The sequence below is a fragment of the Mycobacterium sp. IDUB_3 genome, from assembly GCF_055419585.1.
Map to the genome: position 1 here is coordinate 3,430,041 of NZ_JBVAXZ010000001.1, position 53,794 is coordinate 3,483,834.

Sequence of the window (53,794 nt, forward strand, 5' to 3'; positions counted from 1 at the left end):
GTCCTCGCCGCGGCCGGTTACCGCGTCGCGCAGATGGTCGACCACCGCCGCACCCATCCCCACCGTCTTCAGCACCGCGGGGTTCGGCGGGGTGTCAGGGTGCGGCCGGGTCGGGGCCATCTTCTTCCCGGCCTCCAACTTCTGGCCGATTTTCTCCAAATCCTCACGGCTGACCACCGTTTCGACCTGTGGCCAGACCTCGTTCTGTTCGTAGGCGATGTGTTCGCGGGCCGCCTTGACGAATTCCTGCAACGCTTCGTGGTAATCGGGATCACCCGGCTTACCGTCCTCGAGGCGTTGCAGCAGCTTCTTTCCCGCCTGTTCCTGCTCGAGCGCCGTGTCGACGAGTCCGTCACCGATCGCGTCGCGCACCGCGGGCCAGAAGTACTGCTCCTCGATCGCTTCGTGCTGCGACTCGGCGATGATGAGGTTGTTCACCATGGTTTCCAGGCCACTCGCCTGCGCACCGGGGCCCGAGGGTGCGCCGTCGAGCGTCTCCAGCAAGCCGAGCACACTTTTATGGTCCTGACGAAGAAAAGTGATCGCGTCCATGCCGTGCCTTCCAGTCGGGGCTGTTTAGAAGTTGCGTGCGGATACCCGGGGTGACGGCGGCGAAACGGTAGGCGGCCGAGGTCGGTTCAGTGCAATTTCGGTAAGACGTTGGCGCGGTAGAACTCGATGGCGACGACGGGATCGTCTTGGGGGAAGTGCAGGAACGGGACGGCGCCGGCGTCCAGGACCCGTTGCACGGCGTCGATATGCGGAGCCGGGTCGGTACCGACGGTCCAGCCGGCCAGCACCCTGTCGATAGGGTTGGAGTCGGCCGCGCGCTGGATCTCGACAGGATTGGGCTGATCGACGGCCCCGGCCGTGAAACGCCACAGGGTGGCGGCCCGAGTGGCCTCGGCGTTGTCGCCGACGACCGCGAACAGTTCGGCGCGCTTGCCCAGTGTGGCCGCGTCACGGCCCGCGGCTTGTGCGCCGGCAGCGAAGGCCGCCAATAACTTTGCGTCCGTCACATCGCGGGCCTGGGTGATCCAGCCGTCGCCCCGCTGTCCGGCGAGCTTCGCGCTCTTCGGTCCCCCGGCGGCCACGAAGATCTGTGGGGGCGGTGCCGGGACGTCGTAGAGCTTCAACGAATTCGTTTGGAAATACCGTCCGGAGAACGAGATTCGCGTGCCGCTCCAGAGTTGGCGGATCAGGTCGATCGCCTCGGCCAGCCGGTCGTGGCGCTCGGCGTAGGTGCCGTAGACGTTGGTGGTGGCCTGTTCGTTGAGGCGCTCGCCGGTACCGACCCCCAGAAACACCCTGCCCGGGTTGAGGATCGCCAGGGAGGCGAACGCCTGGGCGACGGTAGCTGGGTGGTATCTGTAGGTCGGACACGTCACCCCGGTGCCGAACGAAACATGGCTGGTGCCGCTGCCCACCAACGCCAGCGTCAGCCAGGGAAACATCGCATGGCCTTCGTTGTCCTGCCATGGCTGGATGTGATCGCTGGCCCACACGTATTGAAAGCCCGCTTGTTCGGCCGCCTGAGCCTGTGCGACCAGCCGATCGGTGCGGAATTGTTCATGGGAGAGCACGAATCCCACGCCCTTGCCCGCCGGTGGCGGACCGCTGGACTTGCCCTGGTCGCCTGCCGGTTTCGCGCATCCGTCGGCGACCCCGACGGACCCGAGCATGCCCGCGCCGGCGGCCACCCGCCCGAACGCTCGCCGCGAGATGCCGGTCACCGGATCGGCATACCCGTCCGACCGGGCCTCACACGCACTAGCGTGTTGCGGATGAGGCCGCAGGTCCGACCGGCAGTCAAAGCCGATGTCCGCGCGCTGTCACGCACGCTGGCGCGCGCGTTCTACGACGATCCGGTAATGATCTGGTTGATTCCCGATCCGGACAAGCGGACGGCGCACCTGTCCCGCCTGTTCGCGACGATGACGCGACACCACCACCTGGCCCGCGGGGGCGTGGAGGTGGCGGGCGCGGACGCGGGTATCGGCGCTGCGGCGCTGTGGGATCCGCCCGACCAGTGGCAGGAGACATCCCGTGCGCAGCTGGCGATGACGCCGACGTTCCTCCGGGTGTTCGGCCTGCGCTCGATGCGCGGACGCGCGATCCAGGAGTTGATGAAGAGCGTGCACCCCGCCGAACCGCACTGGTATCTGGCCGTGATCGGCAGCGATCCGGACGTCCGCGGCAAGGGATTCGGTCAGGCGTTGATGCGGTCGCGGCTGGACCGCTGCGACGCCGAGTACAGCCCGGCCTATCTCGAGTCGAGCAAGCCCGAAAACGTGCCCTACTACCAGCGATTCGGCTTCACGGTGACCCGGGAGATCGCCCTGCCGGACGATGGTCCGACTCTGTGGGCCATGTGGCGTCCGCCGCGCTAGTGCGCAGACGCAACGGCGCTCTGCTCCGCGTTTAACCCCTCGATGAGGCGGGCAACCGTTTCGGCATGAGCGATAACCCCCAGGCGGACGAGCTGGTGGATCCCGCGGACTTCCCCGAAGAGGGCGGCCCGGGCGACACCCTGAACCCGAGCGAAGGCACCGACTCGGACGAACTGCGCAACGACGACGGGGACATCGTCGTCGACCCGCCCGAGGGCTGGAGCGAGGCTGACCGGTTCGGCATGACGGCCAGGGAGGAACGTGAGGGCGAATCCCTCGATGCGCGGTTGGCGGCCGAGGAGCCCGACGTTCCAGATGCCATCGAGCCGGTCGACGACAAACCGCGGCGCGCCCATCGGGGCCAGATCGACGGCACCCCCGAGGACGGCGACTCCCTGTACGAGGTCGTCGACGAGTAAGTCAGTGCTCGGCTGTTTACTGCAGCCGACGCACTCAGGGTGTGCTGCGCCAGCCGGCGATGCCGGTCGCGATCATCCTCAGTTGCTTGACCGCGAGCCGGCGGATGTCTTCGGTCGCCTCGATGCTCTGCGAATCCTCGATGGCCTCCGCGATCACGATCATCGCGTTGACGAACAGGGTCGCCAGCACGTTGAGATCCTCGGTGGTCCACTTGTTCAGCCCCGGGAATCGCGCCAGGTCGGTGGCCAGTTCGGAGGTGATCAGCCGGATCTCGGTGCGAATGGCGTAGCGCAGCACCGACAACCCGCTGTTGCGCTCGCGGCCGATGAGCCGCCAGTGTTCGCGCCTGTCGGCGACGCTGGCGACCAGGATCTCGACGGAGGACTCGATCACCCGGTTCGGGTCGAGCTTGCCGGCACGCGCATCACGCAGGGTGTCGCGCAGGCTCCGGAAGGACTCGTCGATCAAGACCAGGCCGAGGGCCTCCATCGATTCAAAGTGCCGGTAGAACGCCGCCGGCACGATCCCGACCTCGCGGGTCACCTCGCGCAGGCTCAGGCTGGAAAAGCTGCGGTCCTGCAAGAGCTTGAGTGCCGCGGCGATGATGGCCCGGCGCGTCGCCTCCTTGCGCTCCTCGCGCGACTGGTTTTCGCGCGCACGCTCGCGCCCAGAGCCCCGACCCCGTGAGCTAGGAGTACGGCTGTTCACTATGTGAACCCTACCACAGCCAGGCACTAAACCCTTGACTGCACGGCGGTAGCGGCCGCACGGTGTACATATGTTCACTCAAACCGCTCAAACTTCTGGCCGAGTCCTCGCGCGGACCCTTCGGCAGCGCGTGTTGGGTTCAGAGCTCCTTGATCTGCTGACCGGCCCGCACGGCGTCGACCGTTACACCGAATTGGTGGCGCCGACCTGGACGCTGGGCGAAGCCCGCGCCAAAGTGACGGACGTGCGCCGGCACACCCCGCGCAGCGTCACCCTGACCCTGACCCCCAACGACACCTTCCTGTCCACTCACACCCTCAAAGCCGGGCAGTACGTCAACCTCGCCGTGGAGATCGACGGCCGCCGGCACACCCGCTGCTATTCGCCCGCCAATGCCGAAGGGACGGCCGGCCTCGAGTTGACCATCGGCCGGCACGAGGGCGGCCTGGTCTCGAACTACCTGTACGAACACGTCCATCGCGGCATGGTGGTCGGTCTGGCGGGCACCGGCGGCGACTTCACGTTGCCGGCGCGCGGACCGCAAAGCCCGCAGCGCATCCTCTTCATTTCCGGGGGTAGCGGGATCACCCCCGTGCTGTCGATGGCGCGCACTCTGATCGCCCAGGGCCATCCGGGGGAGATCGCATTCATCCACTACGCCCGCACGCCCGCCGAGGCGTGCTACCGCAACGAGCTGGCCGCGATGGCCTCGGTGCGGGTGTTGCACGGCTATACCAGATCCGAGGACGGCGACCTCGTCGGGCGGTTCGGCCCGGAACACCTGGCCGCCGCGATGTCGTCACCCGATGCGGTATTCGTCTGCGGGCCAACACCTCTGGTCGAGGCCGTCCGCTCGCACTGCGACAACGTCTACACCGAGAGCTTCGTGCCGCCGGTCTTCGATGCGCCGGCGAATCCGTCGGGCGGACGAGTCACGTTCGCCGACAGCGGAGTTGACATCGTCGACGACGGGCGGTCGCTGCTGGAGCAGGCCGAATCCGCGGGATTGACGCCCGAAAACGGATGCCGGATGGGCATCTGCCACACCTGCACGCGGCGCAAAACCGCCGGCACCGTGCGCAACCTGGTCACCGGTGCGGTCTCCACCGCTCCCGATGAGGACGTGCAGATCTGCGTGTCCGTTCCGGTCGGTGACGTGGACCTGTCGCTGTAATAGATCATCACAGATCATCGAAACGCTTGGAGGACAAGCAATGTCGAACGACAAAATCTCTCTGACACGCGAACAGGCCGACGCATTCGGCCGCGAACTCGACGCCATCAAGGAACGCGTGATGGCAGAACTCGGCGAACAGGACGCCGACTACATCCGACGCGTCATCAAGGCGCAGCGTGCGCTGGAAGTCGGTGGCCGGGCGCTGCTGTTCGCCGGGTTCCTGCCGCCGGCATGGCTGGCCGGCACGACCATGCTGGGCCTGTCGAAAATCCTGGACAACATGGAGATCGGCCACAACATCATGCACGGCCAGTACGATTGGATGCGCGACCCGGCGATCTCCGGTCGCACCTTCGAGTGGGACACGGCGTGCCCGGCCGATCAATGGCGGCACTCGCACAACTACATGCACCACACCCACACCAACATCGTGGGGATGGACCGCGACATCGGTTACGGAATTCTGCGGATGAGCGAGGACCAGCGGTGGCAGCCATACTTCCTCGGCAACCCGATCTACGCGTTCCTCCTGATGGTGTTGTTCCAGTACGGCGTCGCGCTGCACGAGCTGGAAACCGAGCGCATCCGCTCCGGTGAAATCCGGCTCGAGGACAAGCGCGAAGTCCTTCGGGCGATCTGGAAGAAGACCCGCCGGCAGACCCTCAAGGACTACGTCGCCTTCCCGCTGCTGGCCGGGCCCGTCGCGCCGTTCGTCTTCGCCGGTAACCTCACCGCCAACCTGATGCGCAACGTCTGGTCGTACATGATCATCTTCTGCGGCCACTTCCCGGACGGCACACAGGAATTCACCGTCGAGGAGACCAAGGACGAGTCGCGCGGGATGTGGTACTTCCGCCAGGTGCTCGGCTCGGCAAACCTTACCGGCGGCAAGCTCTTTCACCTGCTCTCCGGCAACCTGTCGCACCAGATCGAGCACCACCTGTTCCCCGACATGCCGGCCCGCCGCTACTCCGATATCGCGGCCGAGGTGCAGGAGATCTGCGAACGCTACGGCATCCCGTATAACCGCGGCCCGCTGCTGCGTCAGTTCGGCACCGTCGTCCGCAAGATCGTCCGGCTGACCTTCCCGGACTCCTTGGTGCAGAAGGCCGGCACCGAGAAGTCCCCCGAGCCCGAGCCGGTCGCCGCGTAATCCACGCGGTGCGGCCCTTGCCTCGAGCCGGGGCAGGGGGACAATGAGGGCCGTGGAATGGACAGGCGCGCGCTATGCGGATACCCCGACAGTGGAAGCTTCGACGTGGATCGACGCCGACCCGGCCCGGGTCTGGAGCCTGGTCTCCGATATCGCGTTGATGCCCGCGTTCAGCAGCGAGCTGAAGGCGGTGGAATGGGCGGAGGGGTCGAACGGCCCGCGGGTCGGCGCTCGTTTCATCGGACACAACGAGCACGAGGCGTTCGGGCAGTGGAGCACCACCTCGCAGATCGTCGCCTGCGATCAGCCGCACGAATTCACCTGGGCCGTCGGCGAACCCGACAACCCGGCGGCGATGTGGCGATTCCAGCTGGTGCCCCGCGACGGCGGCACCGTCCTGAGTTACTGGATGCAGATGGGGCCGGGCCGCTCGGGCCTGTCGGAGGCCATCGAGTCGATGCCCGACAAGGAGCAGAAGATCGTGTTCGTGCGGCTGCGTGAGTTCGAGGGCGCGATCGGAAAGACCCTGGCGGCGATCAAACGGCTGGCCGAACACGGAGTGCATTGATGCGGACCGCCACGACGGTCGAGCTGTCCGGTGCCGGGAGCGAGGCCGCTGAGGTCGTGGCACTGGCCGTCGAGGCGGAGAAGCTGGGCCTCGATGTGTGCTGGGTGGCCGAGGCTTGGGGCGCGGATGCGCCATCGGCGCTGGGCTACCTGGCGGCCCGCACCGAGCGGATGCTGCTGGGCTCCGGCGTGCTGCAGGTCGGGACCCGGTCGCCGGTGATGGTCGCCCAGACCGCGATCACCCTGTCCAACTTGTCGAACGGGCGTTTCCTGCTCGGGTTGGGCGCCTCGGGCCCGCAGGTGATCGAGGGCCTGCACGGCGCCTCGTTCAGCCGCCCGCTGGCACGCATCGCCGAGACGGTCGACGTCGTGCGGCAGGCATTTGCGGGCGGGAAAATATCTTATACCGGACAGGAATTCGAGATCCCCCGGCCAGGAGGCGAGGGGGTGCCGATGCGGTTGTCGACCCGCCCCGAGCACCCCATTCCGGTGTACCTGGCCGCCCTGTCGCCGGCGATGCTGCGCTTGACCGGACGAGTCGCCGACGGCTGGCTGGGCACCAGCTTTGTCCCCGAGGGCGCCGGCGATGCCTACTTCTCGCACCTCGACGACGGGCTGGCAGCCGCGAACCGTACCCGCGCCGACATCGACATCTGTCAGGGCGCCGAAGTCGCCTTCGCCGCAGACGAAGACGAGCTGCGGGGCATGGTCGCGAGCCGCAAGAAGGAACTGGCATTCAGCCTCGGCGGCATGGGATCGTCGAGCACGAATTTCTACAACCGGGCCTACAGCCGGCAGGGCTGGGCAGACGTCACCGCCGAGGTGCGCGAGCGCTGGCAAAGCGGCGACCGGGACGGGGCGGCCGGCCTGGTGACCGACGAGATGGTGCTGGCCACCACGCTCATCGGGACCGAGGAGATGGTCTCCGCGCGCCTGGCGGTGTGGCGCGACGCCGGCGTGAACACCGTGCGGCTGTACCCCGCGGGCGACACGCTGGAGGCCAAGCTGGAGACGCTGGGCCGGGCGATCGAGCTGGTCCGCGAGATCGGGTAACTACCGCCGAACATGCATTGATGGCGAGGTTTTCGCGCTTTTTCGCCCTCGTTACGCGCTCGGCGCGAATGTGGAGTCGAGATTTAGTGCGTGTCGGTCGGAGCGTCGGCCGCCTTGACGAGTTGCACCTCGGGCAGCTGCGGCACGCCGTCGGCAAGGAACCAACGAAATGCCAGGTTGCCGCGCGGATAGCCCAGTGTGGTAAGCGAATTCGGGTGTGCCGTCTCGGCGGCGGACAAGATGACCGTCACCGAACCGTCGCTGTTGAGGACGGCGCTGTGGCCATTGAGGGAGCACCGGGCATCCTCCGGCCCGACCGTCGCCATGAACTGGTTCCACACCACCAGGTTCCAGAACCTGCATGACGGCGGCCGGTGCGTGATCACCAGCGCCTCGTCCTCGTCGAGCACGAAACTGCCGTAGGAGTAGCAGGCGTCGCGCGCCGACCAGCCGAAGTTGGCATCCGGCACCTGATAGGGATCGGCGAAAGCGTTGGCAGCATGGGCGGTTTCGTGCCCCAGGGCGTGTTGTTCGTCGACCCGGTCTCCGACCGCCAGCGGCACGATGGCGAACATGGTCCGCAACCAGGTGGCGGCGGCGCGCAGGCTCGCCGCGGTCTCGGCGTCACCGTGCCGGATCGGGTCGGGCTCGTCGAGCGCCTCGATGTGCCAGGTCACCGGGCGCCCGGTCAGGGGATCGGCCTGATAGTCGCGGGTCATCAGCACGGCCGCGTCGGGCGTGGCGGGAAATTCGAAGGTGAAGTTGCCGTCGGCGCCGATATCGAGGTCGGTGTCGCGGACGATCGCGACGACCCGATCCGACCAGGCGCCCCGCGTCGGCTCGTTGTAGGCCGTCACCGAAAAGTACACGCTGTCACCCTTGTTCCCGCTGATCCGGTACCGGCGCGCGGGATCGATCGGGCAGAGGAAGTAGTAGGCGTCGGTGTTGTCCCCACCCCAGCGGCGGTCCCGGCGAAAGGGCGTGTTGACCGCTACGAACTGCGGCCGGCCCGGCTCGGGGAACAGGTAGGCGTCCAGGGCCACGCCCAGGGTGGCGGCCAGCATGCGGTAGCCGTCGGCGACGTGGCGGTCGTCGGTGACCGCACGGTCACCCTCGAGGAATGAGTGACCCAGCTCGCCAAGGGTTTTCAGCAGTTCCTGCCACGCCTCGGTCGATTGGTGCGTCATGCGCTGATTCCTTTCAGGAGCAACCTGGTGGTGCGATCGACCCACGCATCATCGAGTTCGGTGGCGCGGGTCAGCAGGGCTACCAGCGTGATGCCGGCGATGGTCTCGGCCAGTTCGGCGGCGGTCACGTCCGGCCGCACCTCACCGCGCGCCGCGGCCGCCGCCAGCCAGTCGGCGAGGCCGCCGCCGATGACGCCGGCGAAGCGCTCCAGCAGCGCCGAATGCAGCGTCGGATCCGCGGCCATCTCGCCGATCAGCCCCGGCAGGGCCGCCCTGGCCGCCGGCGTGGTGAGGAAAGCCATTGTGCGGCGGACCATCTCACGCAGACCGTCGGCCGTCGACCCGGTATCGGGGATGGCGGTTCCGGCGCCGATCGGGAACACCGCCTCATGCACCAGGTGCGCCTTGCTGGGCCAGCGACGATAAATCGCGGGCTTGCTGGTGCCGGCGCGCTCGGCAATGGCGGAGACCAGTAAGCCGGGGTAACCGGTGTCGGCCAGCAGTTCGACCGTCGCGCTCAACACCGCCGCGTCGATTCGAGGGTCACGGGGTCTACCAAAATCCACTACCATTACGAAACTCAGAGTAACATAAGTCGCCGTGACCGTACGCCTTGATGACCTCGCCTCACCCCGGTTCAGCGCCGAGGGTCAGCAGATTCTGGACATGATGGCCTCGATGGTCGCCCAGTGCCCGCTGGATGCCGACGCGCTGCACGCCCATGCCAGCGCCGACACCGACCTACACGACTTCGGGCCCGGCGACTACCGCGAGCGCCTCGATGTCTACCTCGCCGCGCTGCGCGAGATCGACGGGTTGCACGACGCCGGGGTGGTCAACTTCTATGGGCAACTGCTGCAGGTCCTCAAGAACCGGCTGCTGTTGACCGACCTGCTGACTCGCCATCCCGAGATCAGCGGGATCGAACTGCGCTCGCCGGTGGTCATCGCAGGGCTGCCGCGCACCGGCACCACACACTTGCACAACCTGCTGGCCACGCCGCCGACCTTCCGCACCATGCCGTACTGGGAAAGCAACGAGCCATTCCCGATGCCGAATGAAGTTGGCGTGCAACCCGATCCGCGGCGGACCCGGATGGATGTCGCGGTAGGCGTGATCAACACGGTGATGCCGCATTTCCCCCTCATGCACGAGATGACCACCGACCACGTCCACGAAGAGATCCAGCTGCTGGCCAACGATGTGTCCACCATGCTGCTGGAGACGCTCGCCGACGTGCCTCGCTGGCGTGACTACTACCAGGCCCACGATCAGACGCCGCACTACCAATACCTGGCCACCCAACTCCGGGCGATGCAGTACCTGCGCGGCGGACGGCGCTGGCTGCTCAAATCGCCCCAGCATCTCGAGCAGGTTCCCGTCCTGAATCGGGTGTTCCCGGACAGCATCGTCGTGTTCACCCATCGCGACCCGGTGCCGGTAGCGCTGTCGATGATCGCGATGATCACCTACTCCGCCCGCATGCACCGCTCGCCGGTGCCGGTGGAGCAGATCGCCAACTCATGGATCGACCGCCTCGACCAGATGCTCACCGCGCTTATCCGCGACCGCGACACCATCGGTCCGGACCGCTCGATCGACATCCGGTTCGACGACTTCATGGCGGATGAACTCGGCGTTGCCGAGCGGGTATACGCCCTGGCCGGGGAACCGTTCACCGATGAGGCGCTCGCGGCCATCGGCGACTACCTGACGGGCCACCGGCGCGGGCGACTGGGCAATGTCGAGACGTCCTACGAGATGTTCGGGCTGGACGAGGGCGACCTGCGCGAGCGCTTCGCGCCGTATGTCGAGCGGTTTCTGGCCTAAGCCCTTCTGAGCCGCTACGTTCTCAACTCATGGTCACTATGCCCGCGCTGGACGGTGTGGAACACAGGTACGTCGATCTGGGAAGCGGCGTGACGATCCATGTCGCGGACGCGGGGCCGGCGAGCGGGCCGGCGGTGATGTTGGTGCACGGCTTCCCGCAGAACTGGTGGGAATGGCGCGAGTTGATCGGGCCGCTGGCCGCCGACGGCTACCGGGTGTTGTGTCCGGACCTGCGCGGCTCGGGCTGGAGTTCGGCGCCACGCACCAGCTACACCAAGGACGAGATGGCCGACGATCTGGCCGGAGTGCTGGACCGCTTGGGCGTCGCGACGGTCAAGCTGGTGGCCCACGACTGGGGCGGCCCGGTCGCGTTCATCATGATGCTGCGTCATCCGGAGCGGGTGACCGGGTTTTTCGGCGTGAATACCGTTGCGCCGTGGGTGAAGCCGAGCCTGTCGACGCTGCGCAACATCTGGCGGTTCTGGTATCAGATCCCGATCTCGCTGCCGGTCATCGGGCCGCGGGTGATCAGCGACCCCAACTCGCGGTTCGTCCGGATGCTCGGGTCATGGGTCGGTGGCGGTTACACCCTGCCCGACGATGACACCCGCTTGTACCTCGAGTGCATGCAGCAGCCCGGCCACGCGGAGGCCGGTTCGCGGTGGTACCGCAGCTTCCAGACCAAAGAGATGCGCAAATGGATGCGCGGCCAATACAACGATGCCCGCGTCGACGTCCCGGTCCGCTGGCTGACAGGCACCAGAGATCCGGTGATCACCCCGGATCTCACCGACGGATACGCGGACCGCATCGATGATTTCGAGGTCGAGCTGGTCGATGGCGTCGGCCATTGGATCGTCGACCAGCGTCCCGATCTGGTGCTGGACCGGGTCCGCGCCTTTCTCGCCGAAAAGTAAGCCGGGTAAGGGCTTTTCAGTGCCGGCCCTAGTCGACGCCGATGGTGACTTCGGTCGACTTGATGAACACGGTCGCCGGCTGGCCGACCTTGAGGCCGAGGTCGGTCGCGGCATCCTTGGTGACTGACGACGTGACGACCTGATCGCCGCCGTCCAGCGTCACCTTCACCACGGCCATCACGGTGCCGAGTTCGACCTCGGTGATGGTCCCCCTGAGCTGGTTTCGGGTCGATAGCCGCATCGCTGGATCCTCCAAGTCGGAACGGGTGGGTCTGCGGTGAGCCTAGCCCTACTGGGGCCGGGCCCTGAATGGCTTGTGCGACTTTCACTTACAGAGACGAACGGGCCTAATGGCGCGGGCCGAGCAGAGCTACGGATGCATCCACAGCCGGCTCCACGATTTCTCGGACCGGTTTAGCGTCTTCGACCGCAAGTGCGGTCAGCTCCCGCAGGCCGCCCAACAGGATTACCGCCAACGGCGCCGTCAACGGGGGCAGTTCGGCGCGCCGGAATCCGGGACTGGCGCTGAGGTCGATCAGCAGGCTGGTCAGCAACTGCAGTCCGCGACGCTGGACCGGGCGAGCTGCCGCACCCAGCGAGGGCAGTTCGCGGATCCAGCTCAACGTGATGGCCGGCCGGGCCTCGATGTATCCGACATATGCCTCGACGGCCTGGCGGATCTGTACGTGCCAATCGGCCTCGGGATCGACCGAGGCCGTGATCGTGGCGCCCAGGTTCTCGATATCGACGGCCAACAGCTCGAGAAAGCACTCTTCCTTGCCGGCGAAGTGGTCGTAGAAGGTGCGCTTGGACGTGCGGGCATACCGGACGACGTCGGCGACCGTGCTGGCGCGGTAGCCGCGCTCGGTGATGGAGGTGGCGAGCCCGTCGAGCAGCCGTTGCCGAAACGGATCCGGCTCGGCGGGTGCATCGCCCGCGACCGCGCCGGCGGCCGTCGCTGTCACCGCTGGTGTCACGCGGGCGCCCCTTTCGGTGAGTGCGGCACCTTGTCAGGCTTGGTACTTCAGAGTACCGTACTCGGAAGATGCTGCGGTACATCGCCGTACCACCCCGGGTGCCGGGGCAGACGTTGGGAGAAGCCGTCGTCATGAGCCAACAAGTCGCCGCCCCGCCGACGGCCGTCAAACTGCCTCCGGCCGCGCGAATTCCCAAGGCGCTTCAGGGCCTTGGCTTCGCGATGTCACGGCGCTGGATGATCCAGCGGCTCGCGCGCCGCCATGGCGATGTCTTCACGCTCAACCTGCCGATGTACGGGCGCGTCATCGCCGTGGGTGACCCGCAATTGGCCAAGCAGATCTTCACGACCAGCCCCGAGGAGCTCGGCAACATACAACCCAACCTGGGCAGGCTGTTCGGCACCGGGTCGGTGTTCGCGCTCGAGGGCGATGCGCATCGCCAAAGACGCCGGCTGTTGGCGCCGCCATTTCACGGCAAGAGCATGAAGAAGTACGAGAGCATCATCGAAGAAGAGACATTGCGCGAGATCGCCGAGTGGCCCGAAGGCAGCCAATTCGCCACGCTGCCGCCGATGATGCGGATCACGCTGAACGCCATCCTGCGTGCGGTTTTCGGCGCGGAGGGTGCCGCGCTCGACGAGCTGCGCCGGCTCATTCCACCGTGGGTCACCCTGGGCTCGCGGTTGGCGTCGGTACCGATGCCCAAACGCGACTACGGCCGGTACAGCCCGTGGGGCCGGCTGGCCGAATGGCGCCGCCGGTACGACAGGGTCATCGACACGTTGATCGACGACGAGCGGGCCGATTCGAACTTCGACGAGCGCACCGACGTCCTGGCGATGCTGCTGCGCACCACCTACGAAGACGGTTCCGCCATGTCGCGCAAGGACATTGGCGACGAGCTGCTCACCCTGCTGGCGGCCGGACACGAAACCACCGCATCCACGCTGGGCTGGGCGTTCGAGCGGATAAGCCGGCACCCCGACCTGCTCGAGGCGCTCGTCGAGGAGGCCGACAACGGCGGCAGTGAGCTGCGTCAGGCCACCATCTTGGAGGTCCAGCGGGCCAGGACGGTGATCGACCTCGCCGGTCGCCACGTCTACCCCGAGGCCTTCCGCCTCGGTGAGTGGGTGATCCCGCGTGGCGATTCGATCATCGTCGGAATCGGCCAGATCCACAGCAATCCCGACGTGTTCCCCGATCCCGATCGTTTCGACCCCCAACGCTTCATCGGAACCAAGCCGGCTGCGTTGTCATGGATTCCGTTCGGTGGCGGGACCCGGCGCTGTGTCGGGGCGGCGTTCGCGAACATGGAGATGGACGTCGTCCTTCGAACGGTCTTGCGCCACTTCATGATTGAGACTACGGATGCGCCCGGAGAACGGTGGCATGGCCGCGGGGTCGCGTTCACGCCCAAGGACGGCGGCCGGATTGTGGTGCGGCGGCGCTGAACTCGCGCCGCACCGTGCCGGGCAGGAGCCCGGTCGCTACTGATTCAAGGGCGCGCGGCGCGGCAGCTTCCAGCCCGGGCGGATGAAGTGGCAAGTGTATCCGCTGGGATAGTGCTGCAGGTAGTCCTGGTGTTCGGGCTCGGCTTCCCAGAAGTCGCCGGCCGGGCTGACCTCGGTCACTACCTTGCCGGGCCACAGCCCGGACGCCTCGACGTCGGCGATGGTGTCCAGCGCGATCCGCTTCTGGTCGTCGTCGAGATAGAAGATGGCCGACCGGTAACTGGGTCCCCGGTCGTTGCCCTGCCGGTCTTTCGTTGTCGGATCGTGGATCTGGAAGAAGAACTCCAGCATCGCGCGGTAGTCGGTGACCGCCGGGTCATAGACGATCTCGATCGCCTCGGCGTGGGTGCCGTGGTTGCGGTAGGTCGCATTGGGGACGTCGCCGCCGGTGTAACCGACCCGGGTCGAAACCACGCCCGGCTGCTTGCGGATCAGTTCCTGCATCCCCCAAAAGCAGCCGCCGGCGAGAATCGCTTTCTGGTTGGTCATCGTTCGTCCTCCATAACCGGCCAGCAACTCGGGCAAGAACAAGTTCAGGTTACACTCCGCCGATGAGCTGCAACGGTGCCGCGAAATCATGAGCACGCCGAAGTTCTCGCGTAGCGAACTAGCCGCCGCCTTCGAAAAATTCGAAGCGACCGTCGATGCAGCGGCGCAATCGCAGGACTGGGACGCGTGGGTCCAGCACTACACACCCGACGTCTTGTACATCGAACACGCGGCCGGCACCATGCACGGCCGCGACGAGGTCCGCGAGTGGATCGGCAAGACGATGGGCACCTTTCCCGGCAGCCACATGGTCGCGTTCCCGTCGCTGTGGTCGGTGATCGACGAGCCCACGGGGCGCATCATCATGGAACTCGACAACCCGATGCGCGATCCCGGTGATGGCACCGTCATCGGTGCGACGAACATCTCGATCATCACCTACGCCGGCGACGGCCTGTGGCGTCAGCAGGAAGACATCTACAACCCGCTGCGCTTCGTGCAGGCGACGTTGAAATGGTGCCGCAAGGCCCAGGAGCTCGGCACCCTCGATGAGGACGCCGCGCGTTTCATGGAGCAGTTCGGAGGGGGCCGGTGACCACCAAACCGAAACTTGTGATCGGTGCCAACGGTTTTCTGGGTTCGCATGTGACCCGGCAGCTCGTCGCCGACGGCGCGGAAGTCCGGGCGATGGTGCGGCCGACCGCCAATACCCGCGCCATCGATGACCTTGCGCTGACCCGGTTTCACGGCGACGTGTTCGACACCGTGTTGCAGGAGGCGATGGACGGTGTCGACGACGTCTACTACTGCGTCGTGGACACCCGGGCGTGGCTGCGCGATACCGCGCCGCTGTTTCGCACCAACGTCGAAGGGCTGCGCAACGTTCTCGACGTGGCCGTCGCGCAACCCGACCTCCGCCGCTTCATCTTCACCAGCACCTACGCGACCGTGGGCCGGCGCCACGGACACGTCGCGACCGAAGAGGACATCGTCGGCACCCGCGGGTTGTCGGACTACGTCCAGTCCCGGGTCCAGGCCGAGAACCTGGTGATGCGCTACGTGGCGGAGGCCGGGCTGCCCGCGGTGGCGATGTGCGTCTCGACCACGTACGGCAGCGGCGACTGGGGCCGCACCCCGCACGGTGCGTTCATCGCCGGAGCGGTCTTCGGCAAGCTGCCCTTCACGATGGAGGGCATCCAGCTCGAAGTCGTCGGTGTCACCGACGCCGCCCGGGCGATGATCCTGGCCGCCGAACACGGGCGGATCGGCGAGCGGTACCTGATCTCGGAGCGGATGATCGCGTTGAAAGAGGTGGTCCGGATCGCGGCCGACGAAGCCGGTGTGCCGGAGCCGCGGCGCTCTATCTCGGTCCCGGTGCTGTACGCGCTGGGCGCGCTGGGCGACCTGCGGGCGCGCCTGACCGGCAAGGACGCCGAACTCAGCCTGGCGTCGGTGCGCATGATGCGTGCCGAGGCACCCGTCGACCACAGCAAGGCCGTCCGCGAATTGGGCTGGCAGCCGCGCCCGGTCGAGGAATCCATCCGTGAGGCGGCCCGGTTCTGGGCCGCGATGCGAGATGCCAAAGGCAGGAGCACAACTCCAGGCTGAACACCACGCCGACCGCCGTTCAGGACGCGGCGCGGGCGCTTGGTCTGGGACTAGCCTCGGGCGGTGTGACTACCGCGCGAGTGCCCGTCGATCTCACTGGGACGCCCCAGACCATGCTGGCGACGTTCTACGCCAAGGCGCTGGACGCCGATTTCCCGAAACCGATCCTGGGCGATCGGTATGCGAAGGAGATCGTCGAGCGCATCGACTACGACTGGAAGAAAACGACCATCACGCCGCGGCGGGCGCCGTCGGTGACCACCCGGTCGGCGCACTTCGACCGGTGGACCCGCGAATTCCTTGCCGCGCATCCGCGTTCGGTCGTGCTGCACCTGGGTTGCGGCCTGGACAGCCGATTTTTCCGCTTGCAGCCGGGTCCGGACGTGGAGTGGTACGACGTCGACTATCCCGAGGTCGCAGCTCTGCGCACCCAGCTTTACCCGAGCCGCGATCATTATCGCGTCGTCGCCGCCTCGGTCACCGACCCGGCGTGGCTGGCGGAAATCCCGGCCGACCGTCCCACGCTGATGATCGGGGAGGGGCTGACCATGTATCTCACCGAGCAGGACGGCACCGCGCTGCTGCGCCGGGTGGTCGCCCGGTTCGGTTCGGGTGAGCTGCAATTCGACGCGTTCAATTGGCTCGGGATCAAGTCGCAGTGGCTCAACACCGTGGTGCGACGATCGGGGTCCACGCTGCGCTGGGCGATTAACGGGCCCGACGACATCGTCGAAGCCGTGCCAGGGGTGCGGCTGCTGGCCTGGCAACGATGGTTTGAGTCGTACACGTTTGCGCAGTTGCCGCGGTCATCCCGCGCGCTGGGCAGGGTCATGTCGCATGTTCAGGCGGCTGCGAACATGGCGCAGTACCACCGCTACGCATTCGGTCCGCCGGACGGGAAGCACTGACCACGGACGCGCGTTGCAATCCTGATAGGCGTCTGAAGGAGGAACCATCATGGCCCACCCGGAAATCAAAGAACCCAGCGCCGGGCACCCGATCACCATCGAACCGACCAAGGGGCGGGTGCAGGTACGCGTCAACGGCGAGCTCGTCGCCGACACCACGGCGGCTCTGGAACTGCGCGAAGCCACTTTGCCTGCGGTGCAATATATTCCGATCGCCGATGTGGTACGGGACCGGCTCACTAGGACGGACACCAGCACGTATTGCCCCTTCAAGGGCGACGCCAGCTACTACAGCGTCACCACCTCGGCCGGTGACACCGTCGAGGACGTGATCTGGACCTACGAACAGCCGTATCCGGCGGTCGAGAAGATTGCCGGGCACGTCGCGTTCTACCCCAACAAGGCCGACATCAGCGTTTCGGCTCAGTAGGGGATCCACCCGGGAAGCGCGGCCGCTACAGCGCGGGTATCGCTGTACAGGCGCATCGAGACGATCAGCCCGTCGCGGGTGTCGAAGATGCACACGAACGGGCTGTCGTACTCGACGCCACCGGACGTGGTTCCGGTGGCCTGCGCCTCCACCACCACGGTCTCCCCCTCGTTGACGCAGCGCACCAGGTCGATGGTCAGTTCGAGTTCTTGTTTGCGCCGCTCGACCCCACGCCGAAATGCGTCCTTGTCGCAGGCAGTGCGCGTGTAGAGCGTCCAATAGGTGAAGTCGTCACTGAGCAGGGCGAAGCCCTCGTCGAGATCGCCGCCGTCGCTGGTGCTCTGCAGGAACATCCAGGCCAATTCGCCCTGCGGGTCATCGAACGGCGTCATCACAACGCAATATTGACTTGGGACGCAGTTCACGGTCAATCAGAACAGTCGGAGAGTCATCAGGTGCAGACCGCGCGCACGGTCGTGTTTCCCGGAGCGGTCAGCTTCGGGCACACGTTGGCGCCCCTTCGCCGCGGCCTCGGGGATCCGTGCTTCCGGGCGCCCGGCGACGGCTCGATCTGGCGCACCAGCCTGCTGCCCAGCGGGCCCGTGACGGCCCGGATCAGCCGCGTCGGGCCCAATGCCGCGCACGGTGCGGCATGGGGCGGCGGCGCGCAGGAGTTCATCGAAATGCTGCCCGCCATGCTGGGTTTCGAGGACGACGCCTCGGACTTCGTGCCGCGGCATCCGACGGTTGCCGCCGCCCACCACCGGGTTCCGCACCTGCGCCTGGGTCGCACCGGGCTGGTGCTGGAGGCCCTGATCCCGGCGATCATCGAGCAGCGGGTACCCGGCGCCGATGCGTTTCGCTCATGGCGGGTGCTGGTGTCGAAGTACGGGACGCCGGCACCGGGACCGGCGCCGGATGGGATGCGGGTCATGCCACCGGCGCAGGTGTGGCGGAGCATCCCGTCGTGGGAGTTTCATCGCGCCAACGTCGATCCGCGGCGGGCGCAGGCCGTGGTGACCTGTGCGCGGCGGGCACCGTCGCTGGAACGGCTGGTGTCGTGGCCGACGGCGCAGGCGCGTGAGGCGTTGACGTCGCTGCCGGGGGTGGGGGAGTGGACCGCCGCCGAGACCGCACAACGCGCCTTCGGCGACGCCGACGCCGTGTCGGTGGGCGACTACCACATTCCCAAAATGATCGGCTGGACGTTGCTGGGCCGGCCCGTCGACGACGCGGGCATGGTCGAACTGCTCGAGCCGATACGCCCGCACCGCCAGCGCGTGGTCCGGCTGCTCGAAGCCAGCGGGCTGGCATACGAACCCCGCCGTGGACCTCGGCTACCGGTGCAGCAAATCCACTCGCTTTGATCCGTCGCGTTTTTCAACTTGGCCATCGGGTACTCAACGGGGCAGATAACCGTGTGTGAACCTCATGGAAGGAAGCTAGGAAAGAAGCGATGACTCAGTTCACCATTCCGGGATTGACCGACAAGCAGGCAGCGCGGCTCACCGAGCTGCTGCAAAAGCAACTGAGCACCTACAACGATCTTCATCTGACGCTGAAGCACATTCACTGGAACGTGGTTGGCCCCAACTTCATCGGCGTACACGAGATGATCGACCCGCAAGTGGACGCCGTCCGCGCATTCGCCGACGATGTGGCCGAACGCATTGCGGCCCTTGGTGCTTCGCCGCAAGGAACGCCCGGTGCCATCATCAAGGACCGCTCTTGGGACGACTACTCGGTCGGCCGCGACACGGTCCAGGCGCACCTGGCCGCGCTGGACCTCGTCTACACCGGTGTCATCGAGGACATCCGTCAATACATCGAGGAGACAGACGAACTCGACCAGGTGACCCAGGACCTGCTGATCGGCCAGGCGGGACAGTTGGAGAAGTTCCAATGGTTCGTCCGGGCGCACCTGGAAAGCGCCGGCGGCGAGCTGGCGCACAAGGGCAAGAGCACCGAGAAGGATGCCGCTAGCAGCGCTCGTGGCAAATCCTGAGTAGCCCGGCTCCGGGCTGGACGCCGCGCATTCGCCCCGGCACCCGCAGGCCGGGGCGAATGCCTTGGGTCAGCACGACGCTCGCGCTCTGCGGAATAAGTGGACTCTAGTCCGGTTATATAGGGCATCTGCTATATGAGGAGGCCAGATGCCTGCAGTTACGGCTAATACGCTGACGTTGCCACGAGTCAGCGGTCCCGGCCCCGCCGATACCGAGCGGCCGGTCCGATCGATCACCACCGGCCCTCGCGGCTACGAAGGCGAGGGTTTCCCGGTGGTGCGCGCTTTCGCGGGAGTCAGCACGGCCGCGCTGGATCCCTTCGTGCACATGGACCAGATGGGCGAGGTCGAGTACCAGCCGGGGGAGCCCCGGGGCACCGACTGGCATCCGCACCGCGGCTTCGAGACGGTCACCTACATGCTCGATGGGAAGTTCGCGCACCAGGACTCGCACGGTGGTGGCGGCCTGATCGCCGACGGCGCGACACAGTGGATGACGGCAGGCTCGGGCATCCTGCACATCGAGACGCCGCCGGCCGAGCTGGTCGACAGCGGAGGGCTCTTCCATGGCGTCCAGCTCTGGGTGAACCTGCCCAAGAAAGACAAGTTCGCGCCACCGCGGTATCAGTCCATCGAAGGCGGCGACGCCGCGTTGCTCGCCTCCGAGGACGGCGGAGCGCTGATCCGCATCATCGCCGGCGACATCGACGGACACCGGGGCCCCGGCGTCACCCATACCCCGATCACCATGGCGCACGTAACCATCGAGAACGGGGCCCAGCTCAACATCCCCTGGCGTCGCGACTTCAATGCGCTGGTTTATGTGTTGTCCGGCAGCGGTTACGTCGGCCCGGTCGCTCATCCGACCCACCAGGGCCAGCTAGCGGTCCTGGGACCCGGGGATCGGATCACCGTGGGAGCCCGGCAGGTCCAGGATTCCGGCCGGACACCCGTTCACGGTGCCATTGATTTGCTGCTTCTGGGCGGGCGACCGATTCGCGAGCCGGTATTCCACTACGGGCCTTTCGTGATGAACACTCGTGCGGAATTGATCGAGGCGCTCGAGGACTACCAAGCCGGGAAATTTGGCAGCATTCCGCCAAATGCGCTAATGCCGCACCACGGGGGTGGCACACTTTAGCAATGCTTCCACGGGGGAACCGCAGGCCAGGACGGCCGCCTGCCGCGAAGGCCGACGAGACGCGGCAGCGGATCATCCAAGCTGCTCGTTTGGTGTTCAGCGAGCGCGGCTACGACGGCGCGACCTTCCAGGCCATCGCGGCGCGCGCGGACCTGACCCGGCCTGCGATCAACCATTACTTCTCGAGCAAGCGGGCGCTTTATCGGGAGGTCCTGGATGACACAAACAAATTCGTCATCGGGGCGGGTATCAAACAAGCCGAACGCGAGACGACGCTGGTGGCGCAGTTGACAGCATTCATCTACGAAGCGACCAGAGCAAATTCGAAGAACCCTGCCGGATCGGCGTTTCTAATCAGCAGTGTACTCGAATCGCAGCGACATCCGGATTTGACAGCAACCGATAACGATTCCATACGCATGAGCCGGGAATTTCTGCTGAGTGTCATCAGCGCGGCGATCGAGCGCGGCGAAATCGTGGCCGACGTGGACGCGACGGTGCTGGCCGAGGCGCTGCTCGTGCTCGTCTGCGGGGTCGGTCTGTATGCGGGCTACGTCGAGAGCCCGGAGAACCTGCTCGCGCTGACCGGAGTGATGCGCCGGTTGCTGGAACGCGCATTCCACAAGGGCGAGGACTGACGCGCTTTCTCGCCATAGTGAAGTTGCGCACAAAGCGTATAGGCTAACTAACTTATCCCGGTATCATGGGCGGGATATGACTGACCTGGATGCCTCGTTACCGCCTTCCGTACGGTCTGCCGGCGACAGCTGGACAATCACTGAACTCGTCGGCGCCACCGCGCTGGGCGTCGCCGCGTCGCGTGCCGCAGAAACCGCCGGGCCCGATCCGCTGATCCGCGACGACTTCGCGCGCCTGCTGGTCTCGTCGGCCGGCCCGGCATGGGCGCGCCTGGCCGACCCGGAGCTCGGCTGGCTCGACGGTGACGAGCACGGACAGCGCTCCCATCGATGCGGCATCGACTATCAGGCCGTGCGCACCCACTTCTTCGACGAGTACTTCGCGAACGCTGTCGCCGCCGGCATCCGGCAGGTGGTGATCCTGGCCGCCGGGCTCGACTCCAGGGCGTACCGGTTGGACTGGCCGGCCGGCACCACGGTCTACGAGATCGATCAGCCCCAGGTGCTGGAGTACAAGGCCGGCATCCTGCGGCGGCACGGCGCGACGCCGTCCGCCATCCGCCACCCGGTCGCGGTGGACCTGCGTGAGGATTGGCCCGCGGCGCTGGCCGCCGCCGGATTCGACCGCACCCAACCGACCGCCTGGCTGGCAGAAGGGCTGCTCCCATATCTGCCCAGCGACGCTCAGGACCGGCTTTTCGAGATGGTCACCGCGCTCAGCGCGCCGGACAGCCAGATCGCCATCGAAATGTTCGGCATGAATTCCCGGAGCAACTCGCAGCGCTGGCTGCGGATGCGCGACCGGCTCGGGCTGGACGTCAACGTCCAGGCGCTGACCTACCACGAGCCGGACCGTTCGGACGCCGCCGCATGGCTGGCCGACCACGGCTGGCACGTGCACAGCGTGAGCAACCGCGACGAGATGGCCCGACTCGGCCGTCCGGTACCCGACGACCTGACCGACGAGGCGGTCCGCAGCACACTGCTGCGGGCGCGTTTCGGCAAGCCCACCGCCTGACCGGATCCATCCAAGGAGAACCGCCATGAGTTCACTGCGCACCCACGACGACACGTGGGACATCAAGAGCAGCGTCGGCACCACCGCGGTCATGGTGGCCGCCGCCCGGGCCATCGAGACCGAGCAGCCCGACGCGCTGATCCGCGACCCCTACGCGCGGTTACTCGTCAACAACGCCGGTGCCGAGGTCTTGTGGGAGGCCATGCTCGACCCGGACGTCGTGGCCAAGATCGAAGCCATCGATGAAGAGTCCGCCGCCCGCATGCAGCACATGCGCGGCTACCAGGCGGTGCGGACCCACTTCTTCGACTCGTACTTCGCCGACGCCGTCGCCGCCGGGATTCGGCAGGTGGTGATCCTCGCGTCCGGACTGGACTCGCGGGCGTACCGCCTCGACTGGCCGGCCGGCACCACGGTTTACGAGATCGACCAGCCCCAGGTGCTGGACTACAAGACCACCACGCTGGCCGAAAGCGGTGCCAAGCCCTCCGCCGATCGTCGCGAGGTGGCCATCGACCTGCGCGAAGACTGGCCGGCCGCGCTGCGCGCCGCCGGATTCGACCCGGCCCGGCCGACCGCCTGGCTGGCCGAGGGATTGCTGATGTACCTGCCCGCCGAGGCGCAGGACAAGCTGTTCACCCAAATCGGCGAGCTGAGCCCGGCGGGCAGCCGCGTCTCTGCGGAAACCGCACCCATGCACGCCGAGGAGCGGCGCCAGCAGATGCGGGAGCGGTTCAAGAAGGTGGCCGACCAGCTCGGCCTGGAAGAGACCGTCGACGTCGGCGAACTGATGTACCGCGACGAGCACCGCGCGAACCTCGCCGACTGGCTCAACGACCACGGCTGGCGTGCCACGGCGCAGAACTCGATCGACGAGATGCATCGCCTGGGCCGCGGGGTGCAGAGTTCCGAGGTGGACGAAGACCGGGACGCCTTCTCCGACTTCGTGGTCGCCGAGCGGCTGTAAAGGCCCGCACCGCGTCGAGACGGCGCACAACCTCGTAGACCCGTCGCGCGTCAACCGTTGGCTCGCGGCTGCGGTTACCGGGAATTCGCCTGGTCATCGGGGACAATGGTCACTCATTATGGCCAGTGGCGGATCCGATCGATCGCACCGTTGGGCGCTGCGAAAGGGCCGGTTCGTTGCCGCCGTCGCCTCGGCCGCCGTCATGGCGATAACCGGTATGGGCTGGACGGGCTATCACACCGCGCTGGGCAAGATCATCATCTCGCACGCGCTGCCGAATGCGGCGACGACGCTGGACGGCAACCAGAACATCCTGCTGATGGGTCTGGACAGCCGGCTGGACCAGAACGGTAAGCCGCTGCCGCAGGACGTCTACGAGGCCTTGCACGCCGGCGACGAGAGCTCGGGCGGCTACAACGCCAATGTCCTTATCGTCGTGCACATTTCGGACGGCGACGGGCCGGTCACCGCGATATCGATTCCGCGTGACGACTACGCGGAGTTGCCGGGCTGCCCGGGCTCGGTCTGCGCCGGCAAGATAAAACAGGCGTACGGGCTGGCCTACCAGCAGTCGCTGAATTCGCAGGCGGCCGGGAATTCGGGCGGGGCGGGCGCCAACAATCTGGCGGCTCGCGAGCAGACCGCGCGCGAGGCCGGCCGCAAAGCCGAAATCAACGCCGTCAACGACTTTCTGGGCATCTCGGTCGATCACTTCGTCGAGGTCACGCTCGGCGCGTTCTTTCAAATCGCCAAGGCCGTCGAGCCGATCACGGTGTGCCTCAACGCCGATACGCGCGACAGCTATTCGGGTGCGGACTTCCACCAAGGGGTCCAGCGCATCGACGCCGCGGACGCGATGGCCTTTGTGCGGCAGCGGCGCGACGAAAATGACGGCTCGTTCACCGATTTCGACCGGACACGGCGACAGCAGGCGTTCCTGGTGTCGTTGGTCAAGGCGGCTCGCAGCGGCGGCGCGCTGTCCAGCGTGAGCGGGCTGCGCAAACTGCTGCAGGTCGCCCGCGACAACGTCGCCGTCGACGACGGGCTGGACATCATGGAATTCGCTTCGCGCGCCTCGCAACTCAGCGAGCGGCCGCTGTCGCTCTACACGCTGCCGATCGCCGGCTTCGGCAAAGACGCCAGCGGCTCCGACATCAACCAGGTCGACCTGCCGACCATCCGGCGCATCGTCAACGAGCGCTTCATGTCGGATACACCGGTGGCGCTGGAGGCCGCCTCACCGCCCACCCAGCCCCCGTCGGCGTTGGCCGAGCCCGCGATTCTCGACGTCGTCAACGCCACCTCACGGGACGGGCTCGCGGGCGCCGTCGAGGAGGCCTTCGCCGGCCGCGGATTCACCCGCGGCAGTGCCACGACCGCGGCGGCCCCGGCCGACGACACCGTCATCGAGTACGGCCCCGGGGCGGGCCGGGCCGCACAGGTGCTGGCCGATCAACTGCATGTACCGGCGACGGCCGACAACGCCGTGGCTGCCGGCACGGTGCGGCTCACCGTGGGGACGAGCTTTCCCGCAGGGGACTACCTGGCCCACCCCGGCGCGACGACCGACCCGTCCGGGTCCGGGCAGGTGAGTGCCGTGGCCGCCACCGGCACCGGCGACCGCGCCCCGGCACCGACCGACCTCAGCCAGATGACCGCCGCGAACGTCCCCTGCGTCAAGTAACCGCACCGGTCCTCGCGCGTGCGCGCCGAGGCCCGCGACGATCCGACCCGGCGAGACCGGGGTTGGCCGGATCCTTCCTATTGCTCTCCCAACCGGATGGTTAGTATCGCGGTTATCACCGATGAGCGGCCGCCACGCGGCGGGACCCTGCTCGGGAAGGACAATGATGACCACCGAATCGGTTACATCGAAGACATCGCCCTCCAAGGACTCCACCAACGGGACGGCACCGGTCGATATCCCCGCCACGGTTGCCCGGCTTCGCCAGACCTTTGCCACCGGTCGCACCCGCGACATCGAATGGCGCAAGCGCCAGCTGCTGCAACTGGTGAAGCTGATGGAGGAGAACGAGGCCGCGCTCGCCGCGGCGCTCGCCGAGGACTTGGACCGCAGCCCATTCGAGGCCTACATCGCCGACATCGCCACCACCGCCGGTGAAGCGAAATACGCGGCGAAGCGGGTGCGCAGGTGGACCCGCCGCAAGTATCAGCTGCTCGAGCTCCCGCAGCTGCCCGGCCGCGGCTGGGTGCAGTACGAGCCCTACGGCACCGTGCTGATCATCGGCGCCTGGAATTACCCGTATTACCTCACGCTGGGCCCGGCGGTCGGAGCGATCGCCGCCGGCAACACCGTCATCCTCAAGCCTTCGGAAATCGCGGCCGCCTCCGCGCACGTGATGGCCGAGCTGGTGCCCAAATACCTCGACAACGACGCGATCGCGGTGGTCGAGGGAGACGGGGCGACGAGCCAGGAACTCATCGCGCAGGGCCTGGACCGCGTGCTGTTCACCGGCGGCACCGAGATCGGCCGCAAGGTCTACGAGGGCGCGGCGCCGCACCTGACCCCGTGCACCCTGGAGCTCGGCGGCAAGAGCCCGGTCATCGTCGCGGCGGACGCCGACGTGGAGGTGGCCGCCAAGCGGATCGCCTGGATGAAGCTGCTCAACGCCGGGCAGACCTGCGTGGCACCCGATTATGTTTTGGCGGATGCCACGATTCGCGATGAACTGGTCGACAAGATCAGTGCCGCCATCACGAAATTCACCTCCGACAAGCCGGACGGCATGCGGGTGGTCAATCAGCGCCAGTTCGACCGGATCAGTGGTTACCTGTCCGCGGGCGACGGCAAGGTCACCGTCGGCGGGGCCTGCGACGCGTCGAGCCTGCGCATCCAGCCCGCCGTCGTGGTGGATCCTGACCCGAACGGGCCGCTGATGCAGAACGAGATCTTCGGTCCGGTCCTGCCGGTGATCACCGTCCAAAATCTGGATGAGGCAATACGTTTCGTGAACTCGCGGCCCAAGCCGCTGTCGGCCTACCTGTTCACCAAGCGGCGCGAGACCCGCGAGCGGGTGATCAAGGAGGTGCCGGCCGGCGGCATGCTGGTCAACCACGTCGCCTTCCAGGTCTCGACGGCCAAGCTGCCGTTCGGCGGTGTCGGTGCATCGGGTATGGGTGCCTACCACGGCAAGTGGGGGTTCGACGAGTTCAGCCACCGCAAGTCGGTCTTGACCAAACCCACCCGGCCCGACCTGTCGAGCTTCATCTACCCTCCGTACACCGAGCGGGCCTTCAAGATGGCCCGCCGGATGTTCTGACCGCTGGCATCACCGAAACCGTTGCCATAACCAGTTTTTCACAGCAGAGAGGAAACTTATGCCCGGAGTGCAGGATCGCGTCATCGTCGTCACCGGAGCCGGCGGAGGCCTGGGCCGTGAATACGCCCTGACCCTCGCCAAGGAGGGCGCGAGCGTCGTCGTCAACGACCTCGGCGGTTCGCGTGACGGCACCGGCGCCGGCCACAACATGGCCGACGAGGTGGTCAAGGAGATCAAGGACGCCGGCGGGCGGGCGGTCGCCAACTACGACAGCGTCGCCGAGTCCGAGGGCGCCGAGAACATCATCAAAACCGCGCTCGACGAATTCGGCGCCGTGCACGGCGTGGTCAGCAACGCCGGCATCCTGCGCGACGGCACCTTCCACAAGATGTCCTTCGAGAACTGGGACGCCGTGCTCAAGGTGCACCTCTACGGTGGCTACAACGTCATCCGCGCCGCGTGGCCGCACTTCCGCGAGCAGAGCTACGGCCGCGTGGTCGTCGCCACCTCCACCAGTGGGCTGTTCGGCAACTTCGGCCAAACCAACTACGGCGCGGCCAAACTCGGCCTGGTCGGCTTGATCAACAGCCTGGCGCTGGAAGGTGCGAAGTACAACATCCACGCCAACGCCGTCGCCCCGATCGCGGCGACCCGCATGACCGAGGACATCCTTCCCAAGGAAGTGCTCGAGAAGCTGACGCCCGAATACGTCGCGCCGGTGGTGGCCTACCTGTGCACCGAGGAAAACCCCAACAGCGCTTCGGTTTTCGTGGTCGGTGGCGGCAAGGTGCAGCGTGTCGCGCTGTTCCAGAACAAGGGCGTCAACTACGACAAGCCGCCGACGGTGGAGGACATCGCCTCGCAATGGGGCGAGATCACCGACCTGTCCGCGGCGAAGCAGGCCGATTTCAAGCTGGGGTAAGCCAGTGGCGACCGGGTGGTCAGCGAGTCAGGCGAGCAGCTCGCCGCGCAGACGTCTCACGTCCGCCTCGCTGACACCCGCGTCGCGCAAATAGGCGTGCAGCGACCCGAATTCCCGGTCGATGGTCTGGCGCGCGGCGTCCAGGTATTCGGGACGCACGCCGAGGACACCGTCGGCAAGCCGGGCCTTGGTGAACGTGACGACCTCCGGGGTCAATTCGACGTCAGACCGTTTCTGGATCATCTCGTAGATGTGGTCGCGCAATTGGGGCACCGCCGCGTTACTGCGCAGGTAATCGGCGACGATGGTGTCGCGATCGACGTCGAGCATCTCCAGCACCGTGGCGATCACGAAACCTGTGCGGTCCTTGCCCGCGAAGCAGTGCGTGAGCACCGAACGCCCGGCGGCCAACATCGAGAAGACTTGCCGCACAGCGCGTTGCGCCCCGTTGCGGGTCGGGAACTGCCGGTACTCGTCGATCATGTGCCGGATGGCGGCCTCGTTGACCTCTTCGTCGGATTGGCCGGCGTCGCCCTCGAACAGCCGCCGAAACGCGGTCTCGTGCGGCGCGTCGTCGTCGCTGGGCTGATCGTCGCCGAGGTCGGGCAGGGGGAGCCGGTGGATCTCGATGCCGTCCGGAACCAAACCCGGACCGCGTTTTGTGACTTCCTGGTTCGCGCGCAGGTCGGCGACGTCGGTGATGCCCAGCTCGCGCAGCGTGGTACGGCCCTGGTCATCGAGCCGGCTCAGCTCACCGGACCGGAACAACCGCCCGGGCCGAAGGGCAGGCGCACCGTCGGCGACGTCGCGAAAGTTCCACGCGCCGGACAGTTCTCGCAGCGCCTCAGTCATTCGGTGTGACCGCCGCGGCGAAGGCCGACTGTTCGCGGCCGAGCTCGGTGCGCGCGATCGTGCGCATGTGCACTTCGTCGGGCCCGTCGAAGATCCGCATGGCGCGGTGCCAGCCGTACAGGCGGGCCAGCACCGTGTCGTCGCTGACGCCTGCGGCGCCGTGCACCTGGATCGCGCGGTCGATGACGTCGCAGGCCACTTGCGGCGCCACCGCCTTGATCTGCGACACCAGCAGGTGCGCGGCCTTGTTGCCATGCTGGTCGATCGTCCACGCCGCTTTTTCGCAGAGCAGTCGGGCCTGGTCGATTTCGTTGCGGGACTTGGCAATTGCCTGCTGCACCAGACCCTGGTCGGCCAGCGGCCGGCCGAAGGCGATGCGGTTGTTCGCGCGGTGCACCATCAGCGCCAGGGCGCGTTCGGCCCCGCCGAGCGCGCGCATGCAGTGGTGGATGCGGCCGGGCCCGAGCCGGGCCTGGGCGATGGCGAAGCCGCCGCCCTCCTCACCGAGCAGGTTGGTGACCGGCACCCGGACGTTGTCGTACACGATCTCGCAGTGCCCGTGCTGGTCCTGCCAGCCGAACACCGACGTGGAGCGCAGCACGCTCACGCCCGGGGTGTCCATCGGCACCAGCACCATCGACTGCTGCTGGTGACTCGCGGCCTCGGGGTTGGTGCGGCCCATCACGATCAGGATCTTGCAGCGCGGGTCGGCCGCGCCCGACGTCCACCACTTGCGTCCGTTGATGACGTAGTCGGCGCCGTCGCGCACGATGGCCGTCTGGATGTTGCGGGCGTCGCTGCTCGCGACCGCCGGCTCGGTCATCGAGAAGGCGCTGCGGATCTCCCCGGCCAGCAACGGCTCCAGCCACTGCTTGCGCTGCTCCTCGGTGGCGAACAGGTGCAGGGTTTCCATGTTCCCGGTGTCCGGGGCCGCACAGTTGACCGCCTCGGGGGCGAGCTCCAGGCTCCAGCCGGTCAGCTCGGCCAGTGGCGCGTATTCGAGGTTGGTCAACCCCGATTCGGCCGGCAGGAACAGGTTCCACAGGCCGCGCTCCTTGGCCTTGGTTTTGAGTTCCTCGATGACGGGCGGGACCGTGTGATCGTTCGGGCCGGCTTCTTCGCGGTATTTGTCGTATTCGGCCTCGGCCGGAAAGACGTATTCCGTCATGAAGTCGGACAGTCGCTTGTGGTAGTCGCTGGCTTTGGCCGACATCGCGAAGTCCATGCCCGTCACGATAGGACACGTGTCGAGTCGACGCGTTTCCGGTCGTCAGCGCGATGCTTACGCCGCGGTGAAACCGCGCTGGCGCGGGCGGCACGATGGATGGCATGAGTGAATCCCGCCCCCCGTTGCCTCCGTTCACCCACGAAACCGCGCTGCAGAAGGTGCAGGCGGCCGAGGACGCCTGGAATAGCTGCGATCCTGAGCGCGTCAGCCTGGCCTACACGGTCGATTCGCACTGGCGCAATCGCGATGAGCGCATCATCGGCCGCAACGAGATCGTGGCATTCCTGACTCGCAAGTGGGAGCGCGAGCTGGATTATTCGCTGCGCAAGAGCCTCTGGAGCTTTAACGGCAACCGCATCGCGGTGCGGTTCCAATACGAGTGCCACGACCAATCCGGCCGGTGGTATCGCAGCTACGGCAACGAGCTGTGGGAGTTCACCGAGTCGGGACTCATGGCGCGCCGCGAAGCCAGCATCAACGACGTGCCCATCGACGAATCGCAGCGCCGCTACTTCGGGCCCCGCCCGGAGTCTGAACACGGCCAGGAGATCCCGCTCTGGTAGCCGCGCGATCGAGCCCGCAATCGAATCAGCGCACAACGCCGTCTTGTGGCGTCACAACGGCGCGGGCGCTACTGCATCGCCCGGTGGCGGCGAACCATCGACCGGGGCGGGGGTATCCCGCCGTGGGCGTTCGCGCGTCCATGGTGAAACCTGGTTAAGGTAACGACGCGCGGCCGAGCCGGCGCCACGCCCATCGGCAGGGACAGTACGGGAAAGTACGGAAAGTAGATGTACGCGCCATGACAAATGCGCAGACGACGGTAGGAGTGGTCGCCGAATCCGGGGCCGACGAGCGGCGGGTCGCGCTGGTGCCGAAGGCGGTCGCGTCGCTGGTGAGCAGCGGCGTGGCGGTGGTGGTCGAGTCCGGGGCGGGCGAACGGGCGCTGCTGCCCGACGCGCTCTACACCGAGGCCGGGGCCAGCATCGGGGACGCGTGGGCCGCCGACGTGGTGGTCAAGGTTGCGCCGCCGATCCAGGCCGAGGTCGCCAAGCTGCGCAGCGGCCAGACGCTGATCGGTTTCCTCGCGCCGCGCAACGCCGAGAACTCGATCGGTGCGCTCAAGCAGGCCGGCGTGCAGGCGTTCGCGCTCGAGGCCATCCCGCGGATCTCGCGAGCCCAGGCCATGGACGCGTTGTCATCGCAGGGCAACGTGTCCGGCTACAAGGCCGTGCTGCTGGCCGCCTCGGAATCCACGCGCTTCTTCCCGATGCTGACGACGGCGGCCGGCACCGTGAAGCCCGCCACCGTGCTGGTGCTCGGCGTCGGCGTGGCCGGGCTGCAGGCGCTGGCCACCGCCAAGCGGCTGGGCGCTCGCACCACCGGGTACGACGTTCGGCCCGAGGTGGCCGACCAGGTGCGGTCGGTGGGGGCGCAGTGGCTCGACATCGGTATCGACGCCGCCGGTGAAGGCGGCTACGCCCGTGAGCTCACCGACGAGGAGCGCGCCCAGCAGCAGAAGGCCCTGGAAAAGGCGATCAGCGGTTTCGACGTCGTGATCACCACGGCGCTGGTCCCGGGACGCCCGGCGCCGCGTCTGGTCACCGCGGCCGCGGTCGAAGCGATGAAGCCCGGCAGCGTGGTGGTGGACCTGGCCGGCGAGACGGGGGGCAACTGCGAGCTCACCGAGCCCGGGCAGACGGTCGTCAAGCACGACGTCACCATCGCCTCGCCGCTGAACCTGCCGGCTACCATGCCCGAACACGCCAGCGAGCTCTACAGCAAGAACATCACCGCGCTGCTGGACCTGCTGCTCACCGACGGGAAGCTGGCGCCTGACTTTGACGACGAAGTGATCGCGGAGTCGTGTGTGACCCGCGGCGGCGACGATGCAGAGCGCAGCGATGAGGAGGAGCGCCGCAAGTGATCCCACGGAAGGACTCGTAGATGTACGACGAGCTATTGGCCAACCTGGCGATCCTGGTGCTGTCCGGATTCGTCGGGTTCGCGGTCATTTCCAAGGTGCCCAACACGCTGCACACGCCGCTGATGTCGGGCACCAACGCCATCCACGGCATCGTGGTGCTGGGCGCGCTGGTGGTGTTCGGCTCGGTCGAACACCCCTCGCTGGCGGTGCAGATCATCCTGTTCGTCGCGGTGGTGTTCGGAACCCTGAACGTCATCGGCGGGTTCATCGTCACCGACCGGATGCTGGGCATGTTCAAGGGCAAGAAGAAACCCGTGCCCGCGATTACTGAGGAGCCGGCCGCCAAATGAACTACTTGGTAATCGGCCTCTACATCATTTCCTTCGCCCTGTTCATCTACGGCCTGATGGGCCTGACCGGGCCCAAGACGGCGGTGCGGGGCAACCTGATCGCCGCGGTGGGTATGGCGCTGGCGGTCGCGGCGACGCTGATCAAGATCCGTCACACCGACCAGTGGGTGCTGATCATCGCCGGGCTGGTGGTGGGCGTGGTGCTCGGCGTACCGCCGGCCCGCTACACCAAGATGACCGCCATGCCACAGCTGGTGGCGTTCTTCAACGGCGTCGGTGGCGGCACGGTCGCGCTGATCGCGCTCGCGGAATTCATGGAGACCAAAGGCTTTTCGGCGTTCCAGCACGGAGAATCCCCGACCGTGCACATCGTGGTGGCGTCGTTGTTCGCCGCGATCATCGGCTCGATCTCGTTCTGGGGATCCATCATCGCGTTCGGCAAGCTGCAGGAGATCATCTCCGGATCGCCGATCGGCTTCGGCAGGGCGCAGCAGCCGATCAACCTGCTGCTGCTGGCCGGCGCGGTGGGCGCCGCGGTGGTGATCGGCATGCACGCCCATCCGGGCAGCGGCGGGGCGGCGCTGTGGTGGATGGTCGGGCTGCTCGCCGCCGCGGGTGTGCTGGGCCTGATGGTGGTGCTGCCCATCGGCGGCGCCGACATGCCGGTGGTCATCTCGCTGCTGAACGCGATGACCGGGCTCTCGGCCGCGGCCGCGGGTCTGGCGCTGAACAACACCGCGATGATCGTGGCGGGCATGATCGTCGGTGCGTCCGGTTCGATCCTGACCAACCTGATGGCCAAGGCGATGAACCGCTCGATCCCGGCGATCGTCGCCGGCGGCTTCGGCGGTGGCGGGGTCGCCCCGAGCGGCGGCGACGTCGGCGACAAGACCGTCAAGGCCACCTCGGCCGCCGACGCCGCGATCCAGATGGCCTACGCCAACCAGGTGATTGTGGTGCCCGGCTACGGCCTGGCCGTCGCGCAGGCGCAGCACGCCGTGAAGGACATGGCGGCCCTGCTGGAGAACAAGGGCGTCACGGTGAAGTACGCGATCCATCCGGTCGCCGGCCGGATGCCGGGACACATGAACGTGTTGCTGGCCGAGGCCGAGGTCGACTACGACGCCATGAAGGACATGGACGACATCAACGACGAATTCGGCCGCACCGACGTCGCGATCGTCATCGGCGCCAACGACGTCACCAACCCGGCGGCGCGCAACGACGCGTCCAGCCCGATCTACGGCATGCCGATCCTCAACGTCGACAAGGCCAAGTCGGTGATTGTGCTCAAGCGGTCGATGAACTCCGGCTTCGCCGGCATCGACAACCCGCTGTTCTACGGCGAGGGCACCAGCATGCTGTTCGGCGACGCGAAGAAATCGGTGACCGAGGTCGCCGAGGAACTCAAGGCGCTGTAACGCGAAAGGCGCCTGTGCGCTGGGGGTTTAGACGGGCGGGTAGGCGGGCGGCGGGTATCCGTTTCCGTCGGTGACCCCACGCAAGCCCCAGGTCAGGTACCGCATGAAGAACTCGATCTCGTCGCTTCCGTCGTAATCCGGACTCGGATCCATCGGCCCCACCTCTCGACTCATCTCGTTCGATGAGGAGTCTAGTCGCATACGCCTGCGCGTGACACCCGGCGTTTTGCATAAACTGTCCAACCAGTTGATTGATAGCTATTCTGGCCGAACCGGCCCTGGCCTGGCCATACCGACGATAGTGAGAACAGATGCCCACCGACAGCGTCACCCCGAATGGGCTGACCCGGCGCGAAGAACTGCTGGCGGTCGCCACCAAGCTGTTTGCGGCGCGCGGCTATCACGGCACCCGGATGGACGACGTGGCCGACGTGATCGGCCTGAACAAGGCGACCGTCTACCACTACTACGCCAGCAAGTCGCTGATCCTGTTCGACATCTACCGCCAGGCCGCCGAGGGCACGCTGGCCGCCGTGCACGACGACCCGTCCTGGACGGCGCGCGAGGCCCTCTACCAGTACACCGTCCGCCTGCTCACCGGCATCGCCAGCGATCCGGAACGGGCCGCGGTGTACTTCCAGGAGCAGCCGTACATCACCGAATGGTTCACCAGCGAGCAGGTCGCCGAGGTCCGCGAGAAGGAAGCTCAGGTCTACCACCACGTGCACGGGCTGATCGACCGCGGGATCGCCAACGGCGAGTTCTACCCGTGCGACTCGCACGTGCTGGCGCTGGGCTACATCGGCATGACGCTGGGCAGCTACCGCTGGCTGCGGCCCAGCGGCCGGCGCTCGGCCAAGGAGATCGCCGCCGAGTTCAGCACTGCGCTGCTGCGCGGGCTGATCCGCGACGAAGCCATCCGCACGACGTCTCCGCTGGGTCCTTAAGCGCGCAGGTGCTTATCGAGGAACGCGAGCTGGTCGGCCACGACACGGTCGAAGGCGTCGTCGACGTAGATCGCGAAATGGCCCTCGGGATACAGCCTGACCTCGCCGCGGGGCGCTTTGGCCGCGTGGCGCAGCGTCGCCGCCGCGGGGGCCACTGAATCGGCCTCGCACACGCAGAACAGGATCGGGCAGGTGATCTCGGGCGTCGAGCGGCCCGGGCGATAGCTGAAGACCTGCAACGCGATTCGGGCGGCGACCTCGTTGCGGAAGTCGAGCCCGTCGGGCACCAGCCGCAGGTAGCCCGCATACGCGTCGGGCGTGTTCATCAACGCGACCTCGCCGGGCTTACCGGCCGTCGCGACCATCACCGGCGGCCGGCCCAGCCGGCGGGCGAGCATGTCGCGCACCACCCGCGCGGTGATGCGCGCGGCGATCAACGGGTTGGTGATGGTGCGCGCCGACGCGAGGCCGTCGGTGAAAGGACATTGGGCGACGGCCGCGGCGATGCCCGGCAGCCGGGCCGCGGTGGCGATCACGTGGCCGCCGGCAAAAGAGGTGCCCCACAACGCGATCCGGTCGGGATCGATGCCCGGGATGGTGCGGGCGTAGGCGACGGCCGCGGCCCAGTCGGCGAGCTGCATGCCGACATCGAGGACTTGGCGCGGTCGGCCCTCGCTGTCGCCGAAGTTGCGGTAGTCGAACACCAGGCAGGCGTGGCCGGCGGCGCTGAAACGCTCCGCGTACGCGTCCAGGCGCATGCCGCGCACCGCACCCAGGCCGTGCGCCATCACCAGCAGTGGTGCGGGCCCGTCACCCGCCGGCCGGTAGAGCCAGGCGCTGATCAGGTCGTCGCCGGAGGTGAACCGAAGGTCTTCGCGGGGTGTCATCAGCGATTGATTCTGCCCGGTCGGGCCGCGGCCCGTCGGGCAGGTATGCTGCCCAAAATTTATGGACTACTGTCTAGAAAAGTTGTCCAGGTTTTGCAGGGACGGAGACTCTCATGGCGATCCGCGTCGCGCACGTCGGTACCGGGAATGTCGGAGGGCTGGCCCTCGCCCAACTCATCACCAACCCCCAGTTCGAACTGACCGGGGTGTGCGTCTCGACGCCGGAGAAGGTGGGCAAGGACGCCGGCGAGCTGTGCGGCGTCGGCCTGGACACCGGTGTCGTCACAGGCGTCACGGCGGTCAATGACCTGGACGCGATCATCGCCGCCAAGCCCGACTGCGTCGTCTACTGCGCGATGGGCGACACCCGGCTGCCCGAGGCGATGGCCGACGTCATGCGCATCCTGGCCGCCGGCATCAACGTGGTCGGCTCGTCGCCGGGCCTGCTGCAGTACCCGTGGGGTGTCATGCCCGACAAGTACATCGCCCGCGTGGAAGACGCTGCCAGGCAAGGCAATTCAAGCATATTCATCAGCGGCGTCGACCCAGGTTTCGCGAACGACCTGATCCCGTTCGCGCTCGCCGGCACCTGTCAGCGCATCGAGCAGGTGCGCTGCATGGAGATTCACGACTACGCGTCCTACAACGGGTCCGAGGTCATGGACTACATGGGATTCGCCAAGCCCATGGACGAAATTCCGATGCTGCTGCAGCCCGGAATCCTCAGCATCGCCTGGGGGACCGCGATCCGTCAGCTGGCGGCCGGCCTCGGCATCGAGGTCGACGAGATCACCGAGTCCTACCAGCGCGAGCCCGCACCCGAGGATTTCGACATCGCGGTCGGCCACGTGGCCAAGGGCACGGTTGCGGTGCTGCAGTTCGAGATTCGCGGCATGGTCAAGGGTCACCCCGTCGTCGTCATCGAACACGTCACCCGGTTGCGGCCCGACCTGCGCCCCGACCTGCCCCAGCCCGCCGCCGGTGACGGCTCCTACCGCGTCGAGATCACCGGCGAACCGTCGTATGCGGTCGACATCATTCCGAGCAGCCGCAAGGGCGACCACAACCACGCGGCGATCGCGGGGGCGGCGGGCCGCGTCGTCAACGCCATCCCCGCCGTGATCGCGGCGCCGCCGGGCATTGCGACCACACTCGACTTGCCGCTGGTAACGGGCAAAGACCTATACGCACCAAGCACTTTGGTAACCACTTAAATCGAAAGGAGACCCACGTGGGTCGGGTAGACGGCAAGGTAGCGCTGATCAGTGGAGGCGCCGGCGGGATGGGCGCCGAAGACGCGCGGCTGCTGGTCGAGGAGGGCGCCAAGGTCGTGATCGGCGACATCCTGGACGAGCAGGGCAAGGCGCTGGCCGACGAGATCGGCGACTCCGCGCGCTACGTGCACCTCGACGTCACCCAGCCCGACCAGTGGGACGCCGCCGTCGCCACCGCGGTCGAGGAATTCGGCAGGCTCAACGTCTTGGTCAACAACGCCGGTACCGTCGCGCTCGGCCCGCTGAAGGGCTTCGATCTGGCCAAGTGGCAGAAGGTGATTGACGTCAACCTGACCGGGACGTTCCTGGGCATGCGGGCGTCCGTCGAGCCGATGATCGCCGCCGGGGGTGGCTCGATCATCAACGTGTCGTCCATCGAGGGCCTGCGAGGCGCACCCATGGTGCACCCCTACGTCGCGTCCAAGTGGGGCGTGCGCGGCCTGGCGAAGTCGGCGGCATTGGAGCTGGCCCCGCACAACATCCGGGTGAACTCGGTGCATCCGGGGTTCATCCGCACCCCAATGACCGCCCACCTGCCCGAGGACATGGTGACCATTCCGCTGGGGCGTCCGGGCGAGGTCCGGGAAGTCGCCACGTTCGTGCTTTTCCTGGCCAGCGACGAGTCGTCCTACTCCACCGGCAGCGAGTTCATCATGGACGGCGGCCTGGTCACCGACGTGAATCACAAGGAGTTCTAGGCTCGAGGCCGCCGAAAATAATCGACCGGTCAGCTAATATTGGGAGCATGCCCCGTCCGCCGAACCCAGAGGTACGCGCCCGCCTGCTTGCGGCCGGTCTCGACCTCGTGCACGCACGCGGATTCGCCGCCAGCGGCGTCAAAGACATCACCGACGCGGCCGGTGTGCCGAAAGGCTCTTTTTACGCGTATTTCGCCAGCAAGGAGGCGTTTGCCGCGGCGATTCTCGAACATTACTGGGCCGACATCGAGACGCGGCTCGTGCCGATCCTCAACGCGGACGGGCCGGCGCAGGAGCGAATCACCCGCTTCTTTCATGCGCTCACGGATGAACACGAGGTCGGCGACTTCCTGCTCGGCTGCCTGATCGGCAACCTCTCGCTCGAGCTCGGTGGATCCAGTGAACCCGTGCGCGCCGAGCTGACCCGCATTCTCGATCGCTGGGACACGGCGCTCACCGCATGCGTGCGCGCTGGCCAGCGCGGCTCCGGTGATATCCGGACCGATCGCGATGCGGGGGAGCTCGCCTCCCAGCTGATCGAGTCGTGGGAAGGCGCGGCGCTGCGCGGGAAAGTGACACGTAGTCGCGCGCCGTACGATCGCTTCGAAACGGCCACCGTTCCAGCGCTGCTGCTTTGATGCGTGCCGGCGGGAATGCCGACCTCCGCTCCCCTTGTTAATTAGACGACTGGTCATCTATAGTGGGCCGCACGGCTGTCGGTGACCGCGACAAGGAGGTCGAACGGCATGACATCGAACGAGAATCTGAGTCAGCGCAGATTTGTCCTGAACGACGGCAGCGGCGAGATCCCGGCGATCGGGTTCGGGACTTCGTTGTCCGACAACACCAAGACGCGCGATGCGGTCAAGACCGCGGTCGAGGTCGGGTTCCGCCACCTCGACGCGGCCGAGCGGTACCGCAATGAAGCCGACGTCGGCGCGGCACTGAAGGAGCTGTTCGCCTCCGGAACGGTGCATCGCGAAGAGCTGTTCGTGACCACCAAGCTGTGGAACAACAACCATCGACCGGAACGCGTGAAGCCCGCGCTGCGGGCGAGCCTGAGCAGGCTCGGGCTAGACGCAGTCGACCTGTATCTGGTGCACACCCCGTTCGCGTTCAGGCCCGGTGATGACCAAGATCCCCGCGACATGCACGGGGCCGTCATCTACGACGACGGGGTCACGTTGGAGGAAACCTGGGCGGCAATGGAAGCCCTTGTGGACGAAGGCCTAACCGGCTCGATAGGCCTGTCCGACATCGGCGTCGAAGGAGCCCGACGGATCGTGGAGACTGCCCGCATCAAGCCGGCGGTGGTGGAGGTCGAGTCGCACCCGTACCACCCGCAATGGGAACTCCACCGATTGCGCGAGACCGACGGGATCATCCTCCTGGCGTTCGCCTCGCTGGGACACGCGCTGGAACCGCGGCTGCTCGATGACCCTCTGGTCGTGTCGATCGCGCAGCGTGTTGGAAAGACCCCCGCGCAGGTGCTGCTGGCATGGGGTATCCAGCGCGGCACCGCAGTTCTCACGGGATCCGTCACGCCGTCACGCATCCGCGAGAACTTCGATGTCACAGCGCTTCCCGAGGACGCGATCCACGAGATCAACGAGCGCCTCGAGACCCGGGTCCGGTTCAATTCTGTTGTAGACGCGGGCCAACCGGGATTCGCCGAGGTTCCCACGGGTAGTTGAGGGCCGTCCGATGAGAGCAATGGCAGGTGTCGACATGCCGTCACACCTGCCGACCGTGGTGTCCGCTGCCGACGGCGTCGTTCGGTGTCGCTGGGCCACCGAGACGGGCCGCGATCTGATCGCCTATCACGACGACGAGTGGGGCAGGCCGACGCGCGACGAGGCCGAGCTGTTCGAGGCGCTGGTGCTGACCTATTTCGAGAACGGCCTGTCCTGGGTGACCGTCTTCGACAGACGGGACAACCTGCGCGCGGCGTTTCACGGATTCGACCCGGCCACCGTGGCCGCGATGACCGACGACGACGTCGAGCGAATGATGGCCGATAGCTCCATCATTCGCAATCGGCGAAAGATCGAGGCGACGCTGCACAACGCCCGGGCCTTGGCGGAATGCTCGCTGGCGCGACTGGCCTGGAAACACCAACCCCGCCACCACCATCGATTGCGCAGCTGGGCCGACGGGCGGATGACCAGCCCGGAGTCGGACCAGCTTGCCCGCGCGTTGCGGGAGGCGGGATTTCGTCATGTCGGCCCCGTCGTCGCCCACTCGTTCATGCAGACCGTAGGAATCGAAAACGGCCATTTCGAAGGGTGTTTCCGCGCGGTGCCGCCCCCGTGCGGCTGACGCCGCACAACATGCGGCCGGTGTGAGCGAGACGCGCCGACGATGCTATAACCGCGATCATGCTGCGCAGCCTGGCGAGCCTGGTCGGATCGAATCACGTCGTCACCGATCCCGACGTGCTGGCGGCGCGCAGCGTCGACCACACCGGCCGCTACCGAGGCAAGGCGAGCGCGCTGGTGCGGCCGGGCACCGCCGAGCAGGTCGCCGAGGTGCTGCGGGTGTGCCGGGACGCCGGTACGCACGTGACGGTGCAGGGCGGCCGGACCTCACTGGTAGCCGGCACCGTTCCCGAGCACGACGACGTGTTGTTGTCCACCGAGCGGTTGCACGCCGTCGGTGACGTCGACACCGTCGAACGCCGCATCGAGGCCGGCGCAGGCGCCACCCTGGCCGCGGTGCAGCGGGCCGCGGGCGCGGCCGGTTTGGTGTTCGGCGTGGACCTGGCGGCCCGCGACACCGCGACCGTCGGCGGCATGGCGTCGACGAACGCCGGCGGGCTGCGCACGGTCCGCTACGGCAACATGGGCGAGCAGGTGGTCGGCGTGCAGGTGGCCCTGCCCGACGGCACGCTGCTGCACCGGCACAGCCGGGTGCGCCGGGACAACACCGGTTACGACCTGCCGGCGCTGTTCGTGGGTGCCGAGGGCACGCTGGGCGTCATCACCGGGCTGGACCTGCGGCTGCACGCCATCCCGTCGCACCGGGTGACGGCGATCTGCGGGTTCGCCGACCTCGACGCGCTGGTGGCCGCCGGGCGCACCTTCCGCGACGTGGACGGCATCGCCGCCCTCGAGCTGATCGACGGCCGGGCCGCCGCGTTGACCGAGGAGCATCGCGGCGTCGGTTCACCGGTCGCCGGCCAGTGGCTGCTGCTGGTGGAACTGGCCGCCGATCATGACCAGACCGGACGGCTGGCCGAGCTGCTCGACGACGTACCGATGCGCGCCGAACCCGCAGTCGGCGTGGATCTCGTTGCGCAGCAACGGTTGTGGCAGGTCCGCGAATCACTCGCCGAGGTGCTCGGCGTGTACGGACCCCCGCTGAAGTTCGATGTCTCGCTGCCGCTGTCGGCGATCAGCGAATTCGAAAGGCACGCGGTCGATTTGGTTCACACGCATGCCCCCGATGCGCTGCCGGTGCTGTTCGGCCACATCGGCGAGGGCAACCTGCATCTGAACGTGTTGCGCTGCCCGGCCGACCGGGAGCGGGCGCTGTACGAGCCGATGATGGACCTCATCGCGCGATCGGGCGGCAACGTCAGCTCCGAACACGGCGTCGGCAGCCGCAAGCGGCCCTACCTCGCCATGTCCCGCGGCCCCGCCGACATCGCCGCGATGCGCACGGTCAAGGCCGCGCTGGACCCGACCGGCTATCTCAACGCCGCGGTGTTGTTCGACTAGCTGCCCTTGATCCCCACCGCGTGGCGCAGCTGCGCCAAAAATTGATCGGCGTCATCGCTGCGCACGATGTAGTGCGAGATCGCAATCCGGATGACCGTCGCCGCCTTCACCGCCGCGTTGGGTCCGGGCAGGTGGCGCTGCAGACCCTCGCGCATCTGCGGGATGACCCAGGAGAACTGGGCGATGGTGTGCTCGGGCTCGACGTCGACCATGCGCACCCCGGAGTACGAATGCTGGTACTCGACGATGAACCGCAGCACGGCGTCGAGCTTGTCCACGCCCTTCAGGCCCGCGGTGGCCTTCACCAGGCCGCTTTCGAAGATCTGGCGCTCGTAGCTCGAAAACGCCGACAGCAACTCCTCTTTGGAGGCGAACCAGCGGTACAGCGTCGGGCGGGAGACGCCCGCCTGGGTGGCGACGTCGGACAGGCTGAGCTTGGTCTTGCCGTTGCGGCCGAGCACCTCGGCGGTGGCCGCCAGGATGCGCTGACGCGTCGAGGTGTCTGTGTCGGCGATCGTCGTCGCCCGGGCCGGCTGGCTCATGAGTCAAACTTTTCGCGGTGTCGCCGAGGTGTCATGGTCATTCGCTCCCACGTTAGGCCCGAGGCGGGCGCCGGCGCACCAGCACCGACTGCTGGATGGCGCCGACCGCGCCCTGCTCGTCGAACAACGTGCCGATGGTCGTCCCGATGCCGTCCGGCCCGTAGCTGGTCTCCGCCCGAATGCCGATCCAGTCGCCGTCGGGAACACGAAATACATGCACGGCCAGATCGGTGTTGAGGAACGTCCATTTGGTGATGTCGAGCTTGCTGCCGATGCCGTTGGCGCAGTCGGCCACCGCGAACAGCCGTTCCAGCTGTGTCATGGATTCGCCGTTGACCAGGTCGACCGTCGGATTGATCCAGGATTCGCCGGGGCCCTTGCTGAGCGGCTCGGTCAGCCACAGCCACTGAAGGCTGTGGACGTAATTGCGGTCCCAGTCCCGCGCCTTGAGGTTGCGGTCATAGGCCTCGGCCCTGGGCCGGGGCAGTGGCGCCGCGGCGTGCGCCAGGGGCTCGGTGTCCTGATGCTGCAACCGCCATCCGCTGGCGCGCGCGACCGGCCGCGGTGTGCCGTCCGGGCCGGGGGCCAGCATCTCGGCGCTGAGCAGTTCGATCTGCTTGCCGGGGCGTTGCACCTCCGCGCGTACCCACAGCTCGCCCTCGGCCGGCACCCCGCCCAACAGGTCGATGACGACCCGGGACAGGCGCGTGTCGTCGCGCTGTTCGCACCGCTCCAGCGCCCGGACCAGCAGCGCGGATACCGGCCCGCCGTGCTGGATGGCCGCCGACCAGGTGCCGCGCGCCAGATCGGTCGCCCGGAACTTCTCGCCTAGCGCGGCGGCGTCGTCGCCGGCCGGGTCGATCAGCTCGTAATAGGCGTCGGTCATCGTCAACCTCTCGGGTCAGGGCAAGCCGGCGCCGGGAGTGGTCACCGTGACGGCATCCAGCCGGGAAAGCCGGGTGCCGGCCAGGCGCTGAGGATAGGCCTCTGTGCTCGACAACAGGAACAGCGTGCGGCGCTGCGGACCGCCGAGGGCACACGCGATCGCGACCCGGTCGCCCATGTCGATGCGGTCGGTCACGGTGCCGTCCGCCAGGATCCGCTCGAACTGATTGGCCAGCGTCATCGCCGCCCATACCCCACCCTCGGCGTCCAGCGCGATGCCATCCGGCGGGCCGTCCAGGCCGTCGGCGAAAACCCGGCGGTCGGACAGTGCGCCGTCGTCGGCGATGGAAAACGCGGTGAGCCGGCGGCCCGTCGATTCGGCGACGATCAGCGTCGTGCGATCCGGTGTGATCGCCATGCCGTTGGGGAAGTCGAGGTCTTCGGCCACCACGGTCGCACTGTCGTCGGGGTCCAGGCGGATGACGACCCCGCCGTGCAGCGCCTGGCAGCCGATGTAGGCACGGCCCGCGTCGTCGACGACCATGTCGCCGAGGCTGGCCGGCGCCAGGTCGGCGAGATCGGCAATGGTGACCACGGTTTCGCCGTCATAGCGCAGCACCTGCCGGTCCTCGGTCGAGGCGATCAGCAGCGACCCGTCGGGCCGAAAGCCCAGACCCGACGGGCAGTGACCGGGCAGCGGCAATGTGGTCAGCGAGCCACCCATGGTCGCGGTGTGGACGGCCTCGCCCAGCATGTCGGAGAACCACAGCAGGCCCTCGAACCAGCGCGGGCCTTCGCCGAAGCAGAATCCGTTGGCCAGCGGCTCGGGAATCATTCGTCCCCGCCTTCGGCAAACCGGTCCGCTTTACAAAACACCGAAAAAGTGTCATGCACCGCGGGTACCGGTGTCAATCTGCGGATCGGGCGAGCTCCCGCGCCACGGCCTCGTGGTAGGCGTCGATCTTGGCCGGATTGGCCTGGACGAAGAGCTGGTCGGGCAGCGGGGCGTGTTTGTACGCCTCGATCGTCATGGTCCGGGAGAACAGCGTGATGTCCTGCCCGGGCCTGGTGAAGTGGTACGCGACCGTGATGCGGCCCTCCATCCCGCCGTTACCCTCGCGGTCATGGCCCAGCCCGCCGATCGAGGTGAACACGAACAGCGTCGGGCGCACCGCGGCGGCCAACTGCCAGCTGAAGAAGCGGTCGCCGTCGGGACCTGCTTCCTCCCAGGTGTCGCCGACCTTCAGCGGCAGCTCCGGCAACTTGCCGATGTGCGCGCTGCCGGGGTAGGTCTTCGTCCAATTCTGCGGGTTGGTGACGAAGTCGTAGACGGTCTCGGCGGACTGCGTGAACGCGGTCTCCGACGTGGTGGTCACGATGCCCAATAGTGTTGCCTCCCTACGTGTTTCGCCGTCCTGTCGAACGGCGGGGCTGCCGTCTCGTTAGACAAGCTTTACAAATCCTACTCAAAGTGTCACGCTGAGCGCTGAGCCGCGAGCGCGAGAGGAACAGTGGGTTGACGAAGGCGTCTGAGGAATCCGAGCAGACCGAATGGACCGTGCAGGGCCTGCTGGATCTATTCGACGTGCAGGCCGACGGGGACGACCGGTTCACCGGCGACACCGGCATCGCGGCGGGCGATGAACGCCAGGTGGTGGAGGGCACCCAGGTGCTCGCCCAGGCGATCGTCGCGGCGGCGAAGCGGTTCCCGGACAAGTCGGTGCGCTCGGCGCACGCGGTCTTCTCCCGCGCCGTGGTCGTCGGGCCGCCGATCGAACTGGTCCTCGACGTCGTGTCCGAAGGCCGGTCCACCGCCACGGCCGTGGTCGCCGTGCACCAGAACGGCCGGCGCTGCCTGAGCATCACGGTGCTGGCCGACGTCCCGACCGACGATGTCATCCGGCACCACCTGCCGCGCCCCGACGTCGCCGCCCCGGCGGACGCCCACCACTCGCCGATGCCGATGGTCGGGCGCGAACTGCGCCTCGTCGACGTAGTCGACGTCAACAGCCCCGACGAGGTCGGCCCGCCGGAGCTCTACGCGTGGCTGCATTACGACCCGATCCCGACCCGCGACGAGTTGGCCAAGGCGCTGCTCGCATACTTCACCGGCCATCTGGGCATCTCCACCACGATGCGCGCGCACGAGGGTATTGGAACCGCCCAGGCGCACCTGACCGTGTCGACCGCACCGATGAGCATCTCCGTGGCGTTCCACGAACCGGTGGACTGGACCGGGTGGCTGCTCTACACGCACGAGAGCACCCAGGTCGGCGCGGGCATGTCGTACGTGCGCGGCACCGTGCACTCCGAAGAGGGTGAGCTGCTGGCCTCGTTCGCGCAGGAGGCGCTGATCCGTCCGCTGCGCACCAGCGACACGGCGATCGACTCGCGCGCGCGGTTCTAACGGCCATGCGGTTCACCATCACCCACCCGATGCACAGTCATCCGTACAACCCGGAGCTGGTGAGCGGGGACGGTATCGGCAAGGTGGCCGCGGCGACCGAGGCGGCCGGGATCCACGGTTTCGGCTTCACCGACCACCCGGCGCCCTCACAGCGATGGCTGGCCGCCGGCGGACACGACGCGTTAGACCCGTTTGTTGCTTTGGGTTTCGCGGCGGCCACGACGTCCAGGCTGCGGCTGATCCCCAACATCGTGGTGCTGCCGTACCGAAACCCGTTCGTGGTGGCCAAATCCGGCGCCACCCTGGACCTGCTCTCCGGTGGGCGCTTCACGCTGGCGGTGGGGGTGGGCTACCTCAAGCGTGAGTTCGCGGCACTCGGGGTGAGCTTCGACGAGCGTGCCGAGCTGTTCGAGGAATCCCTTCAGGTGATCCGGGCCATCTGGACGGGCGACGATATCTCCTTTGAGGGCAAGCATTTCAGCGCGCGTGGCATCACCGCCCATCCTCGGCCGGTGAGCGATCCGCATCCGCCGATCTGGATCGGCGGCAATACGTCGTCATCGCGGCAGCGGGTGGCCCTGTACGGCGACGGCTGGTGCCCGTTCCCCGCGCCGCCGCAGCTGGCCCAGACGGCCGGCACCGCCGTCATCGACTCCGTGCAGAAGCTTGCCGACGGCATCGACGATCTGCGGCGAAGGTGCGATGCGGCGCAACGGGATTGGTCGGGAATCGACATCACCTTCACCAACTTCGAGGGCGGTAGCCCCGCGAGCGACGATTTCAACGCCGACGCCTACCTCGAGGGCCTGGACAAGCTGGCGAAGCTGGGCGTGACGTGGGTCAGCATCCACCTGCCCGGTGACAGCATGACGCACGCGCTCGAGACTCTCGACCGGTTCCGCACCCAGGTCGTCGACGCGGCCTAGTCGGATCGAAGACGTCACATGGACTTCTCCCGCGTTGTGCTCTCGCCCGAGGATCAGGACTTCTTTGACCGGACCCGGGCTTTCATTGCGAAACACGTCACCGACGAGGTGCTGCGGCGTGATCGCGAGACCGGCGAAAACTTCAGCGAGCAAGTGCATTTGGCGCTGGGCGAAGAGGGTTACCTGACGTCGGATTACCTGCTGGAGTCCGAAGGCGGATTCAACCCGGTGCGCCGGCGAATCTTCCACCTCGAGATCGGTCGCGCGCATACGCCGTGGTTCCACTGGGGCACCACGGCGGTCGTCGCGCGGTTGGTGAAGCAATTCGGAGCGGCCGAACTCGCCGACGCGATCCTGCCGGGCGTGCTGTCCGGCGAGATCCGGCTTTGCCTGGGCTACACCGAGCCCGAAGGCGGCTCCGACGTGGCGACCTGCAAGACCCGGGCCGTGCGGGACGGATCGGGCTGGATTATCAATGGCTCCAAGATGTTCACCTCGAACGCGCAGAACGCCAGGTACGTCTTCCTGCTGACCAACACCGATCCGCAGGGACGCAAACACAAGAACCTGACCATGTTTCTGGTGCCGCTGGATTCGCCGGGTATCGAGATCCAGGGTATTCGCACGGTGGACGGTGACCGCACCAACATCGTGTATTACAGCGACGTGCGTGTCGATGACCTCTACCGGATCGGTGAGGTCAACGGCGGCTGGACGGTGATGCGTTCCGCCCTTGACGCCGAACACGGCATCACCGACCCGCAAGACCATGGCCTGCAGAACATTTCGATGCTCTCGGAGCACGGCCACCTGATGGCCGAGGCGGCTGATGGAGTCGCGGCGGTCCTGTCGAAGCCCGATGCGGCCGGTCGGCGCCCGATCGACGACGACGCAACGAAACATCGGCTGGGGCGCAGTATGGCTCGCATCGAGGCGGCGATGTCGACTCCCGGAATGTACGGGCGGGTGGCGGTCATTCAGACCATGCGTGACGTCTCCCAGGAATTGATGGACCTGCTGGGGACGGCATCGGCATTGCCCACGGATGCAACGGGTTCCGCCGATAATGGCGCCATCGAGTTCATCTTCCGGCACGGCGTGCCCGCCGGCATCTACGGCGGCACCATGGAGGTGTTCCGCAACATGATCGCCCAGCACGAGCTGGGGCTCGGGCGTCCTAGCTACGGCCGCTGACCGGCAGCTCGGCCGCCATCTCGACGCGGGTGTCGTCGAAGCTCAGGAATCCCCTGATGGGCAGGCTTTCCGGGGGCGGGCCGGGATAGCACCACGCGACGTCGGAGACGACATGGTCGCCCGAGACGAACGTCCAATACGTGGCAAAGCCCTTGTAATTGCAGTAGCTCTCCGTCTCGGAGCGCCGCAACAGGTCGGTACGCACGTGTGCCGGATCGACGTAGAGCCGTGGGGCGAGCGCGGTCTCGAACACGATCACGGTGTCGTCGGTGTCCACCAGTGTGGTGCCGGCGACGCGGACGCGCAGGCGGCGTTGGGTCGGACGGCAATCGACGCGGTGGTAGGGATTGGGCGGGTAGTGCACCAGCCTGCGCCCCTCTTCCAGCCAGGCGTCGACCGCGTCCCAGGGCACCTGGACGAAACCGGGTGCCTCGGGTTCCGGCTCGCTGGGTAGGTCGCCGACCTCGTCGGCCGCGAAGGCGTAGCTCAGCGGCCGGCCGCGCCGGTGCACCATCAGCGCCCGTTCGGTGTCGATCACCACGCGGCCGTCCTTGACGGCCTGCACGCGCCGGGGATGCGGTTCGACGTAGACGACGTCGTCGGGGATTGCGGGCGAGAAGCGCCCCGCGGGATCGCTGCTGAGCGGACCACGCCCGGCCACCAGAGTCATGCGTTCCTCCCGGTTGCTTGCCCTCGCTCTACCCAATCATGTGCGTCGCCGGGATACGTCGGCGCGTTTGATCCGGATGTCTGCCGAGCGCTTTTCCGGTGCGCCGGCATCGGTGGTCACGCGCACCCCGACGGCCCGGCCGGTGTCGGCGTCGACGAACGCCAGCTTGGCGGAACCGTCCTGCAGGTAGGCGTCCCCCCACTGCACCAGCGCCATGAACACCGGCAGGAAGTCCTCCCCGGCCTCGGTCAGCCGGTACTCGTCGCGGGCGCGCTGCCCCGGCTCCCGATAGGGAACGCGCGCGACGATGCCCGCCGCCTCGAGCTGCTTGAGCGCCCGCGACACCGCCGGGGCCGACGTCGCGATGCGTTCCACGAAATCCTCGAACCGCTTTGTGCCGAAGAACAATTCGCGGACCACCTGGAAGGCGGTCTTGGTGCTCAGCACTTCGAGCACCTTCGACATCGAACAGCCGTCGCCGATCGACCACTGCCGGCGGTCCTGCAACCGGTTCTCGAACTCCATCACGATCCCCTTTGGCTAACGCTTGCGTTATCCAGCATATCGTGCTTGTATCTTACTAACGACATCGTTAGTCAGCTAGGGAGTCAGAAAATGTCATCGGATCAGCTGTTTCTCATCACCGGGGCGACCGGCAACACCGGTGCGCCCACCGTCGAGATGCTGCTCGCCGCCGGGCACCGGGTGCGCGCGTTCGTGCACCGCAGCGACCAGCGCTCCGAGGCGCTGGCCGGGCTGGGCGCCGAGATCGTCGAGGGCGACCTGCTCGACTTCCACGCGGTCAGCTCCGCGATGACCGGCGTCAGCGCTGCCTACTTCTGCTACCCGATCGCCCCGGGCGGCCTGCTGCCCGCCACCGCCATCTTCGCCCAGGCCGCCAGCGAGGCCGGCGTACGGGCGGTGGTCAACATGTCCCAGATATCCGCGCGACGCGAGGCGAAAAGCCATGCCGCGCAGCAGCACTGGATCGCCGAGCGGCTGCTGGACCGGTTTGCGTTCGGCACCACGCATCTGCGGCCGACGTTCTTCGCCGAGTGGCTCAAATGGCAATGGGCGCGCAACGGCGAGGGGGGCGTGCTACGGCTGCCGTTCGGCAATGGGCGCCACGCTCCCGTCGCCGGGCGCGACCAGGCCGGCGTCATCGCCGCCATCCTGCAGAACCCGGCCCCGCACGATCGGCAGATCTATCCGCTGGTGGGCGCCGACGAACTCGACCACCACCGCATCGCCGAGCAGATGTCGGATGCCCTCGGCATCGCGGTCCGCTACGAGCCGATCGGCATTCCCACCTTCGCCGCGGCGCTGAGCGCGCAGGGCTGGCCGGACTTCTTCGTCCAGCACATCAGCAGCGTCGCGCAGGACTACCGGGACGGCGTCTTCGCGGGTGAGAACAACCTGGTCGAGGTGATCAGCGGGCACAAACCCATGACCGTCGGCGACTACGTCGACGCCAACCGCGCCGCCTTCGACCACGACGGCAACTTCGCGGTGCGCGAGGCGCGCGTGGCGAGCTGAGGCCACCCCGCCAATCGGGGGGATGCGTGCGCCCGGGCGCGCCGACAGGGTAGGAACTTACCCATGGCGGGACCGGTAGCAGGCGTCAAAGTCGTCGAACTCGGGGTCTGGGTGGCCGGGCCGGCCGCCGGCGGCATCCTGGCGGACTGGGGCGCCGACGTGATCAAGATCGAACCGCCCACCGGTGATCCGGCGCGCATGTTCGGCCGGATGCTGGGCTGCGATCTGGGCCTCAACCCGCCGTTCGAAATGGACAACCGCTCCAAGCGCAGCGTCGTACTGGACCTGGGGACCGACGCGGGCCGGGGCACCGCGTTCGAATTGCTCGCCGACGCGGACGTTTTCCTGACCAATGTGCGCCCCGGCGCACTGCAACGCCTCGGCCTGGACTTCGAGTCGGTGTCGGCCGCCAACCCGCGGCTGGTCTACGGGCTCATCACCGGATACGGCGAAGACGGGCCCGACGCCGACCGCGCCGCCTTCGACGTCGCCGCGTTCTGGTCCCGGGCCGGGGTGGCCCACCTGCTCACCCGGCCCGGCGACACGCCACCGTTTCAGCGCGGCGGCATGGGCGACCACTCCGCCGGGATGACCATGGCCGCTGCCGTGTGCGCGGCCCTGCTCGCGCGGGAACGCACCGGGACGGGCCAGCTGGTGACCACCTCGCTCTACCGGCAGGGCGCCTACACCGTGAGCTTCGACCTCAACACCTATCTGATGAGCGGGCAGCCGATCGCGATCGGCCAGCGCGAAACGATGGGCAACCCGTGCATGAACAACTACGCCGCCGCCGACGAGCGGCGGTTCTGGATCGTCGGCCTGGAGCCCGAGCGGCACTGGCCGGCGCTGTGCCGCGCGGTGGGCCGGCCCGAGTGGCGCGACGACCCCCGGTTCGCCGACGCCCGCGCCCGCGCCGTCAACTCGACCGTGCTGATCGCCGCGCTGGACGAAATCTTCGCGACGCGGCCGCTCGACGAGTGGGCGCAGGTCTTCGCCGGCGAACCGGATTTCTTCTGGTCACCGATCAACACCCTGGAGGACGTCGTCGCCGACGAACAGTTCCACGCCGCGGGCGGCATCGTCGACGTCCCCGACGGCGACGCCGCCGTGCCGATGGTGGCCACACCCGCGGATTTTCATGGGACACCGTGGGCACCGCGTTCTGCGGCACCGGAACTCGGGCAGCACACCGAGGAAGTGCTGGCCGACCTCGAGGCGCGCCGCGGGTCCTGACGCGCCGCCGGACCTTTACAAATTTCGCCAGAAGTGTCACGCTGTCCGATGAGCCGCATCGCCCGACGCGTGACACGGCTCCAGCCTTTGAGAAAGCCCATGACAAGCGCTTGAGACCCGCCTGCCGACCGGCGGCGGGTGGTGGTGAGGAATGGATCGATGGTCGCTCCGACGTTCGACATCAGCAAGAGCAGCGCCGCGAAGGCAACCCGCGCGAACGGCGAGGGTCTGCGTTACCGGCTCGACGTCGTCGCGGCCAACGCCGTCGATGTCGTGCAATCGGCCGGCGGCTGGCTCTACGACCGGGCCATGGCCGGTTGGGAAGTGACCGTGCTGCTCCCGCGGGGCTGCGACAGCCGGCCGCTGCGGATCCTGGGGGTGCGGGCGGCGGACCTCGAGCCGGAGCTCGCCGGGCTGGGGACGGGCTCGAGCAGCCTGGCCGTCAGCGCCGAAGTGTTCACCGCCGACGCCCGGGTGCGCGACGCGGTGCTCGAGTCACTGGACAACCCGCTGATCGAGGTCGCGTTGTGGGGTGAGGGATGGCCCCTGGGCGTGAACCGCGCAACGACCCGGGCACAGCACCTACTCAGCGGCGCGGCGCGCATGTTCAAGGGCTATGCGCTTGCGGCGGTGGGCATTCCGGGTGCGACGGTCGACGCCACCGAGACGCTGCTGTGCGACGTGGTCTCGGGGGCCGACTCAGAGCTGATCCGGCTCGACTAGACCATGAAGAGATACTTCGGCCACACACTGCTCTACTTGCACGAGACGATCTCGCTGGGATCCGGGCGAAGCGACCGCTTCACCGAAATCTTCACCGACACCTATCAACCGATGATGGAGCAACTCGGCGCCCGGCTGTTCGCGATCTGGGAATCCACACCGTACAACGGTCACTGGCCACAGGTGACGGTCATCTGGGAGATCGACGGCTTCGCCGATTACGCCAGGATCGGCGCCGCGCAGGCCCGCGGCGGCAGCCACGAGGCCGCGTGCGGCAAATGGTCGGCCTTCCTCGCCGACATCGGCGCCGCGGGGGAGGGCCGCATCATGTACCCCGGCCCCAGCAACAAGACGATCACCCAGCTTCGCGACGCGAATTTCTCAGCGCCGCTGGTGATTCAAGAGATCATGCGGACCAAGCCGGGGCGCCAGGACGACTATATCCGCGAACTGGAGCGGCTTTACGTTCCGTGGTCGGAACGCACCGGTAAGCGCTGGCTTGGTTCGTTCACCACGACCTTCCGCTACAACGAAGTCATCCACTACTGGGCGCTGGACGGCGGCTGGGACTGCTTCGCCGAACACTATCCGTCCTGGAAAGAGAGCCCACCGGCCGAGATCGTCACCTGGATGAGCGTGGCTCCCGCGCTGCGTGACGGCTGGGAGGACTCCATTCTGCAAGCCCTCCCGCCGTCGCCACTGCAATGACGGAGCTACCAACCACCTTGAACGTGAACAACTTTCACTACGATCCCTTCGACGCGGCGGTGATGGCGAACCCGTTGCCGTACTACCGGATCCTGCGTGACCACCACCCGGTGTACTACATGCCGCAGTGGGACACCTTCGCGCTGTCGCGCTTCGACGACATCTGGACGGTGCTGGAGGTCAACAACGGCACGTTCGTCGCCTCGGAAGGCACGCTGCCACCGGCTTCGGTTCTCGCGCAACACAACAGCGGCCCGGTCGACGATCCGCCGCTGCACCCGCTGCCGTTTCACGCCATGTTCGACGCGGACCTGTACGGCGAGATCCGGCGCACCCACTCCCGCCCGTTTCGGCCACGGTCGGTCACGGACCTGGAGGGCCGGATCCGCACGCTGGCCAACGAACGCCTCGACGCCCTGCTCCCGGGCGGCTCGTTTGACCTGACCCAGGACTACGGCGGCATCGTGGTGGCCGCGATCGTCTGCGAATTGTGTGGTATTCCGACCGATCTCGCGCCCGAGGTCCTCGCCGCGGTCAACGCCGGCAGCCTCGCCCAACCCGGCGAAGGCGTGGACACCGGCCAAGCGCGACCCAACTACTTCGAATATCTGCTGCCCGCGGTCGCGCGCCGCCGCGCCGATCCGTCCGGGGGACCGCTCGACGTGGTCGATGGCCTGCTCGGCTATCACCTGCCCGATGGCAGCGCGCTCGACGACATGGAAGTCGCGACCCAGATGCTGTGCATCTTCATCGGGGGCACCGAGACGGTGCCCAAAATCGTCGCGCACGGACTCTGGGAGCTCACTCGGCGGCCCGACCAACTGGCCGCCGTGCGCGCCGATCTGGACAACAACGTGCTCGTCGCGCGCGACGAGATGATCCGATTCTGCGCGCCGGCACAGTGGTTCGCCCGAACGGTGCGCAAGCCCTTCGAGATTCACGGCCAGACCCTGAATCCGGGCCAGCGTGTCATCACCCTGCTCGCATCGGCCAACCGCGACGACCGGGAATACCCCTGGCCCGACGAATTCATCTGGGACAGGCCCATCCGCCGCTCGCTGGCGTTCGGGCGCGGCCAGCACTTCTGCATCGGATACCACCTGGCGCGGCTGGAAGTGGCTGTGCTGCTGGCCGAATGGCTGCGCCGCGTACCCGACTACCAGATCCAGGACGACGCCGCCACCCGGCTGCCGTCCAGCTTCCAATGGGGCTGGAACAACATTCCGGTGGAGGTCTGACGTGTGGTCGCACCGGATCGTCGCCCCGTACCTGTTCGAGCGCACCACGATCGACGACAAGACGCCCGAGTGCCTGGCCGACGGTCAGGTGCTGCTGCGGTTTTCGGCCGCCGGCGTCTGTGGCAGCGATCTGCCGGCCTTTCGCGGAGCCAGGGGACGGATCCCCGGTGACGACGGCCGAAGCGGCCCCGAGAAAGACGGCTTCCCCATCCACGAGGTCGCCGGCGAGGTGATCGCCAGCCGGCACCCGGCGCACCGCCCCGGCGATCACGTGGTCGGCTGGGCATCCGGATTCGACGGCATGATGGAACGCGTCGTCAGCGACGGTGACGGGCTGGCGGCGTACGATCCGGCGCTGACCCCGGCCCAGGCGGTCGGGCTGCAACCGCTTGCGTGCGTCCTCTACGCGTGCGAGCAGCTCGGCGACCTGGCCGGCAGGCACGTCGCTATCATCGGCCAGGGATCGATCGGCCTGTTGTTCTCCTACGTCGCCAAGGCGGCGGGCGCCCGGCGGGTCACCGGGGTCGACCCGATCGATCGCCACGATCTGGCAAGGGCTTTCGGGGTCGACGACCCGGTGCGCGCCACCAGCGACCGCTGGGCGAGTCAGCTCGCACCAACCGACCGCGCGGACGTCGTCGTCGAGGCCGTTGGCCACCAGGTCGCCACCCTGAATCACGCCATCGACGCCGCGGCCCCCGGCGGCACCGTGTTCTACTTCGGCGTCGCCGACGACGAAATGTATCCGATCAGCATGCGGGTGATGCTGCGCAACAACCTGACCCTGAAATCCGGTGTGACGCTGGACCGCCGGCGGATGCTGGAGCTCGCCGGCAAGTTCGCCGCCGAGCACCCCTGGCTGCTCGGTGCCTACCTCACCCACACGTTCGGCATCGACGGGGTGCAGGACGCCTTCGACCTGGCCTGCCGGCCGGTCCCCGAACGCATCAAGATCGCGATCGCCGAATGAGTCGACCATGACTTCGCCGAGCAACCTGCAGCTGGCGCTGAGCCGCAAGACCCCCATCTTTGGCGGCTGGGTCACCGGACCGACAGCGCTGGGACCCGAGGAATTCGCCCGCGCCGGTTACGATTACGTGGGCTTCGACGCGCAGCACGGCTATCTCGACGA

62 protein-coding genes (2 of these 62 only partly in view) are annotated in these 53,794 nt (G+C 67.3%); 43 read left to right on the top strand and 19 right to left on the bottom strand.

All coding sequences use genetic code 11. The features are described 5' to 3' along the window. On the bottom strand, positions 1-552 hold the 5' portion of the coding sequence (locus tag ACZYVJ_RS15840) for a hemerythrin domain-containing protein (protein ID WP_463831890.1). The gene continues 27 nt to the left of window position 1, outside the view; the window shows 552 of its 579 coding nt (coding positions 1-552); the start codon lies at positions 550-552; its stop codon lies beyond the left edge, outside the window. Between the two features lie 86 nt (positions 553-638). Further along, positions 639-1,733 (bottom strand): F420-dependent hydroxymycolic acid dehydrogenase, encoded by a 1,095-nt coding sequence (locus ACZYVJ_RS15845; RefSeq protein WP_463831891.1) that lies wholly within the window; start codon positions 1,731-1,733, stop codon positions 639-641. A gap of 51 nt (positions 1,734-1,784) precedes the next feature. Here ACZYVJ_RS15845 and ACZYVJ_RS15850 point away from each other — a divergent pair, with 51 nt between their 5' ends. Then, positions 1,785-2,390 carry a GNAT family N-acetyltransferase gene (locus tag ACZYVJ_RS15850; protein WP_463831892.1) on the top strand — a complete coding sequence of 202 codons (606 nt, stop codon included), beginning with the start codon at positions 1,785-1,787 and terminating at the stop codon, positions 2,388-2,390. Between the two features lie 65 nt (positions 2,391-2,455). Next, positions 2,456-2,809, top strand: coding sequence for a hypothetical protein (locus tag ACZYVJ_RS15855; protein ID WP_221044980.1), 354 nt, complete (start codon positions 2,456-2,458; stop codon positions 2,807-2,809). A gap of 34 nt (positions 2,810-2,843) precedes the next feature. Here ACZYVJ_RS15855 and ACZYVJ_RS15860 read toward each other — a convergent pair whose 3' ends face one another. Further along, entirely contained in the window at positions 2,844-3,518 is a 675-nt protein-coding gene (locus ACZYVJ_RS15860) for a TetR family transcriptional regulator (protein ID WP_463831893.1), read from the bottom strand. Positions 3,519-3,588: 70 nt separating this feature from the next. Here ACZYVJ_RS15860 and ACZYVJ_RS15865 point away from each other — a divergent pair, with 70 nt between their 5' ends. From ACZYVJ_RS15865 to ACZYVJ_RS15880, 4 genes are read left to right on the top strand one after another with little or no spacing between them, the layout of a single operon-like run. Then, complete coding sequence (locus tag ACZYVJ_RS15865) at positions 3,589-4,692, top strand: ferredoxin reductase (protein ID WP_463831894.1); 1,104 nt, start codon at positions 3,589-3,591, stop codon at positions 4,690-4,692. Positions 4,693-4,732: 40 nt separating this feature from the next. Next, positions 4,733-5,848: a fatty acid desaturase family protein gene (locus ACZYVJ_RS15870; protein ID WP_463831895.1), complete on the top strand. Its 1,116-nt coding sequence runs from the start codon at positions 4,733-4,735 to the stop codon at positions 5,846-5,848. Between the two features lie 43 nt (positions 5,849-5,891). Beyond that, positions 5,892-6,416, top strand: a complete 525-nt coding sequence (locus ACZYVJ_RS15875) for an SRPBCC family protein (protein ID WP_463831896.1) — start codon at positions 5,892-5,894, stop codon at positions 6,414-6,416. Continuing rightward, entirely contained in the window at positions 6,416-7,468 is a 1,053-nt protein-coding gene (locus ACZYVJ_RS15880) for an LLM class flavin-dependent oxidoreductase (protein ID WP_463831897.1), read from the top strand. The genes ACZYVJ_RS15875 and ACZYVJ_RS15880 overlap by 1 nt, the downstream gene beginning before the upstream one ends. A gap of 83 nt (positions 7,469-7,551) precedes the next feature. Here ACZYVJ_RS15880 and ACZYVJ_RS15885 read toward each other — a convergent pair whose 3' ends face one another. Continuing rightward, complete coding sequence (locus ACZYVJ_RS15885; RefSeq protein WP_463831898.1) at positions 7,552-8,655, bottom strand: DUF1214 domain-containing protein; 1,104 nt, start codon at positions 8,653-8,655, stop codon at positions 7,552-7,554. Continuing rightward, positions 8,652-9,227 (bottom strand): TetR/AcrR family transcriptional regulator, encoded by a 576-nt coding sequence (locus ACZYVJ_RS15890; RefSeq protein WP_463831899.1) that lies wholly within the window; start codon positions 9,225-9,227, stop codon positions 8,652-8,654. The genes ACZYVJ_RS15885 and ACZYVJ_RS15890 overlap by 4 nt, the downstream gene beginning before the upstream one ends. A 28-nt stretch (positions 9,228-9,255) precedes the next feature. On the opposite strand from ACZYVJ_RS15890, the gene ACZYVJ_RS15895 reads away from it, so the two are divergent. Continuing rightward, the gene (locus ACZYVJ_RS15895; protein ID WP_463831900.1) at positions 9,256-10,485 is read left to right on the top strand and encodes a sulfotransferase family protein; all 1,230 of its coding nucleotides are present in this window, start codon (positions 9,256-9,258) and stop codon (positions 10,483-10,485) included. A 29-nt stretch (positions 10,486-10,514) separates the two neighbouring features. Next, positions 10,515-11,402 (top strand): alpha/beta fold hydrolase, encoded by an 888-nt coding sequence (locus ACZYVJ_RS15900; RefSeq protein WP_463831901.1) that lies wholly within the window; start codon positions 10,515-10,517, stop codon positions 11,400-11,402. A 28-nt stretch (positions 11,403-11,430) separates the two neighbouring features. Here ACZYVJ_RS15900 and ACZYVJ_RS15905 read toward each other — a convergent pair whose 3' ends face one another. Together ACZYVJ_RS15905 and ACZYVJ_RS15910 are read right to left on the bottom strand one after the other, a co-directional pair. Continuing rightward, on the bottom strand, positions 11,431-11,643 hold the full coding sequence (locus ACZYVJ_RS15905) for a TOBE domain-containing protein (protein WP_067834587.1): 213 nt from the start codon (positions 11,641-11,643) through the stop codon (positions 11,431-11,433). Positions 11,644-11,749: 106 nt separating this feature from the next. Continuing rightward, positions 11,750-12,367 carry a TetR/AcrR family transcriptional regulator gene (locus tag ACZYVJ_RS15910; protein WP_463833014.1) on the bottom strand — a complete coding sequence of 206 codons (618 nt, stop codon included), beginning with the start codon at positions 12,365-12,367 and terminating at the stop codon, positions 11,750-11,752. Between the two features lie 143 nt (positions 12,368-12,510). Between ACZYVJ_RS15910 and ACZYVJ_RS15915 the strand changes: the two genes are divergently transcribed. Further along, complete coding sequence (locus tag ACZYVJ_RS15915) at positions 12,511-13,830, top strand: cytochrome P450 (RefSeq protein ID WP_463831902.1); 1,320 nt, start codon at positions 12,511-12,513, stop codon at positions 13,828-13,830. A 36-nt stretch (positions 13,831-13,866) separates the two neighbouring features. Here the strand turns inward: ACZYVJ_RS15915 and msrA are convergent, their stop codons facing one another. Beyond that, positions 13,867-14,379, bottom strand: a complete 513-nt coding sequence (gene msrA, locus ACZYVJ_RS15920) for a peptide-methionine (S)-S-oxide reductase MsrA (RefSeq protein ID WP_463831903.1) — start codon at positions 14,377-14,379, stop codon at positions 13,867-13,869. An 88-nt stretch (positions 14,380-14,467) separates the two neighbouring features. On the opposite strand from msrA, the gene ACZYVJ_RS15925 reads away from it, so the two are divergent. The 4 genes from ACZYVJ_RS15925 to ACZYVJ_RS15940 all read left to right on the top strand — a co-directional run bounded on the left by ACZYVJ_RS15925 (position 14,468) and on the right by ACZYVJ_RS15940 (position 17,325). Next, positions 14,468-14,974 carry a nuclear transport factor 2 family protein gene (locus ACZYVJ_RS15925; protein WP_463831904.1) on the top strand — a complete coding sequence of 169 codons (507 nt, stop codon included), beginning with the start codon at positions 14,468-14,470 and terminating at the stop codon, positions 14,972-14,974. After that, positions 14,971-15,987, top strand: coding sequence for an NAD-dependent epimerase/dehydratase family protein (locus tag ACZYVJ_RS15930; protein WP_463831905.1), 1,017 nt, complete (start codon positions 14,971-14,973; stop codon positions 15,985-15,987). The genes ACZYVJ_RS15925 and ACZYVJ_RS15930 overlap by 4 nt, the downstream gene beginning before the upstream one ends. An 80-nt stretch (positions 15,988-16,067) precedes the next feature. Beyond that, complete coding sequence (locus tag ACZYVJ_RS15935; protein ID WP_463833015.1) at positions 16,068-16,895, top strand: class I SAM-dependent methyltransferase; 828 nt, start codon at positions 16,068-16,070, stop codon at positions 16,893-16,895. A 49-nt stretch (positions 16,896-16,944) separates the two neighbouring features. After that, a complete protein-coding gene (locus ACZYVJ_RS15940; protein WP_463831906.1) occupies positions 16,945-17,325 on the top strand; it encodes a DUF427 domain-containing protein in 381 nt (126 codons plus the stop codon). Here the strand turns inward: ACZYVJ_RS15940 and ACZYVJ_RS15945 are convergent. After that, positions 17,319-17,720, bottom strand: coding sequence for a nuclear transport factor 2 family protein (locus ACZYVJ_RS15945; protein ID WP_463831907.1), 402 nt, complete (start codon positions 17,718-17,720; stop codon positions 17,319-17,321). The two genes, ACZYVJ_RS15940 and ACZYVJ_RS15945, sit on opposite strands and share 7 nt — an antisense overlap. Positions 17,721-17,780: 60 nt before the next feature. On the opposite strand from ACZYVJ_RS15945, the gene ACZYVJ_RS15950 reads away from it, so the two are divergent. The 9 genes from ACZYVJ_RS15950 to ACZYVJ_RS15990 all read left to right on the top strand — a co-directional run bounded on the left by ACZYVJ_RS15950 (position 17,781) and on the right by ACZYVJ_RS15990 (position 27,297). Next, positions 17,781-18,692, top strand: coding sequence for a DNA-3-methyladenine glycosylase family protein (locus tag ACZYVJ_RS15950; protein ID WP_463831908.1), 912 nt, complete (start codon positions 17,781-17,783; stop codon positions 18,690-18,692). A gap of 89 nt (positions 18,693-18,781) precedes the next feature. Then, positions 18,782-19,330: a Dps family protein gene (locus tag ACZYVJ_RS15955; protein ID WP_463831909.1), complete on the top strand. Its 549-nt coding sequence runs from the start codon at positions 18,782-18,784 to the stop codon at positions 19,328-19,330. Between the two features lie 148 nt (positions 19,331-19,478). After that, positions 19,479-20,471, top strand: coding sequence for a pirin family protein (locus ACZYVJ_RS15960; protein ID WP_463831910.1), 993 nt, complete (start codon positions 19,479-19,481; stop codon positions 20,469-20,471). Positions 20,472-20,473: 2 nt separating this feature from the next. Further along, the gene (locus tag ACZYVJ_RS15965; protein WP_463831911.1) at positions 20,474-21,109 is read left to right on the top strand and encodes a TetR/AcrR family transcriptional regulator; all 636 of its coding nucleotides are present in this window, start codon (positions 20,474-20,476) and stop codon (positions 21,107-21,109) included. 76 nt (positions 21,110-21,185) lie between these two features. Then, on the top strand, positions 21,186-22,127 hold the full coding sequence (locus ACZYVJ_RS15970) for a class I SAM-dependent methyltransferase (RefSeq protein ID WP_463831912.1): 942 nt from the start codon (positions 21,186-21,188) through the stop codon (positions 22,125-22,127). Between the two features lie 25 nt (positions 22,128-22,152). Further along, positions 22,153-23,094, top strand: coding sequence for a class I SAM-dependent methyltransferase (locus tag ACZYVJ_RS15975; RefSeq protein ID WP_463831913.1), 942 nt, complete (start codon positions 22,153-22,155; stop codon positions 23,092-23,094). Positions 23,095-23,212: 118 nt separating this feature from the next. Beyond that, the gene (locus ACZYVJ_RS15980; protein ID WP_463831914.1) at positions 23,213-24,778 is read left to right on the top strand and encodes an LCP family protein; all 1,566 of its coding nucleotides are present in this window, start codon (positions 23,213-23,215) and stop codon (positions 24,776-24,778) included. A gap of 163 nt (positions 24,779-24,941) precedes the next feature. Continuing rightward, positions 24,942-26,375 (top strand): aldehyde dehydrogenase family protein, encoded by a 1,434-nt coding sequence (locus tag ACZYVJ_RS15985; protein WP_463831915.1) that lies wholly within the window; start codon positions 24,942-24,944, stop codon positions 26,373-26,375. 58 nt (positions 26,376-26,433) lie between these two features. Next, positions 26,434-27,297, top strand: a complete 864-nt coding sequence (locus tag ACZYVJ_RS15990) for an SDR family oxidoreductase (RefSeq protein WP_463831916.1) — start codon at positions 26,434-26,436, stop codon at positions 27,295-27,297. Between the two features lie 27 nt (positions 27,298-27,324). Here the strand turns inward: ACZYVJ_RS15990 and ACZYVJ_RS15995 are convergent, their stop codons facing one another. Together ACZYVJ_RS15995 and ACZYVJ_RS16000 are read right to left on the bottom strand one after the other, a co-directional pair. Next, on the bottom strand, positions 27,325-28,149 hold the full coding sequence (locus ACZYVJ_RS15995) for a tyrosine-protein phosphatase (protein WP_463831917.1): 825 nt from the start codon (positions 28,147-28,149) through the stop codon (positions 27,325-27,327). Further along, on the bottom strand, positions 28,142-29,362 hold the full coding sequence (locus ACZYVJ_RS16000) for an acyl-CoA dehydrogenase family protein (protein WP_463833016.1): 1,221 nt from the start codon (positions 29,360-29,362) through the stop codon (positions 28,142-28,144). The genes ACZYVJ_RS15995 and ACZYVJ_RS16000 overlap by 8 nt, the downstream gene beginning before the upstream one ends. A 116-nt stretch (positions 29,363-29,478) precedes the next feature. Between ACZYVJ_RS16000 and ACZYVJ_RS16005 the strand changes: the two genes are divergently transcribed. The 4 genes from ACZYVJ_RS16005 (at position 29,479) to ACZYVJ_RS16020 (ending at position 33,075) form a co-directional block, all read left to right on the top strand. Further along, on the top strand, positions 29,479-29,940 hold the full coding sequence (locus ACZYVJ_RS16005) for a nuclear transport factor 2 family protein (RefSeq protein WP_463831918.1): 462 nt from the start codon (positions 29,479-29,481) through the stop codon (positions 29,938-29,940). A gap of 239 nt (positions 29,941-30,179) precedes the next feature. Continuing rightward, positions 30,180-31,304: a Re/Si-specific NAD(P)(+) transhydrogenase subunit alpha gene (locus ACZYVJ_RS16010; protein ID WP_463831919.1), complete on the top strand. Its 1,125-nt coding sequence runs from the start codon at positions 30,180-30,182 to the stop codon at positions 31,302-31,304. 20 nt (positions 31,305-31,324) lie between these two features. Then, positions 31,325-31,654 (top strand): NAD(P) transhydrogenase subunit alpha part 2, encoded by a 330-nt coding sequence (locus ACZYVJ_RS16015; RefSeq protein WP_463831920.1) that lies wholly within the window; start codon positions 31,325-31,327, stop codon positions 31,652-31,654. Then, positions 31,651-33,075, top strand: a complete 1,425-nt coding sequence (locus tag ACZYVJ_RS16020) for an NAD(P)(+) transhydrogenase (Re/Si-specific) subunit beta (RefSeq protein WP_463831921.1) — start codon at positions 31,651-31,653, stop codon at positions 33,073-33,075. Before ACZYVJ_RS16015 ends, ACZYVJ_RS16020 begins: the two co-directional genes overlap by 4 nt. A 27-nt stretch (positions 33,076-33,102) precedes the next feature. On the opposite strand, the gene ACZYVJ_RS16025 is transcribed toward ACZYVJ_RS16020, so the two are convergent. Continuing rightward, positions 33,103-33,228 (bottom strand): hypothetical protein, encoded by a 126-nt coding sequence (locus ACZYVJ_RS16025; protein WP_003874194.1) that lies wholly within the window; start codon positions 33,226-33,228, stop codon positions 33,103-33,105. Positions 33,229-33,386: 158 nt separating this feature from the next. Here ACZYVJ_RS16025 and ACZYVJ_RS16030 point away from each other — a divergent pair, with 158 nt between their 5' ends. Beyond that, entirely contained in the window at positions 33,387-34,022 is a 636-nt protein-coding gene (locus ACZYVJ_RS16030) for a TetR/AcrR family transcriptional regulator (RefSeq protein ID WP_463831922.1), read from the top strand. On the opposite strand, the gene ACZYVJ_RS16035 is transcribed toward ACZYVJ_RS16030, so the two are convergent. Further along, positions 34,019-34,909, bottom strand: a complete 891-nt coding sequence (locus ACZYVJ_RS16035; RefSeq protein WP_463831923.1) for an alpha/beta hydrolase — start codon at positions 34,907-34,909, stop codon at positions 34,019-34,021. The two genes, ACZYVJ_RS16030 and ACZYVJ_RS16035, sit on opposite strands and share 4 nt — an antisense overlap. A 113-nt stretch (positions 34,910-35,022) precedes the next feature. On the opposite strand from ACZYVJ_RS16035, the gene ACZYVJ_RS16040 reads away from it, so the two are divergent. The 6 genes from ACZYVJ_RS16040 to ACZYVJ_RS16065 all read left to right on the top strand — a co-directional run bounded on the left by ACZYVJ_RS16040 (position 35,023) and on the right by ACZYVJ_RS16065 (position 40,600). Then, on the top strand, positions 35,023-36,123 hold the full coding sequence (locus tag ACZYVJ_RS16040; protein WP_463831924.1) for an NAD(P)H-dependent amine dehydrogenase family protein: 1,101 nt from the start codon (positions 35,023-35,025) through the stop codon (positions 36,121-36,123). 17 nt (positions 36,124-36,140) lie between these two features. Beyond that, positions 36,141-36,881 carry a glucose 1-dehydrogenase gene (locus ACZYVJ_RS16045; RefSeq protein WP_463831925.1) on the top strand — a complete coding sequence of 247 codons (741 nt, stop codon included), beginning with the start codon at positions 36,141-36,143 and terminating at the stop codon, positions 36,879-36,881. Positions 36,882-36,928: 47 nt separating this feature from the next. Then, a complete protein-coding gene (locus ACZYVJ_RS16050; protein WP_463831926.1) occupies positions 36,929-37,519 on the top strand; it encodes a TetR/AcrR family transcriptional regulator in 591 nt (196 codons plus the stop codon). Positions 37,520-37,627: 108 nt separating this feature from the next. Beyond that, entirely contained in the window at positions 37,628-38,575 is a 948-nt protein-coding gene (locus tag ACZYVJ_RS16055) for an aldo/keto reductase (RefSeq protein WP_463831927.1), read from the top strand. A 19-nt stretch (positions 38,576-38,594) separates the two neighbouring features. Further along, positions 38,595-39,200 carry a DNA-3-methyladenine glycosylase I gene (locus ACZYVJ_RS16060; protein WP_463831928.1) on the top strand — a complete coding sequence of 202 codons (606 nt, stop codon included), beginning with the start codon at positions 38,595-38,597 and terminating at the stop codon, positions 39,198-39,200. Between the two features lie 59 nt (positions 39,201-39,259). After that, positions 39,260-40,600 carry an FAD-binding oxidoreductase gene (locus tag ACZYVJ_RS16065; protein ID WP_463831929.1) on the top strand — a complete coding sequence of 447 codons (1,341 nt, stop codon included), beginning with the start codon at positions 39,260-39,262 and terminating at the stop codon, positions 40,598-40,600. Here ACZYVJ_RS16065 and ACZYVJ_RS16070 read toward each other — a convergent pair. The 4 genes from ACZYVJ_RS16070 to ACZYVJ_RS16085 all read right to left on the bottom strand — a co-directional run bounded on the left by ACZYVJ_RS16070 (position 40,597) and on the right by ACZYVJ_RS16085 (position 43,412). Beyond that, a complete protein-coding gene (locus tag ACZYVJ_RS16070) occupies positions 40,597-41,142 on the bottom strand; it encodes a TetR/AcrR family transcriptional regulator (RefSeq protein ID WP_007769268.1) in 546 nt (181 codons plus the stop codon). The genes ACZYVJ_RS16065 and ACZYVJ_RS16070 overlap by 4 nt on opposite strands. A gap of 52 nt (positions 41,143-41,194) precedes the next feature. Beyond that, on the bottom strand, positions 41,195-42,028 hold the full coding sequence (locus tag ACZYVJ_RS16075; RefSeq protein WP_463831930.1) for a thioesterase family protein: 834 nt from the start codon (positions 42,026-42,028) through the stop codon (positions 41,195-41,197). A 15-nt stretch (positions 42,029-42,043) separates the two neighbouring features. Beyond that, complete coding sequence (locus ACZYVJ_RS16080) at positions 42,044-42,862, bottom strand: SMP-30/gluconolactonase/LRE family protein (protein ID WP_463831931.1); 819 nt, start codon at positions 42,860-42,862, stop codon at positions 42,044-42,046. A 73-nt stretch (positions 42,863-42,935) separates the two neighbouring features. Then, entirely contained in the window at positions 42,936-43,412 is a 477-nt protein-coding gene (locus ACZYVJ_RS16085; RefSeq protein ID WP_463831932.1) for an SRPBCC family protein, read from the bottom strand. Between the two features lie 131 nt (positions 43,413-43,543). On the opposite strand from ACZYVJ_RS16085, the gene ACZYVJ_RS16090 reads away from it, so the two are divergent. Genes ACZYVJ_RS16090 through ACZYVJ_RS16100 form a run of 3 tightly spaced genes read left to right on the top strand, consistent with a single transcriptional unit; the run spans position 43,544 to position 46,554 of the window. Next, positions 43,544-44,434 (top strand): acyl-CoA thioesterase, encoded by an 891-nt coding sequence (locus ACZYVJ_RS16090; RefSeq protein ID WP_463831933.1) that lies wholly within the window; start codon positions 43,544-43,546, stop codon positions 44,432-44,434. A 5-nt stretch (positions 44,435-44,439) separates the two neighbouring features. Next, positions 44,440-45,360, top strand: coding sequence for an LLM class F420-dependent oxidoreductase (locus ACZYVJ_RS16095; protein ID WP_463831934.1), 921 nt, complete (start codon positions 44,440-44,442; stop codon positions 45,358-45,360). Between the two features lie 18 nt (positions 45,361-45,378). Then, positions 45,379-46,554: an acyl-CoA dehydrogenase family protein gene (locus ACZYVJ_RS16100; RefSeq protein WP_463831935.1), complete on the top strand. Its 1,176-nt coding sequence runs from the start codon at positions 45,379-45,381 to the stop codon at positions 46,552-46,554. Here ACZYVJ_RS16100 and ACZYVJ_RS16105 read toward each other — a convergent pair. Then, positions 46,538-47,224 carry a DUF427 domain-containing protein gene (locus ACZYVJ_RS16105; RefSeq protein ID WP_463831936.1) on the bottom strand — a complete coding sequence of 229 codons (687 nt, stop codon included), beginning with the start codon at positions 47,222-47,224 and terminating at the stop codon, positions 46,538-46,540. The two genes, ACZYVJ_RS16100 and ACZYVJ_RS16105, sit on opposite strands and share 17 nt — an antisense overlap. A 36-nt stretch (positions 47,225-47,260) precedes the next feature. After that, positions 47,261-47,749, bottom strand: coding sequence for a winged helix-turn-helix transcriptional regulator (locus ACZYVJ_RS16110; RefSeq protein ID WP_463831937.1), 489 nt, complete (start codon positions 47,747-47,749; stop codon positions 47,261-47,263). Between the two features lie 90 nt (positions 47,750-47,839). On the opposite strand from ACZYVJ_RS16110, the gene ACZYVJ_RS16115 reads away from it, so the two are divergent. The 7 genes from ACZYVJ_RS16115 to ACZYVJ_RS16145 all read left to right on the top strand — a co-directional run. Continuing rightward, positions 47,840-48,760, top strand: a complete 921-nt coding sequence (locus tag ACZYVJ_RS16115; RefSeq protein WP_463831938.1) for an NmrA family NAD(P)-binding protein — start codon at positions 47,840-47,842, stop codon at positions 48,758-48,760. Between the two features lie 63 nt (positions 48,761-48,823). Further along, positions 48,824-49,993 (top strand): CaiB/BaiF CoA transferase family protein, encoded by a 1,170-nt coding sequence (locus ACZYVJ_RS16120; protein WP_463831939.1) that lies wholly within the window; start codon positions 48,824-48,826, stop codon positions 49,991-49,993. A 159-nt stretch (positions 49,994-50,152) separates the two neighbouring features. Then, positions 50,153-50,716 (top strand): hypothetical protein, encoded by a 564-nt coding sequence (locus ACZYVJ_RS16125; RefSeq protein WP_463831940.1) that lies wholly within the window; start codon positions 50,153-50,155, stop codon positions 50,714-50,716. A gap of 3 nt (positions 50,717-50,719) precedes the next feature. Further along, entirely contained in the window at positions 50,720-51,424 is a 705-nt protein-coding gene (locus ACZYVJ_RS16130) for an NIPSNAP family protein (protein ID WP_463831941.1), read from the top strand. Next, on the top strand, positions 51,421-52,662 hold the full coding sequence (locus ACZYVJ_RS16135) for a cytochrome P450 (protein WP_463831942.1): 1,242 nt from the start codon (positions 51,421-51,423) through the stop codon (positions 52,660-52,662). Before ACZYVJ_RS16130 ends, ACZYVJ_RS16135 begins: the two co-directional genes overlap by 4 nt. 1 nt (position 52,663) lies before the next feature. Further along, positions 52,664-53,632, top strand: coding sequence for a zinc-binding dehydrogenase (locus ACZYVJ_RS16140; protein ID WP_463831943.1), 969 nt, complete (start codon positions 52,664-52,666; stop codon positions 53,630-53,632). A 7-nt stretch (positions 53,633-53,639) separates the two neighbouring features. Further along, positions 53,640-53,794 carry the 5' end (the start) of an HpcH/HpaI aldolase family protein gene (locus ACZYVJ_RS16145; RefSeq protein WP_463831944.1) on the top strand. It continues 598 nt past the right edge of the window, so only the first 155 of its 753 coding nucleotides appear in the window; its start codon is at positions 53,640-53,642; its stop codon lies beyond the right edge, outside the window.

Excerpts from the sequence above, each read along its gene's own strand:
- ACZYVJ_RS15875 (WP_463831896.1), top strand. The coding sequence starts at position 5,892 with ATGAGGGCCGTGGAATGGACAGGCGCGCGCTATGCGGATACCCCGACA.
- ACZYVJ_RS16025 (WP_003874194.1), bottom strand. The coding sequence starts at position 33,228 with ATGGATCCGAGTCCGGATTACGACGGAAGCGACGAGATCGAGTTCTTC.
- ACZYVJ_RS15925 (WP_463831904.1), top strand. The coding sequence starts at position 14,468 with ATGAGCACGCCGAAGTTCTCGCGTAGCGAACTAGCCGCCGCCTTCGAA.
- ACZYVJ_RS15885 (WP_463831898.1), bottom strand. The coding sequence starts at position 8,655 with ATGACGCACCAATCGACCGAGGCGTGGCAGGAACTGCTGAAAACCCTT.
- ACZYVJ_RS15855 (WP_221044980.1), top strand. The coding sequence starts at position 2,456 with ATGAGCGATAACCCCCAGGCGGACGAGCTGGTGGATCCCGCGGACTTC.
- msrA (WP_463831903.1), bottom strand. The coding sequence starts at position 14,379 with ATGACCAACCAGAAAGCGATTCTCGCCGGCGGCTGCTTTTGGGGGATG.
- ACZYVJ_RS15880 (WP_463831897.1), top strand. The coding sequence starts at position 6,416 with ATGCGGACCGCCACGACGGTCGAGCTGTCCGGTGCCGGGAGCGAGGCC.
- ACZYVJ_RS16070 (WP_007769268.1), bottom strand. The coding sequence starts at position 41,142 with ATGAGCCAGCCGGCCCGGGCGACGACGATCGCCGACACAGACACCTCG.
- ACZYVJ_RS16015 (WP_463831920.1), top strand. The coding sequence starts at position 31,325 with ATGTACGACGAGCTATTGGCCAACCTGGCGATCCTGGTGCTGTCCGGA.
- ACZYVJ_RS15985 (WP_463831915.1), top strand. The coding sequence starts at position 24,942 with ATGATGACCACCGAATCGGTTACATCGAAGACATCGCCCTCCAAGGAC.
- ACZYVJ_RS16105 (WP_463831936.1), bottom strand. The coding sequence starts at position 47,224 with ATGACTCTGGTGGCCGGGCGTGGTCCGCTCAGCAGCGATCCCGCGGGG.
- ACZYVJ_RS16005 (WP_463831918.1), top strand. The coding sequence starts at position 29,479 with ATGAGTGAATCCCGCCCCCCGTTGCCTCCGTTCACCCACGAAACCGCG.
- ACZYVJ_RS16095 (WP_463831934.1), top strand. The coding sequence starts at position 44,440 with ATGCGGTTCACCATCACCCACCCGATGCACAGTCATCCGTACAACCCG.
- ACZYVJ_RS16075 (WP_463831930.1), bottom strand. The coding sequence starts at position 42,028 with ATGACCGACGCCTATTACGAGCTGATCGACCCGGCCGGCGACGACGCC.
- ACZYVJ_RS16055 (WP_463831927.1), top strand. The coding sequence starts at position 37,628 with ATGACATCGAACGAGAATCTGAGTCAGCGCAGATTTGTCCTGAACGAC.
- ACZYVJ_RS15850 (WP_463831892.1), top strand. The coding sequence starts at position 1,785 with ATGAGGCCGCAGGTCCGACCGGCAGTCAAAGCCGATGTCCGCGCGCTG.
- ACZYVJ_RS16060 (WP_463831928.1), top strand. The coding sequence starts at position 38,595 with ATGGCAGGTGTCGACATGCCGTCACACCTGCCGACCGTGGTGTCCGCT.
- ACZYVJ_RS15890 (WP_463831899.1), bottom strand. The coding sequence starts at position 9,227 with ATGGTAGTGGATTTTGGTAGACCCCGTGACCCTCGAATCGACGCGGCG.
- ACZYVJ_RS15970 (WP_463831912.1), top strand. The coding sequence starts at position 21,186 with ATGACTGACCTGGATGCCTCGTTACCGCCTTCCGTACGGTCTGCCGGC.
- ACZYVJ_RS15960 (WP_463831910.1), top strand. The coding sequence starts at position 19,479 with ATGCCTGCAGTTACGGCTAATACGCTGACGTTGCCACGAGTCAGCGGT.
- ACZYVJ_RS16035 (WP_463831923.1), bottom strand. The coding sequence starts at position 34,909 with ATGACACCCCGCGAAGACCTTCGGTTCACCTCCGGCGACGACCTGATC.
- ACZYVJ_RS16020 (WP_463831921.1), top strand. The coding sequence starts at position 31,651 with ATGAACTACTTGGTAATCGGCCTCTACATCATTTCCTTCGCCCTGTTC.
- ACZYVJ_RS15915 (WP_463831902.1), top strand. The coding sequence starts at position 12,511 with ATGAGCCAACAAGTCGCCGCCCCGCCGACGGCCGTCAAACTGCCTCCG.
- ACZYVJ_RS16080 (WP_463831931.1), bottom strand. The coding sequence starts at position 42,862 with ATGATTCCCGAGCCGCTGGCCAACGGATTCTGCTTCGGCGAAGGCCCG.
- ACZYVJ_RS15975 (WP_463831913.1), top strand. The coding sequence starts at position 22,153 with ATGAGTTCACTGCGCACCCACGACGACACGTGGGACATCAAGAGCAGC.
- ACZYVJ_RS16130 (WP_463831941.1), top strand. The coding sequence starts at position 50,720 with ATGAAGAGATACTTCGGCCACACACTGCTCTACTTGCACGAGACGATC.
- ACZYVJ_RS15990 (WP_463831916.1), top strand. The coding sequence starts at position 26,434 with ATGCCCGGAGTGCAGGATCGCGTCATCGTCGTCACCGGAGCCGGCGGA.
- ACZYVJ_RS16125 (WP_463831940.1), top strand. The coding sequence starts at position 50,153 with ATGGTCGCTCCGACGTTCGACATCAGCAAGAGCAGCGCCGCGAAGGCA.
- ACZYVJ_RS15900 (WP_463831901.1), top strand. The coding sequence starts at position 10,515 with ATGGTCACTATGCCCGCGCTGGACGGTGTGGAACACAGGTACGTCGAT.
- ACZYVJ_RS16110 (WP_463831937.1), bottom strand. The coding sequence starts at position 47,749 with ATGGAGTTCGAGAACCGGTTGCAGGACCGCCGGCAGTGGTCGATCGGC.
- ACZYVJ_RS16000 (WP_463833016.1), bottom strand. The coding sequence starts at position 29,362 with ATGTCGGCCAAAGCCAGCGACTACCACAAGCGACTGTCCGACTTCATG.
- ACZYVJ_RS15995 (WP_463831917.1), bottom strand. The coding sequence starts at position 28,149 with ATGACTGAGGCGCTGCGAGAACTGTCCGGCGCGTGGAACTTTCGCGAC.
- ACZYVJ_RS16115 (WP_463831938.1), top strand. The coding sequence starts at position 47,840 with ATGTCATCGGATCAGCTGTTTCTCATCACCGGGGCGACCGGCAACACC.
- ACZYVJ_RS15870 (WP_463831895.1), top strand. The coding sequence starts at position 4,733 with ATGTCGAACGACAAAATCTCTCTGACACGCGAACAGGCCGACGCATTC.
- ACZYVJ_RS16010 (WP_463831919.1), top strand. The coding sequence starts at position 30,180 with ATGACAAATGCGCAGACGACGGTAGGAGTGGTCGCCGAATCCGGGGCC.
- ACZYVJ_RS15980 (WP_463831914.1), top strand. The coding sequence starts at position 23,213 with ATGGCCAGTGGCGGATCCGATCGATCGCACCGTTGGGCGCTGCGAAAG.
- ACZYVJ_RS15955 (WP_463831909.1), top strand. The coding sequence starts at position 18,782 with ATGACTCAGTTCACCATTCCGGGATTGACCGACAAGCAGGCAGCGCGG.
- ACZYVJ_RS15865 (WP_463831894.1), top strand. The coding sequence starts at position 3,589 with ATGTTCACTCAAACCGCTCAAACTTCTGGCCGAGTCCTCGCGCGGACC.
- ACZYVJ_RS16030 (WP_463831922.1), top strand. The coding sequence starts at position 33,387 with ATGCCCACCGACAGCGTCACCCCGAATGGGCTGACCCGGCGCGAAGAA.
- ACZYVJ_RS16040 (WP_463831924.1), top strand. The coding sequence starts at position 35,023 with ATGGCGATCCGCGTCGCGCACGTCGGTACCGGGAATGTCGGAGGGCTG.
- ACZYVJ_RS15965 (WP_463831911.1), top strand. The coding sequence starts at position 20,474 with ATGCTTCCACGGGGGAACCGCAGGCCAGGACGGCCGCCTGCCGCGAAG.
- ACZYVJ_RS15940 (WP_463831906.1), top strand. The coding sequence starts at position 16,945 with ATGGCCCACCCGGAAATCAAAGAACCCAGCGCCGGGCACCCGATCACC.
- ACZYVJ_RS16065 (WP_463831929.1), top strand. The coding sequence starts at position 39,260 with ATGCTGCGCAGCCTGGCGAGCCTGGTCGGATCGAATCACGTCGTCACC.
- ACZYVJ_RS16120 (WP_463831939.1), top strand. The coding sequence starts at position 48,824 with ATGGCGGGACCGGTAGCAGGCGTCAAAGTCGTCGAACTCGGGGTCTGG.
- ACZYVJ_RS16100 (WP_463831935.1), top strand. The coding sequence starts at position 45,379 with ATGGACTTCTCCCGCGTTGTGCTCTCGCCCGAGGATCAGGACTTCTTT.
- ACZYVJ_RS16135 (WP_463831942.1), top strand. The coding sequence starts at position 51,421 with ATGACGGAGCTACCAACCACCTTGAACGTGAACAACTTTCACTACGAT.
- ACZYVJ_RS16050 (WP_463831926.1), top strand. The coding sequence starts at position 36,929 with ATGCCCCGTCCGCCGAACCCAGAGGTACGCGCCCGCCTGCTTGCGGCC.
- ACZYVJ_RS15905 (WP_067834587.1), bottom strand. The coding sequence starts at position 11,643 with ATGCGGCTATCGACCCGAAACCAGCTCAGGGGGACCATCACCGAGGTC.